Source organism: Sphingomonas albertensis, assembly GCF_014358075.1.
GTDB lineage: Bacteria > Pseudomonadota > Alphaproteobacteria > Sphingomonadales > Sphingomonadaceae > Sphingomonas > Sphingomonas albertensis.
Genome location: NZ_JACONT010000032.1, coordinates 1 through 47,869, shown reverse-complemented (window position 1 = coordinate 47,869; position 47,869 = coordinate 1). Strand labels below are relative to the sequence as shown.

The window sequence follows — 47,869 nt, the reverse complement described above, 5'->3', positions numbered from 1 at the left end:
TCTCGACCGTTCCTCACTCGCTACCGCCGACGCTTGCCGATCATCGGCCGCAGCCTCACGCCGACACAGATCACCGTCGGCCACAGCAGCGTGTTGACGATATCGAGCGAGGTATCCTCCCACCGCCACGACCCGAAGGTCATGCGGTCCATGATCTCGTTGAACGCCTCGCCTGCGACCACCACCCACCACGGGATGAACGTGCCGAACGAGCGGCGCGTGATGAGCCGCGCGATCATCAGCAACAGCATCCCGGCATGGATGTGCAGGATCGTGTCGGGCAGCCCCGTGCCGTCGCCGATCCAGTCGATCATCTTGTGGTAGAGGGTCGGGATCACGCTGTTCCTCCGGACGAACAGGATGTCGCCGCGGCGCGCGCTATACGGGGCTCACTGCGGCGCGGCAATCGATGGGCCGGTCGGCTGGGGAGCGGCACCCAGCATCAGCGGCTTCAACTCGCCTATGGTCGCGTCCAGCCAGGCGATGAACCGGTCGATCCGCGCGATCCGGCGGACGTCGCGGTGGACGACGAGCCAGAACGAGCGCGCGATGTCCACCGCTTCGGGCAGCACGCGGACCAGCCCCGGCATCCGGTCGCCGATGAAACACGGCAGGATTCCGCACCCCGCCCCCGCGGCGATCAGCTCGGCCTGCGCGACGATGCTCGAACTGCGGATCGAGGCGTCGAGACGGCCGTCGATCTCCGCCAGATAGCGGAGTTCGGGGGCATAGATCATGTCGGGGACGTAGCCGATCAGCCGGTGACGCATCAGATCCGTGGTCGTCGCGATCGGCCCGGTCCTCGCGAAGTGATCGGGATGCGCGTAGAGGCCAAGGTGATAGTCGGTGAGCTTCCGGGCAACCAGCGGCCCGCTTTTGGGTCGTGCGAGCATCACCGCAATATCCGCCTCGCGCCGCGACGGATTGAGGAACCCGGTCGATGCGATCAGGTCGACGGCGATCCGCGGATGCTGGTTGGTGAACGACGCGAGCCGGGGCGCGAGGATACGGCTGCCGAAGCCTTCCGAGACGCTCAACCGGATCGGTCCCGCGAGCACGCCCGCGTCGTTGCCGACCACTTCCTGGATGCCGAGCGCGGACGCCTCCATAGTCTCGGCATGTGCGAGCAGCGCTGCGCCGCGCTCGGTCAGCGCGTAGCCGGCCACCGTTTGTTCGAACAACGTGGTCTGGAGTCGCCGCTCGAGCCGTTGCAGGCGCCGTGACACCGTGGTCGCGTCCTGCGCCAGCATTTTTGCTGCGGGTCCAAGTCGGTGCGTGCGCGCCAGCGCCAGGAAATATCGAACGTCGTCCCAGTCCATGAACGCTTCGTCCCATGCTGCATATCTGCAGAGCGAATCTGCAAACAGCCCCACTTGGCTGCGAAACGCTTATGGCGGACGATGCGCGCAACTAGAAGAGGATGCCCATGCGGACGATCGAGAATTTCGTGAGCGGTGCGGCCAGCACAGCGGAGCGCTTCGGCGACGTGTTCGACCCGAATTCGGGCGACGTGCAGGCGCGGGTACGCTTGTCGGGTGCCGCTGATCTGGACCGTGCGGTCGCGGCCGCCCAGAAGGCGCAGCCCGCTTGGGCGGCGACCAATCCGCAGCGCCGCGCCCGCGTGATGTTCGAGTTCAAGCGGCTCGTCGAAGTGAACATGGACGAGCTCGCGCGGCTGCTCTCGTCCGAGCACGGCAAGGTGATCGCGGATTCCAAGGGCGACATCCAGCGCGGGCTCGAGGTGATCGAGTTCTGCTGCGGCATCCCGCACATCCTCAAGGGCGAATACACGCAGGGCGCCGGGCCGGGGATCGACGTCTATTCGATGCGCCAGCCGCTCGGCATCGGCGCGGGGATCACGCCGTTCAATTTCCCGGCGATGATCCCTTTGTGGATGTCGGGCGTCGCTATCGCCACGGGTAACGCGTTCATCCTCAAGCCGTCCGAGCGCGATCCTTCGGTGCCGGTGCGGCTGGGCGAGCTGTTCGTAGAGGCGGGGCTGCCCGAGGGCATCTTCCAGGTCGTCCACGGCGACAAGGAGATGGTCGACGCGATCCTCGATCATCCGGCGATCAGCGCGGTGAGCTTCGTTGGCTCGTCCGACATCGCGCATTACGTGTATCGTCGCGGCGTCGAGGCGGGCAAGCGCGTCCAGGCGATGGGCGGCGCGAAGAACCACGGTATCGTCATGCCGGATGCGGACCTCGACCAGGTCGTCGCAGACCTGTCAGGCGCGGCGTTCGGGAGCGCGGGCGAGCGCTGCATGGCGCTGCCGGTGGTGGTGCCGGTCGGCGAGAAGACCGCCATCGCGCTGCGCGAGAAGCTGATCCCGGCGATCGCTGCGCTGCGCGTGGGTGTGTCGACCGACAACGACGCGCATTACGGGCCTGTAGTGAATGCGGCGCATCGCACGCGGATCGAGAACTGGATCCAGACCGGCGTCGACGAGGGCGCGGAACTGGTCGTCGACGGGCGCGGGTTTGCATTGCAGGGGCATGAGAAGGGCTTCTTCATCGGGCCTTCGCTGTTCGATCACGTCACCACGAGCATGTCGGCGTACAAAGAGGAGATCTTCGGACCCGTCCTCCAGATCGTCCGCGCCGCCAATTTCGAGGAGGCGGTGCGCCTGCCGAGCGAGCATCAATACGGCAACGGTGTCGCGATCTTCACGCGCAACGGGCACGCGGCGCGCGAGTTTGCGGCGCGGGTGAACGTCGGCATGGTCGGCATCAACGTGCCGATCCCGGTGCCGGTCGCGTATCACACGTTCGGCGGCTGGAAGCGCAGCGCGTTCGGTGACACCAACCAGCACGGCATGGAGGGCGTGAAGTTCTGGACCAAGGTCAAGACGATCACGCAACGCTGGCCGGATGGGTCTGCGTTGCCGGCGATGGCCGAGGATGGCGGTCCGGCGCGCAACAACGACGCGTTCGTCATTCCGACGATGGGGTGAACGGTTTGCCGTCCCCGGATCCCGTCATCCTGGACTTGATCCAGGATCCAGCGTTACGGAGCGCGACGCTTTTGGCTCTGGATCCTGACTTTCGTCAGGATGACGGGAGGGGATCGAAACCCCAGTCTTCGGCCAGATCGCGCCACGTAGGATTGTCGGTCTCAATAAGCTCGATCTTCCACGAGCGCTTCCAGACCTTGAGCTGCTTCTCGCGCGTGATCGCTGCCTCCATCGTGTCGGCCATTGCGAACCACACCAGCCGGTTGACCGCGTATCGCTTTGTGAACCCAGCGAACGCGCCGTCGCGATGCTGAACGATCCGCGCCATCAGGTCGGAAGTGACGCCGATGTACAGCGTTCCGTTGCGCCAGCTCGCCATGATATAGACCGCGGGTTGCCTAGCCATATCATTCCCCCACCCCGTCATCCTGACGAAAGTCAGGATCCAGGGCCACGAGCGTGAGCATTCGCCGCTCTGGATACTGGGTCAAGCCCAGTATGACGGAAGCAGTATGACGATTCAGGAAAGTCCGATGACCAACCAGTTCGACCTCACCGACGACCAGCGCGAGATCCAGGAGTTGGCGCGCAGGTTCACCGCCGATCGGATCACGCCGCATGCGGCTGAGTGGGACGAGAAGCACATCTTCCCGCGCGATACGATCAAGGCGGCGGCCGAGCTTGGGTTCGCGGCGATCTATGTCAGCGAGGAGAGCGGTGGGATCGCGCTCGGGCGGCTCGAGGCGGCGCTGATCATGGAGGCGATGTCCTACGGGTGTCCTTCGACGTCTGCGTTCATCAGCATCCACAATATGGCGGCGTGGATGATCGACCGGTTTGGCTCGCAGGGCGTCAAGGACAAGTATCTCCCCGATCTGGTGACGATGGACCGGCTGGCGAGCTATTGCCTGACCGAGCCGGGCTCGGGCTCCGACGCGGCTGCGCTCAAGACGCGCGCCGTGCGCGACGGCGACGACTGGATAGTGACGGGCTCGAAGCAGTTCATCTCGGGTGCGGGCGAGAACGAGGTGTACGTGACGATGGTCCGCACCGGTGAGGATGGGCCCAAGGGCATCTCGTGCCTGGTGATCGAGAAGGACATGCCGGGCGTGTCGTTCGGCGCGAACGAGAAGAAACTCGGCTGGCATTCGCAGCCGACGCGACAGGTAATCTTCGACGGCGTCCGTGTGCCGGCGGCGAACATGGTCGGCGGGGAGGGTGAGGGCTTCCGGATCGCGATGATGGGGCTCGATGGCGGGCGGCTGAACATCGGCGCTTGCTCGCTCGGCGGCGCGCAGCGGTGTCTCGACGAGGCGATCGCGTACACCCGCGACCGCAAGCAGTTCGGGAAGGCGATCGCCGATTTCCAGAACACGCAGTTCATGTTGGCGGACATGGCGACCGAACTCGAAGCGGCGCGCGCGCTGCTCTACATGGCGGCGGCCAAGGTGACGGCGAACGCGCCCGACAAGACCAAGTTCGCGGCGATGGCGAAGCGGCTTGCGACGGATACGGGGTCTTCGGTGGTGGATCGCGCGTTGCAGCTGCACGGCGGGTACGGGTATCTGCAGGACTACCCGATCGAACGCTTCTGGCGCGACCTGCGCGTGCATTCGATTCTCGAGGGCACCAACCAGGTGATGCGGATGATCGTCGGTCGCGAACTGACGCGGCAATGAGTCCGCGCAGCTTTGCTCAATCTTTCTGCTCCGCGTCTCCGCGTCTCCGCGTGAAAAAATTCTTGATTCACGCGGAGACGCGGAGGCGCGGAGATGGTGTTCGGGAGGTGAACGCGTGACCGATGATCTGATCGTCGAAAGTGAAGGGCCTGTCGGCCGGATTAGACTAAACCGTCCAAAAGCCCTTCACGCGCTCAATCTCGGCATGTGCGAAGGTGTGCTAGAAGCGCTTGAGACATGGCGGGGCGATCCTTCCGTCGAGGCGATCGTGGTGGATCATGCCGAGGGGCGTGGGTTCTGTGCTGGCGGCGATATCCGCATGCTCGCCGCCTCGGGGGCGACCGACGGCGTCGAGGCGCGCGCGTTCTTTCATGCCGAGTATCGGATGAACCATCGGCTATTTACCTATGCCAAGCCGATCGTCGCGTTCATGGACGGGATCACGATGGGCGGCGGCGTTGGGCTGGCGCTGCCGTGCCGGTTTCGCGTCGCCACGGAGAATACGAAATTCGCGATGCCGGAGACTGGGATCGGGTTGTTCCCTGATGTTGGCGGCGGCTGGTATCTGTCGCGGTTGCCCGGGAGGATCGGGCAGTATCTGGCGCTGACCGGGCATCGGCTGGATGGCGCGGAGTGTCTCACGCTGGGGCTCGCCACGCATTTTCTTGCTAGCGATGCGCTCGAGACCGCCCAGGCGCGGATTGCGGAGACGCCGCAGGATATTGCCGGCGTGCTGGATGCGCTGGCGACGTCGGCGCCCGACGCGAAGATCCTTGCGCGCAAGGATGACATCGACCGGCTGTTCGCGTCCGACGTGCTTGAGGACATCTACGCTGCGCTCGACGCCGATGGTGGCGAGTGGGCGATGCAGACGCTCGCGACGCTGAGGACCAAGTCGCCGCAGACGATGAAGGTGTCGTTGCGGCTGCTCCACGAAGGTGCGGCGATGGCGAGTTTTGCCGACGAGATGAAGCAGGAATATGCCGTCGGCGCGCATGTCGTGCAGCGGCATGACTTCATCGAGGGCGTGCGCGCGGTGATCGTCGACAAGGACAATGCGCCGCGCTGGGATCCGGCCACGCCCGAGGCTGTGACCGATCACGTGATCGACCAGATTTTCGCACCGTTGCCCGAGCATGAGGCATGGACGCCGGGTTGAACAGAAAACACGTCGCCCCAGCGAAAGCTGGGGTCTCCCGATGATGATGAGACCCCAGCTTTTGCTGGGGTGACGGAATTGGAGAAGTTAGAATGGCGACCTACGAAACGATCCTCGTCGAGCAGCGCGACGGCGTCACGCTCGTGACGCTGAACCGGCCTCAGGCTCTGAATGCGCTCAACTCGCAGGTGCTGGCGGATCTGATCGCCGCGTTTGCAGCGTTCGATGCGGATCCGTCGCAGGGGTGCGCGGTGCTGACTGGTAGCGCCAAGGCTTTCGCGGCGGGGGCGGACATCAAGGAGATGCAGTCGCAGGGGTTCGCCGACATGTACGCGAGCAACTTCTTCGCCGGCTGGGAGAATTTCACGCGGACGCGCAAACCCGTGATCGCGGCGGTCGCGGGCTATGCGCTCGGCGGCGGGTGCGAGCTGGCGATGATGTGCGACTTCATCCTCGCCGCCGATACCGCAAAGTTCGGGCAGCCGGAGATCAAGCTCGCCGTGTCGCCGGGCATGGGCGGATCGCAGCGCCTCACGCGCGCCGTCGGCAAGGCCAAGGCGATGGAGATGTGCCTGACCGGGCGGATGATGGACGCCGCCGAAGCGGAGCGGGCAGGCCTTGTCTCGCGGATCGTGCCGGCGGACGAACTGGTCGACGAGGCGGTGAAGACGGCGACCACGATCGCCGCGATGGCACCGCTGGCGGTGCTGGCGAACAAGGAAATGGTCAACGCCGCGTTCGAGACGGGGCTCGCGATGGGTGTGCAGTTCGAGCGGCGGCTGTTCCACGGGCTGTTCGGGACGGCGGACCAGAGCGAAGGCATGGCGGCGTTTGTCGAGAAGCGCGCCGGGACCTGGACGGGGAAGTAAGCCAATTTCCCCTCCCGCTTGCGGGAGGGGTCAGGGGAGGGGCGTGCCCGGATTGCCGACGATGTGATTGCGGCACTGCCCTCCCCCAACCCCTCCCGTGAACGGGAGGGGAGCAGAATCAGGAGAGAGAACATGGCACGGATCGCATTTATCGGGCTCGGCAACATGGGCGGCGGGATGGCGGCGAACCTCGCCAAGAAGGGCCACGACGTTCGTGCGTTCGACTTGAGCGCGGACGCGCTGGACAAGGCGAAGACCGCCGGCTGCCTCCCCGTCGCATCCGCTGCCGAGGCTGCGGACGGCGCCGAGGCGATCGTGACGATGCTGCCGGCGGGCAAGCATGTCGCCGAGGTCTATGATGCGCTGTTCGGCGTTACCCCGGCGTCCGCGATCCTGATCGACTGTTCGACGATCGACGTCGCCACCGCCAAGCAGGTCGCCGAAGCCGCGCAGGCCAAGGGACTTGTCGCGGTCGATGCGCCGGTGTCGGGCGGGATCGGCGCGGCCAATGCTGGCACGCTCACCTTCATGGTCGGTGGTTCGGCCGAGGCGTTCGACCGGGCTCAGCCCATCCTCGCGGACATGGGCAAGGCCGTCATCCACGCGGGCGCGAACGGCGCGGGGCAGGCGGCAAAGATCTGCAACAACATGATCCTCGGCGCGACGATGATCGCGACCTGCGAGGCGTTCGTGCTGGCAGAGAAACTTGGGCTCGATGCGCAGGCATTCTACGACATCGCGAGCGTGTCGTCGGGCCAGAGCTGGTCGATGACCACCTACGCGCCGCTGCCGGGGATCGGTCCCGATACGCCTGCCGATCACGACTATCAGGGCGGGTTCGCGGCGGCGCTGATGTTGAAGGACCTGCGGCTCGCGATGGCGGCGGCGCAGGATGTCGGCGCGGATACGCCGATGGGCGCGAAGGCTGCCGAGCGCTACGAGGCGTTCGCCGAGGCCGGGCAGGGGAGCCTCGACTTCTCGGCGATCATCCGCACGCTTTGAGACAAGCCGGGGCGAGGCTGACCCTCAGAGGAAGCGGATCAGCATCAGCAACAGGCCGAGGATCGACACCATCCAGCACAGGCTGCGGATATATTTGACCCCGAACAGGTACAGCGGGATGTAGGCGATCCGCGCGCCGAACCAGAGCCACGCACCGATCGCACCGATGCCGCCGGTGCGATCGGTAACGGCCAGCCCTAGCGCGAGCGCGACGAAGACCGGATAGGTTTCCTGGAAATTCTTCAGCGCGCGCTCGGCGCGGCCTGCCATCTCGCCGAGCGGCTTCTGCTCGCCGTCGCGCGGGCCGGCATTCCAGTCGAGCCCGCGGTCGCGCGTCGCGGTCTGGCCCTGGATCATCACATAGGCGAACAGTAGGACCGTCGACCAGCCGAGCAGCAGCAATTCGGTAGGCAGCGTCATGATCGATCTCCGCAGGAGGCCAGCGGATCTCGCCAGCGGATCTCGAACGCCGCTATGCCAGCGAGGTTGCGCTGGGTTGGACAGGATTGGCAAGCTGGCGTGCATCGCGGGCGCGGTGGAACGCGCGATCGGCATCGTCGATCGCACAGAGCAGGCTGCCGAAGCACGGCACCTCGTCGATCGGATAGACCCGCGACAGATCGTGGCCGAGCGCGAAAACGTCGCGCTGCGTGAGCAACCCGATCGCGACGATGCGGTCTTGATCAGGCATATGTCAGGCTCCAGTAGTGTAACACACGTTAACACGTCTGAGCTGCTATGTATCAGTAATATCGGATAAAGAGGCCAAGCGAGCCTTAGCCGAGGCCAAGTCGTTCGCGCGCCTGCCACCGGGCGATCATCAGCACCGAAACCACCGCCAGTCCGGCCGCCAGCCCTGTCCAGATGCCGACCCCGCCCCAGTCGCGCCCGAATGCGAGCCATGCGCCGACACCGATGCCGATCCCCCAATAGCCGATAGCGGCGAAGATCATCGGCACCTTGGTATCGCCCAGCCCGCGCAACATCCCCGCGCCGATCACCTGTGCGCCATCGACCACCTGGAACACCGCGGCGACCGCGAGCAGCGAGATCGCCAGTGCGACGACGGGCGCATTGGCGGGTGCATCGACGTCGAGGATGATGCCGATCAGCAGTTGCGGGGCGAGGACGAGCAGTGCCGCCGTCAGCACCATGAAGCTTTCGCCGATCGCGAACGCCGCCCAGCCGGCGCGTCCTATGCCGGCGCGGTCGCCGCGTCCGGAGGCGAGCCCGACGCGGACGGTGGCGGCTTGCGCGATGCCGAGCGGGACCATGAAGGTGACGCTTGCGATCTGGATCGCGATCGCGTGCGCGGCGAGCGGGACGGTGCCGAGCAACCCCATCAGGAACACCGCGGCGATGAACACGGTGGATTCGAACCCGAGCGTGATCGCGATCGGCAGGCCGAGCGTCCAGACCGCGCGGTATCGCGGCCAGTCGGCGCGCCAGAACCGGCCGAGCAGGCGATAGCGGCGGAACGGCCTTGCGTAGATGACGACGGCGGCCATCGCGACGAAGCTGAGGCCGTTGGCGATGCTGCTCGCCATCCCCGAGCCGAGAATACCGAGCGCGGGGAGGCCCGCATGGCCGAAGATCAACAGCCAGTTGAGCGCGGCGTTGACCACCAGCAGCCCGACCATCACCACCAGCGACCAGCCCGGCCGTTCGAGCGCGGCGACGAACGCGCGCAGCACGAGGAAGGCGAGGCTCGGCAGCATCCCCCACATCACTGCGCGGACGAACCGCGCGGCGTCGTGCGCGAGCAGCGGGTCCTGGTCGAGCAGGTGGACGAGAATCGCCTCGGCATTCCAGAGAATGATCCAGGATGGGAGGCAGAGCGTGGCGGCGACCCAGATCGTCTGCCGCACGGTCCGCCGAATATCGCGCACCGCATACGGCCGCGCGCCCCGCTCGCGCGCGATCATTGGCACCGCGGCGGTGGTGAGCCCCATGCCGAACACGAGGAAGACGAGGTACAGGTTCAGTCCCAGCGTCGCCGCCGCCAATGTGTCGGGCCCGAGCCGCCCGAGCATCGCGACGTCCGTCGCGCCGACCAGCGCCTGGGCGAGGTTCGTCGCGACCAGCGGCCAGGCGAGCTTCAGCGTGGCGGTGAATTCGGTGCGCCAGGGGCGGGGCGGGGTGGACGTCATGCGCTGGCTTTACCCGGGTTCACGGGCAAGTCGATTATTCCTGCTTACTCTCCCCTGTCAGGGGAGGTGTCGCCGCAGGCGACGGAGGGGTGACCCGCGATCGAAAGGGCGATACCCTTCCGTCTGGCAATAGCCAGCCACCTCCCCTGCCAGGAGAGGATTGACGTGGCGTGAGCCGCCGAGGCAACGCACCGGGACGTCGCGCGACGGTTTCGCAACCATCCCGTGTTTTTCCAGCCACTCCGTCATCCTGACGAAAGTCAGGACCCAGAGCCACACAAGACACCGCTGTTACTCTGGGTCCTGACTTTCGTCAGGATGACGATGGGGTGTTTGGCGCGCACTCAACTCCCCACCCTCCGGCATCCTACCGCATCAATCCGGCAGCGCGGAGGGCGTGTTCGATCGTCGCCTGGATCCCCGTAGGCGCCTCGGCGCGAGGCTTCGACGCAGGCTTCGCCGCGGGTTTCGGCGAAACCGGGATCGCGATCTTCGCGACGCGTTCGACCGGCGCCGGCTTGGCCGCAGTCTCCGCCTTCGCCGCCGCAACCAGCCCCCAGGACTTGGCAATAACTGCCGTACTAGAAATCCCGACGTCGAGCATGAACGGCCCAGCGGCGCCCAGTCGCTCGCCGCGCAACGGGTCGATCGGCGTCCCATGGCCCATGCCCGGCACGGTCCAGTCCTCGACGACGTCACGTCCCTCGGCATCCGACCAGATCCGGTGGACCGCGGTGCCAACCCGCTCCGTGCGTACCGCGGTCGCGTCGACGCCGTGGATGCCGCGCCATTGCCGCGCGATCGTGTCCGCATTCGCGACGCTGACCGTCGCGTCCGCGCCGCCGTGCCAGATCGCCAGCGTCGGCCAGCGCCCGTCATGGCCGCGCGAGCCGCTGCGAACCGCGTCGGCCAGCGCGACGTCGCTGGTGTCGCCATGCCCACGCATCCGGTCGAGCGCCTGCGACACGCCGGTCGCGGTGCCGTAGGCGAGCCCGCCGATTACAGCGCCGCCCGCGAACAGGTCCGGCCGGGTCGCCAGCATCGCCACCGTCATTGCGCCGCCCGCCGACAAGCCGGTGACGTACACGCGGCTGCGGTCGAGGCCGTGGCGCGCGATCATCGTCTCGCTCATCTGCGCGATCGATTCCGCCTCGCCGCCAGCCTGCGCGGTGTCCTCCGATGCGAACCAGTTGAAGCAGAGGTTGGGATTGTTCGCGCGGGTCTGCTCGGGAAACAGCAGCGCGAAACCGGCACGGTCCGCGAGCTTCGACCAGCCCGACCCGTGATCATAGCCTGCCGCGGTCTGCGTGCAGCCATGCAGGACGACGACCAAAGCCGCGCCCGGTGGCAGGTCCTTGGGCACGTAGCTGTGCCCAAGCAGCGCGCCCGGGTTAGTCCCGAACTCGATCAGCGGCGTCAGGCGGCTCGGCGCGATGTCGCGCGGCGTCGGTGCCCCGGCACGCGCCATGCGGGCGATGGTATCGGCGATGTTTCTCACGTGAATCGAGCCTTTCGTCGCAAGCGTACTCAGCCGCGATCCTATCTCAACGTCGCACGTACATCATTTGTTGCTGCAGTGCAGCAAGAACGTCAGCTTCAATGTCGGATCACATCGCATGCTTCGCTGATCGCGGCGTAGATTCGGTCGAGATCGGCATCGTCTATGCAGTAAGGCGGCATGACGTAGACGGTGTTGCCGAGCGGGCGGAGCAGCAGGTCGCGGTCACGGAAGAAGGCGAGCAGGCGTGGGCCGATCTGCGAGAGATAGCCGTCCTCGCCGCGCAGTTCGACCGCGGTGATGGTGCCGATCTGGCGCGCGTTGGCGATGCGGGGGTGGCGAGCGAGGGATTCCAGCAGCGAGGCTTGGCGTGCGGCGAGGTCGGCGATCCGCTCGCGCACAGGTTCGTCGCGCCAGATCGCGAGGTTCGCGTTGGCGGCGGCGCAGGCGATCGGGTTGGCGGTGTAGCTCGACGAGTGGAAGAACATCCGGGCGCGGTCGGTGCCGTAATGCGCCTGGTAGATCGCCTCGGTCGCCATCGTCACCGCGAGCGGTATCGCGCCGCCGGTCAGCCCCTTCGACAGGCACAGGATGTCGGGCACCACGCCGGCCTGTTCGCAGGCGAGCAAGCTGCCGGTGCGGCCCCAGCCGGTCATCACCTCGTCGGCGATGAACAGCACGTCGTGCGCCGCGCAGATCCGGCGCATTTCGGCGAGAATGTGCGCCGGATAGATGTGCATGCCGCCCGCGCCCAGCAGCAGCGGCTCGACGATGAACGCGGCCGGGCGCTCGGCGCAGGCTTTCTCGAGCGCGTCGAGCGACGCCTGTTCGCATCCGGCGGCAGGGAAGGGGATCGTCCCCACGTCGAACAGCAGCGGCGCGTAGGCGCGGTTGTAGACGCCGCGCGCGCCGACCGACATCGCGCCGATCGTGTCGCCGTGATAGCCGTGCTCCATCACGAGGATGCGGTGACGGTCCTCGCCGCGATCGAGCCAATAGCCGAGCGCCATCTTCAGCGCGCACTCGACGCTGGTCGAGCCTGAGTCCGAGAAGAACACCCGCGTAAGGTCCGGCGGCATGATCGCAGTCAGGCCGCGCGCAAGGTCTTCGGCAGGCTGGTGCGTCCAGCCGGCGAAGATGATCTGGTCGAGCTTGCCCGCCTGTTCTGCGATCGCCGCCATGATCCTGGGGTTGGCGTGGCCATGCGTGGTCACCCACCAGGACGAGATCGCATCGACAATCCGTCGGCCATCCGATGTGTAGAGTGCGGCGCCGTCGGCATGCGTGACGAGGGGAATCGGCTCGCGCAGGCCGTGCTGCGTGAAGGGATGCCAGACGGGGGAGTCGGTCACCGGAACGCCTCCAAGTCGAAATTCGCGGCGAACGCCTCGGCCAGTGTCGCGGCGTTCAGCGGATCGAGACGGGGCAGGCGGCCGAGCCGGCGGACGTCGCCTAGCGCCGCTATCGTCGCCTCGCTATCCTCGACCGCGTCGCCGACGAAGGCGATGCCGAGGATCGGTACGCCGCGGCTGCGCAACGCCTCGATCGACAACAGGCTGTGGTTGATCGTGCCGAGCCCGGTGCGCGCGACGAGCACGACCGGCTTGCCCCACCGTGCGAACAGGTCGGCGAAGATCAGGTCGCGAGTGACCGGCACCATCACGCCGCCCGCGCCCTCGACCACCAGCGGGCCCTCGACTTGGGGCAGCGCGAGCCGGTCCGGATCGATCGTCACGCGGTCGATCTCGGCGGCGAGATGCGGCGAGCACGGCGTGGTCAGCCGGTAAGCTTCGGGCAGGACGTGGTCTGCGGGAACACCCAGGGTCACCACCGAAGCCGCATCGCTGCCGTCCGCGAGCCCCGCCTGGACCGGCTTCCAGTAGCGCGCGCCGAGCGCCGCGGTCAGGCCCGCGGCGAACACGGTCTTGCCGATATCGGTGTCCGTTCCGGTGACCACGATCGTCATTGCAGCGCCTCTCTCAATACCGTTCCCAAAGCCTCGATATCCGCCGCAGTGGCGTTCAGCGTCAACGATATCCGCAACCGCGACGTACCGTCGGGCACGGTCGGCGGCCGTATGCCGCGGACGTCGAACCCGGCCGCCTGAATAGCGGCGGCGACGTGCATCGTCCGCGCGGCATCGCCGAGTATCAGCGGCAGGATCTGCGACCCGGTCGCCGCGACGCCGTACGGCGCCAGCACCCGCTCCGCCGTTGCGACGAGATCCCAGAGCCGCTCCCGCCGCGCCGGTTCTTCCGCCATGATCCGCAACGCCTCGCCGACCGCCAGCGCCATCAGTGGCGACGGTGCGGTCGAGAAAATGAACCCGCGCCCGCGATTGACGATGAACGCGCGCATGACCGCCGGCCCGCAGAGCAATGCGCCCTCGCAGCCGAGCGCCTTGCCGCAGGTGCGCAAGGTGATGACGTTGTCGCGTCCGTCGAGCCCTTCGGCGAGGCCCCGGCCATCGGTGCCGAACACGCCGGTGGCGTGCGCCTCGTCGATCAGGAGAACGGCGTCATGGCGGTCCGCTACCCGCGCGAGATCGGCGAGCGGCGCGCGGTCGCCATCCATGCTGTAGAGGCTTTCGACCGCTATCCACACGCGGCCCTTGCCGCCAGCCTTGCGCCAGGTGGCGATTGCGTCTTCGAACGCGCTTGGGTCGTTGTGTTCAGCACTTACGCAGGTCGCCCGGGTCAGCCGCATGCCTTCGTGCGCGCTCGCATGGATCAGGGCGTCGTGGACGATTAGGTCACCGCGCTGCGGCAGCGTTGCGAACAGGATCGTGTTGGCGATGTAACCGCTGGCGAAGAACAGCGCCGCCTCGGTGCCGAAAAACCGCGCCGCATCCGCCTCCAGCGCCTCATGCTCGGGCGCATTCCCTCGTAACAACCGCGAGCCGCCCGAGCCGACTGGCACGCCGCGCGCCAAGGCCTCGATCATCGCAGCCCGCAGACGGTCCGATCCGGCGAGCCCGAGATAGTCGTTCGAGGCGAAGTCGACCCCGGTACGCGGTCGGAGCGATCGGTACCGGTCGGCGGCGGCCAGCGTGGCGAGGTCTCGTTCCTGGTCGGCAAACATCATCGCGCCGCCCTAATCGTTACGCGGCACGATGACGATAGCGGGTCGATGAGGCGTGAGACTTACCCCGCCAGATTCGAACCCCGCTGGTTTCGAATCCCGCAAGTTTCGAACCTCAATCCCCGCCGCACTCCGTCACCCCAGCGAAAGCTGGGGTATCCCGGTTGGCGAGCGGGCAATCCGAACCAGGAGACCCCAGCTTTCTCTGGGGTGACGGGCGGGGTTGGTGGGGATATCTGGTTGCGGTTGCGGTTGCGGTTGCGGTTGCGGTTGCGGTTGCGGTTGCGGTTGCGGTTGCGGTTGCGGTTGCGGTCCTGGCAGAGTCCCGGAAGCACGAGAGCTTAAGAGCAGCAGAGCTTCAGAGCCAGCGGCGCCCCTCCGACGGCCGGGGCCAGCTCTGGTAACCCTTTGATTACGCCTGCAACGCGTCGATAAATCCGCGCGCCCGCGCGCCGACATCGGCCGCGGTCATCCCCGGCGCATACAACGCGGAGCCCAGACCGAAACCCGCCGCACCCGCCTTGCGCCACTCGGCCATGATCTCCGGCACCACCCCACCGACGGGTAGCACGCGCGTGTCCTTGGGCAGGACGGCGCGCATCGCCTTCAGCACCGCCGGGCTCGCCGCCTCGGCGGGGAACAGCTTCAGCGCCGCGGCACCCGCTTCCAGCGCTGCGAATGCTTCGGTCGGGGTCGCGATGCCGGGGAGGGCGACATAACCGCGCTCGGCCGCCGCCGCGATCACCCGTACGTTCGCGTTGGGGGCAATGATCAGCGTGCCACCCGCCGCGCCGACCGCCGCCACATCCTCGACGCGCAGCACCGTGCCCGCACCGACGACCGCGCGACCTTTCAGCGTGCGCGCCAGCCGGGCGATGCTATCGAGCGGGTCGGGCGAGTTCATCGGCACTTCGAGGATCGTGAAGCCCGCCTCGACCAGCGCCTCGCCGATCGCCTCGACCTCATCGGGCTTCACACCGCGCAGGATCGCGATCAACGGGCATTTCGCGAAGGCGTCGTCGAACGCTTGGCGGTGCGTGGTGGGGGAAGTCATGCTGCAAGATCCTGGATGCGGGTGATGCCGGCCACGAATGCGGCCTGGCTGTCGATATGGTGCGAGGTGCCGCCCAGCGCATCGATCGCGCCGGCATAGAGCGCACCCAGCGCGGGGTCGGCAAGGATATGCACCGCGGCACCCGGCTCGATCCTCGCGGTGGTGTCCGCACCGATCAGCAACCCGCTCGCGAACGAGGCTGCGTGCGCGTCATCGGCAATCCCGAGCACGCCGCGCGCCCGGATCGCGAACAGGCTGGCGGCGAGATCGCGCCGCGCCCCCTCGGCGACGCCTTCGAGAAACGCGGAGCCCAGTTCGACCGGGTGGCCGAGCTGTCGCGACAGCACGCCGTGCGCGCGGAGCAGCGCGAAGAGTTCGCCCGTCATCGCAGTCGTGAAGCGGGTGATCGCGCCGCCCTCGACGGTCGCCCATTTGCAATGCGTACCGGGTTGGCAGAGCATCGCGTCGGCGGGCACCAGCCCGGCGGCGACTGCACCGAGCAGCTGCACCTCTTCGCCGCGCATCACGTCGGCATGCAGCCCGTAGCGGTACGACAGCCCCGGCACGATCGCGGTGCGGTCGTCGATCCGGTCGAGCCCCGCGGCGATCTCGCCAAGACCCGCGGGCGCCGCGACATACGGCACGCTGCGCCAGCCGATGTTCGATCCGACCATCCCGGCGAGCAGCATCGGCAGGTCGCCGAGCCGCGCGCGGATGCCGGCGACCTCCGCCTCATAGTCTTCCGCAGCGACATTGGCCGCGCCGCGATCGTCCCGCTCGGACGCGACGACGCTGCCGTCCTCGATCCGGAACGCGCGCCTGTTGGTCGTGCCCCAATCGACTGCAATAAAATCGCCCATCTCATCACCCTCGGGCTCGTTGCCTGTGCCGCAATAGGATCGCTCGCGCGCGGTGGCGACGATCGAACTGCCCGGTTTATATGACAATTACGGAATGTTTGTCATGCACGATCGCGCAACACGTATTTTAGACCTTTTGACGGGTGACAGTATCGCACGCTTGCGTCAGAACCTTGCCGATGGCGATCGATATGACAGAAAGCGAGAGTGGTCCGCCGGTAACCGCGTTGGGGCGTAACCTTACGCACGGGATGCTCGATACGCTTGGCCGCGCGATCGTCACGGGGCGCTACGAACATCGTCCGTTCCCGACCGAGGCGGAGATCGCCAAGACGCACGGCGTGAGCCGATCGGTGACGCGCGAAGCGGTCAAGATGCTGACCGCAAAGGGCTTGGTCAGCGCCCGCCCGCGACAGGGCACCATCGTGCAGCCGGCAAGTGCCTGGAACCTGTTCGATACCGACGTCCTGCGCTGGACGCTGGAGCGTAAATTCTCGGTCGATCTGCTCCGGCATTTCAATCAGTTGCGAGTGGCGATCGAACCGGAGGCCGCTGCCTTGGCGGCACGGTTCGGCGACGCTGCCGATTTCCTGACGATCCGGGCCGGGCTGGAGCAGATGGAGGCGGGGGAGGCCGGACTGACCGATCCGCTCGAGGCGGATATCGCGTTCCATATGGCAATCCTGCGGGCGTCGAAGAATCCCTTCTACGCGCAATTCCAGTCGGTGGTGTCTACGGCGCTGCGCACCTCGATCCGGTTCACCAACCGCATCAAGGGCCGGTCTGCCAACATCGGCGATCATGCGGCCGTGGCCGATGCGATCGTCGCGCGCGATCCCGATGCCGCACGGATCGCGATGACGCGCATCATCGGCGATGTGCTGACGCTTATCGGCGAGGAGTAGCGCGGCACGTGCGCGCCTTTCGGTACGCCGTGTCCTTCATCGCTGCAAACGAACGAACGTCCTGATCCAGGATAGCATCGCCGGAACACGAATCTTGGGGCTCTCGTTGAGCGTCTAAAGAAGGATGCGTATCGATGCTTCAGGTCAGTCAGCAGGTCGTCAGCGAGCGTGTCAGCCCTCTTGCCGCGGGACCAGTAGCGGTCGCGGTTGTCGAGGGATTGGAGAAGGGCGACGTGATATGCGTTGCCGCCGACGATCAGCGCGCGACGGAGATTGCCGGAATCGCGGCGGCGTTCGCGCCGGATGCGCTGGTGGTGCACCTGCCATCGAGCGACGCGTTGCCAGGGGACGATGCGCCTGCATCGCCCGCCAATGTCGGCCGCCGGGTCGCGGCCCTGCGCCAGCTGCGGGCGGCGACGGAAGGCAACGCGCATCCGATCCTGCTTGTAACGACGGCGGAGGCGACTGCGGTACGGTATCCAGCGCCGGCAATGTTCGATGCGGCACCACCGCGGCTTGCGGTCGGCGATACGATCGACGTCGATGCCTTTGCTGATATCGCGGCGGAGATAGGGTATATAGTCGACGACCGCGTCGACGAGCCGGGCGAGATCGCGCTGCGCGGCGGCGTGATCGACGTCTTCCCGGCGGATCGCGAGCATCCCGTGCGGATCGAGTTCGCCGATGGCGTCATCACCGGGCTTCGCGACTACGATCCGGTGTCGCAGCTTAGCGAGGGCGATATCGATCGCGTCGAGATCGGCCGTGCGACCGAGCCGTCGGTCGACGATGGCGTCTCCGTTCTCGCGCATCTGCCACGTGCCGCGATCGCGCTGGACGAAGGCGCAGAGCGCCGCCGGACGCGGTTCCTCGGAATCGCGGCAGACGGCCTGCCGCGCCGCAAAGCTGGCGCCGATCTGGTCGACGACAAGGCGTGGCAGGCGGCAATGGCCGAGCGCGGCGTGCTGGAGATCGCAGGCGACGATGCGCAACCGCCGCGTTTCGTGGAGCGGCGCGATCCGGCGCGTGCGTTCGCGCGGTTTGCAGAGGAGGTGCTTGCCGATGGGCGACTATTGATCGTCGGCTCACCGCGCGACCTGCGGTTCCTGCAACCCAGGCTCGAACGGGCGGCAAAGATCGCCTTTGCGCAGGTCGAACGCTGGTCCGAAGCGCATGCGGCAAAGCCCGGCAGCGCGATGATGCTGGCCGCCCCGATCGACCGTGGGTTCGTCATCGATGGCATGACGATAGTCGCCGGCGCAGACCTGTTGGGTGGGCGTGCCCGCACAGACGAGATTTCGGGCAGCGGGGCGGGGGCGATCGCCGCGCTGGCGAGCGAACTGCGGTGCGGCGACGTGATCGTCCATGAGGAGTTCGGCATCGGCGTCGTGCGCGGCCTGGAGATGCTGCCGGGAACGGATGGCGACGCGATCGTCCTGGAATATGCCAAGGGCGGACGTCGTCTGGTGCCCGTCGCGGAGGCCGACCGGATTTGGCGCTACGGAGCCGAGGTGGACGCCGTGACGCTCGACGCGCTGGACGGATCGTCGTGGCAGAAGCGACGTGGCGCGATCGATTCGGCGATTGCCGAGAGCGCGCGCGATCTCGCCGCGATCGCCGCCGAGCGCGGGGCGCGGACCACCGATCCGATCGTGCCGGACCGGGCTGCGTATGAGCGATTCGCCGCCGGGTTCGCCTTTACCGAGACACCGGACCAGGCCCGCGCGATCACGACGACGCTTGCCGATCTGGCGAGCGGCAAGCCGATGGACCGGCTGGTGATCGGCGATGTCGGCTATGGCAAGACCGAGGTCGCGCTGCGTGCCGCCGCCGCGGTTGCGCTGGCAGGACGCCAGGTCGCGATCGCCGCGCCGACGACGGTCCTCGTCCGCCAGCATATCGAGACCTTCGCGCGCCGGTTCGAGGGAAGCGGCATCGTCGTCGCGGGGCTGTCGCGTCTGTCGAGCACGGCTGAGAAGGCGCGGGTCAAGGCGGGGCTTGCCGACGGATCGATCCAGGTCGTGATCGGTACCGGGGCGATCGCCGGCAAGGGCGTCGCCTACAAGGACCTCGCGCTTGTTGTGATCGACGAGGAGCAGCGCTTCGGTGCGGCCGACAAGGCGAAGCTGCATGCGCTGGGTGCGGGCCACGTCCTGACGCTCAGCGCGACGCCGATCCCGCGGACGCTGCAATCGGCTATGATCGGGTTGCAGGGGCTTTCGGTGATCGCGACGCCGCCTGCGCGCCGCCAGCCAATCCGAACTGCAGTGGCGAATTTTGACGACGCCACCGTCCGTGCTGCGCTGCGTCGCGAACGCGCGCGCGGCGGACAGAGCTTCGTCGTCGTCCCGCGGATCGATGACATGGCGCCGCTGGCCGCGCGGCTTGCCAAGCTCGTTCCCGAACTCGGGCTCGTCCAGGCGCATGGCAAGATGCCGGCGGTGGAGATCGACGAGGCGATGGTCTCGTTCGCGGCGGGCGACGGCGACATCCTGCTCGCAACCAACATCATCGAGGCGGGGCTCGACGTGCCGCGCGCCAACACGATGATCGTCCACCACGCCGATCGGTTCGGCCTGTCGCAGCTTCATCAGTTGCGTGGACGGGTGGGGCGCAGCGGGCGGCGCGGGCAGGTGATGCTGCTGACCGATGGCGACGCGACGATCGCCGAGGCTACGTTGAAGCGCCTGCGGACCTTGCAGGCGTTCGACCGGCTCGGCGCGGGCTTTGCGATCAGCGCGCGCGACCTCGACCTTCGCGGAGCAGGCGATCTCGTCGGCGAGGCGCAGGCCGGCCACATGAAGCTGATCGGCATCGATCTGTACCAGCATCTGTTCGGCAGGGCGCTGCGCAAGGCGCGGCTCGAGCGAGACGGGGATACGCTGGTCGACGACTGGATCCCGGAACTGCATCTGGAACTCGGCGGATGCCTGCCCGAAGAGTGGATCCCAGAGACCGAAGTGCGACTGGCGCTGTACGCCCGGCTCGCGCGACTGGACGGTGTCGCCGCGCTCGATCAGTTCGAGGCTGAACTCGACGATCGTTTCGGTGCGATGCCCGATCAGGCGCGACGTCTTCTCCAGGTCGCGCGAATCCGTACCCTGGCGCGGGCGGCGGATATCCGGCGGATCGACGCCGGGCCTGCCGCGATTGCGCTCACGCCTTATGACCGACGGACCGCGAAACCCGTGGGCGACCTGGTCGAGAAGAACGGTCGCTGGATCGCCGGCGAGAGCATCGCAGATCCGATCGAACGGGCCAACCGAATCGAGGAGTTGCTCGACGCGCTCGTTGCGTAGCGCCTATTCCGCGGCTTGTGCCAGCGGAAGCGATAGCGCCTCGTCTGTGAGCGCGGCCAGGATGGCGCGCACCAGATCGACGACCCGGGCAAAGCCGGCGCCCGGTGCATGGAGTTTGCGATCGAGATAGAGTGTGCGGTCGAGTTCGAGCTGGACCGCATGGATGTTCGCACCCGGACGGGCGTGCCGTTCGAGGATGTGCCCGCCGGCATAGGGGGTGTTGATCGCGGTCGAGAAGCCCCGCGCGGTGCATTCGGTCTCGACCCGCGTCACGAACCGCGCCGCTGCGGCGTGCCCGAATCGATCGCCCAGCACGATCCGCGTACCACCGGGGCCGAGCGGCGGCATCGAGTGCAGATCGAGCAGCACCGCCACGCCGAACTGCGTCTTTGCCGCCTGAAGCGCACTGGAGATCGCCGCATGATAGGGGCGATGATCTTGCGCGATGCGGGCGGTGACGTCGGCATCGGTGAACCGCCGCGCCCAGAGATCGCCCGCGCCCGACACGCGCCGTGGCACCAGCCCCAGCCCGCTGCGCAGCTTGGCGGACTGCTGTGCCGGTGCCACCGACGCGGCGCCCTCGTCGAGCAGCGGATCGCGTTCGTCTTCGCCCCGGTTGAGGTCGATCCACGCGCGCGCTCGCGTCTGGACGATCGTCGTCTGGTTCGTCCGTGCGGCGCGCGCGACCGCGTCGACTAGGCGGTCTTCGAGCGGCAGCAGTGCTGCGAGCGGCACGCGAAGCGCGGTCTTCAGCGCCGGTGGATACTCCCGACCGGCATGCGGCACCGACAGCACCACCGGGCTGATCGGCGGCATCGCGCCGAGGCGTTCGAAGGGAGAGGGGGGCATCGCCCTACGCTAGGGCCGCGCAGCCATCGGGGCAATCGACCTCCCGCGCAACCCGGTCTCCCCGTCGCGCTTCATGGTCAATGAACTGGAAATATTAACCGCTTTGCGCGTAGGGCGAGGGCTTAATGTATGAGTGAAAACGGGGCGTTAGATCGATGTTGCGAATTCTGCTGGCCGAAGACGATCAGGTGATGCGCGAGTATTTGACGCGTGCGCTTGAGCGCTCCGGCTACGACGTGACGGCGGTCGATCGCGGAACGGCGGCGATTCCATTGCTCGAAACCGAAAAATTTGACCTGCTGCTGACCGATATCGTGATGCCCGAGATGGACGGGATCGAGTTGGCGCAAAAGGCTGGTGAGATGTGCGCGGACCTGCGCGTGATGTTCATCACGGGCTTTGCGGCGGTGACGCTGAAGGCGGGCCGGGCGATGCCGCACGCCCGCGTCTTGTCCAAGCCGTTCCACCTGCGCGACCTGGTCGCGGAGGTCGATCGCCTGTTCGAGATGGATAATATGTCCGGCGTGCATTGAGCGCTTGCACGCCGCGATAACCGCGGCTAGTGGAGCCCTCCGGCGGGCGTGTAGCTCAGTGGTAGAGCACTGTGTTGACATCGCAGGGGTCGCAAGTTCAATCCTTGCCACGCCCACCATTGAAAACCCCGCTAGCCCTTTTGGCTAGCGGGGTTTTTAACGTTATGGGGTCGGTCGCATCGCCCTGTTACCGCGCGGGGGTCGCGGTGACTTTTGGTTCTGACGAACAGCGTTCGGCATGAGGATCCTTTGGGACCGGGCGCGCGGCGGGGCTCGGAGATAGGCTTGATGCCGCGGTCGTACCCCAATCATTCGGACCCTGCGGACTTCGGCGCCCCCAACTTCTCCGCCATAGTCGGGACGGCATCACTGATGCGTGCCGTCCCGTTTCATGCCCCAGTACCGTCAGCCGTACCGTCAGCCCGCCGCGTCGACCTGGTCGAGATAGTCGGCATAGCCCTGCGCCTCCATCTCGTCGCGCGGCACGAACCGAAGCGAGGCGGAGTTGATGCAGTAGCGCAAGCCCCCCTGGTCCCGCGGGCCGTCCTCGAACACATGGCCGAGATGGCTGTCGGCGCCGGCCGAGCGGATTTCGGTACGGACCATGCCGTGGCTGCGATCGTGCAGTTCGGTCACGTGGACCGGCGAGATCGGCCGGGTGAAGCTGGGCCAGCCGCAATGCGAATCGAACTTGTCGGCGGACGCGAACAACGGCTCGCCGGAGACGATATCGACGTACAGGCCGGGTTCGCGGGTGTTCAGATATTCGCCCGTTCCCGGCCGTTCGGTGCCGCTCTGCTGCGTCACGTGGAACTGCTCGGGGGTGAGCTTGGCGATCGCCTCGTCGGTCTTCTTATACTCGGTCATGGTATGTCCCATCAGCGTGAACGCAGGCCTCCACCGATATCGAACGCTCGCATCGATGGGGTTTCCGCCAATATAGGGCGTCTTGGCGCTGGCCCAATGCGCGCGGTCGCTGGCCCGTCGGCGATATATTCCCGAGCATCCTCCGTCCGGCTTTTCAGGCGAGGGGAAAAGCTGTCATGCGGGGCCGATGATTCGCACTCCGCTGTCCGCGCTCGCCTGTATCCTGTTCTCCTCAGGAAGCGTCCTCGCCCAATCGACCGCGGTCCCGACCGAGCCTGCGCCCGACATCGTCGTCACCGGGCGCGGGCTGGCGGATGCGCCCGGCGATCGCGCCTATGATATCGTCACGATCGATCGCGACCGGATCCAGGCGAATGCGAGCAATCGGCTAGAGAGCGTGCTTGCCGACGTCGCCGGACTGCAGCAGTTCCGCCGGTCGGACTCGCGCAGTGCCAACCCGACCAGCCAGGGCATTTCGCTGCGCGGGATCGGCGGCAATGCCTCCAGTCGCGCGCTGCTGATCTTCGACGGGGTGCCGCAGGCGGATCCGTTCGGCGGCTGGGTCGCGTTTCCGGCCTATGCGACGGGGCGGCTCGGCCGCATCCGCGTAACGCGCGGTGGTGGCAGCGGATATCAGGGGCCGGGCGCTCTGGCCGGGACGGTCGAGCTGGAAAGCGCGACGCCCGATCAACTGACGCCGTTCCAGGGCGGCGTCGCCTATGGCAGCCGCGATTCGGTCGACGCCCAGGGCTCTGCGGCGCTGGTGCGCGGGGCGGGGTTCGCGACCCTGTCGGGCGCGTATGCGCGCGGCGATGGCTTTACGCCGACCGTCGAGGAAAGCCGCGGGATCGTGGATCGCGCCGCCCCCTATGAGCAGACTTCGGGTGCGCTGCGGACCGTCGTCGGGATCGGCGCGAAGACCGAATTGCAGATGAATGCGAGCGCGTTCACCGACACGCGCGACCGCGGAAGCGACTGCACCGCCAACACAAGCGAGGGGGCTGATGCGAGCATCCGGCTGATCGGGCGCGGCGCGTGGGGCTATTCGGCGCTGGCGTATCTGCAGACGCGCGCGTTCGCGAGCAGCTTCAACAGCATCAATGCCGCGCGCACGACCGCGATCCAGTCGCTGAACCAGTATAATACGCCGGCCACCGGGCTCGGCGGGCGGATCGAGATCGCGCCGCCGCTAGGCGAGAGCATCACGCTCAGGTTGGGAGCCGATATCCGCGACGTGAGCGGCAAGACGCAGGAACTCTATACGTTCGTCAACGCAGCGCCCACGCGACGGCGCGAGGCTGGCGGGAGTACGACGACGACCGGCGTGTTCGCCGATGGGAGCCTCGTCGCAGGCGACTTCACGCTCAGTCTTGGAGGACGGGTCGACTGGTGGTCGATCGATGGCGGCTATCTGTCCGAGCGCCCGCTGGCGACCGGCGCGGCGCTGACCGATCTGCGCTATGCGGACCGCGACGGCAGCGAGGCGACCGGGCGGGCAGGCGTGGCATACCAGCCGATCGAGGCGATCACGCTGCGCGCGGCCGGGTATCGCGGGTGGCGCCTGCCGACGCTCAACGAACTGTATCGGCCGTTCCGCGTCGGCAACGACGCGACCGCGGCGAATGCGGTACTGTCGCCGGAGCGGCTGACTGGGGTCGAGGGTGGCGTCACGCTGACGCCGGCGCCCGGGGTGAGCATCGCCGCGACCTATTTCTACAACCGGCTGAAGAACGCGATTGCCAATGTCACGACGACCAACCCGCCGCAGGTGCTGCCGGGGGTCGCCACCTACCGAGTCCGCCAGAATCTCGATGCGATCCGCGCGCATGGCTTCGAACTGGATGCGTCGTATCGACCGGGTCCGCTGGGCGTGCAAGCATCGTGGTCGCACACGAACTCGAAGGTCGAGGGTTCGGGGATCACCGCCGCTTTGGACGGCTTGCGGCCGGCGCAGACCCCGCGCGACCAGGTGTCGGGAACAGTCGACTGGCGGCAGGACGCAGCGGCGCTGTCGCTGACCGTGCGGCATATCGGGCGGCAGTTCGACGACGACCAGAATACGCGGGTGCTTGAGGCCGCGACGACGCTCGACGCGTACGCGGCGCTGCCGATCATGCGCTCGCTGGTTGCCGAACTGCGCGGCGAGAACCTGTTCGACGAACGCGTCGAGGCGGGGATCAGCGGTGCCAACATCGTCGAACGCGCGACCCCGCGGACGATCTGGATCGGGCTGCGCTACGGCGGGCGGTGATATCTGATCCTACCCCGCAAGGGGGGGTGCCGAAGGCGACGGAGGGGGAGGATACGGAAGGATAGTTCGTCGCTTACCTCCCCCTCCGTCTGGCAAGTGCCAGCCACTTCCCCCTGGCGGGGGAGGATTAGCGATGGGCACCCCCGCGTTGACCCGTGCACTACGCGCGACTAATGCCAACCCCGTGGAAGGGTTCCCGGCGACGGGATCAAAAGGGAAGTCGGTGCGCGGGCCGGGTCGTCACGATCCAAATCCGCAAGACCGACGCTGTACCCGCAACTGTGACCGGATAGCGGCCACCCCGATTATGCCACTGGGTTCCGACCTGGGAAGGCGGGGTGGAGGCGGTGACCCGGAAGCCAGGAGACCTGCCTCTCACGGTCGATCCACTGCGCGGGCGGGTGTCCGGCGCGGACGAGTGCTCCGGTCCAACCGGGTTTCCTCGAGTGAGAGACGTCTGCCGCTCCCGAATGGTCGTGGGCGGTTCTGCCAGGACGTGCCCCATGACGAAATTCTTCCTTCTCCTGAGCGCCGCGGCGATCGCATCGCCGGCCTATGCCCAGGACATGCCCGATACCGACGCCCCCGAACTCGTCGTCACCGCGAGCCGCGTCGCACAGCCAGCGAGCGAGATCGGTCAGGCGGTGACCGTGATCGACCGCGCCGAGATCGAGCGCCGCCAGACCGTCGTCGTATCCGATCTGCTCGCCACCACGCCCGGCGTCACCGTCACGCGCAACGGCACGCTCGGCGCGCTGACCGGCGTGCGGATCCGCGGTGCCGAGTCCGACCAGACCCTGGTCGTGATCGACGGGGTGCGCGTCAACGATCCGGCCTCGACCGGCGGCGGCTTCGATTTCGGCAACCTGCTGTCGAGTTCGGTCGAGCGGATCGAAGTGTTGCGCGGGCCGAACTCGGTGCCATGGGGCAGCCAGGCGATCGGCGGCGTCGTCAACATCATCACCGCTGCACCGGCCGAAGGCGTGCAGCCGCGCGCCAACGCCGAATATGGCTATGCCGACAGCATGTTCGCGAGCGCAGGCGTGTCTGGCAAGTCTGGCCCGGTGTCGGGATCGCTGACCGGCGGCTATCTGAAGACCGACGGCATTTCGTCCGCGGCCAGCGGCACCGAGCGCGACGGCTATCGCCAATATGGCGCGACCGGACGGGTGGGCGTCGAGTTCGCGCCGGGGATCGGTCTCGATCTGCGCGGCTATTTCGCGGACAGCAAGGTCGAGATCGACGATGGTTTCGATCCGGAAACCTTCGTGGTCGCGGACAGCCTTGCCTATGGGACCACGCAGGAACTCTACGGCTATGCCGGCTTGCACGCGAACTTCGCCGACGGCCGGTTCAACAACCGCGTCGCGTTCACGATCGCCGACATCAACCGCGACAATTTCTCGCAGCCCGGCGGCGACGTGTCGTTCATCGGCCGCGGTCGCAGCGAACGCTATGAATATCAGGGCGATTTCCGTCCGCTCGACGAGATCCGCGTCGTCGCGGGCGTCGAGCGCGAGAACAGCCGCTTCAACGACGGCTTCACCTTCGCGGATACCGGCATCACCAGCGTCTATGGCCAGCTGATCGCCAAGCCGCTCGACATCCTCACGATCACCGGCGGCGTGCGCAACGACGACCATGAAGATTTCGGCAGCCACACGACGTTCGGCGCGAACGCGACACTGGCGTTGCGCACCGGCACCACCGTGCGCGCCAGCTATGGCGAAGGTTTCAAGGCCCCGACCCTTTATCAGCTCTTCTCTGCCTACGGGAACCGCGACCTCGACCCCGAGACCGCACGGAACTTCGATATCGGCATCGAGCAGGCGTTTCTCGGCGACCGGGTTCGCGCGGGTGTGACGTATTTCAATCGCCGCACGCGCAACCAAATCGACTTCCGCAATTGCAGCCCGACGGAGCAGGCGACGGCCGGTTCGATCTGCGTCGACCGCCCGTTCGGCGTGTACGACAATGTCGCGCGTGCCGAAGCGGACGGCGTCGAGTTTACGCTCGCGCTGCGCCCTGTCGATGCGCTGACGCTGACCGCGAACTACAGCTATATCCACACCGAGAACCGCGCGATCGGCGCCAATTTCGGCAATGACCTCGCGCGTCGCCCGAAGCAGACTGCCAGCGTCAACGCCGATTACCGGTTCGCGCTTGGGCTCTCGGTCGGCGGCACGGTGTCGCTGGTCGGCGACAGCTTCGACGACGCCGGCAACACCGTGCGGCTCGACGGCTATGCGCTGGCGGGCATCCGCGCCGAAATGCCGATCAACGACCGGATCGCGCTGTACGGCCGCGTCGATAACCTGACCGACGCGCGGTACGAGACGGTCGCGGGTTACGGCAATTACGGTCGCGCGGCGTATGGCGGCGTGCGGTTGCGGCTGAAGTGAGGCGCGGGGCGATCCTCTTCGCGCTCCTGCTCGGGGGCTGCGCGCAATCCCCCGGCGCGGGCGGCGGCGGGGGGATAGTCTCGACCAATCCGTGCGTGGATTCGGTGCTGGTCCGGATCCTGCCCGCATCGCGGATCGCGGGGATCAGCCATTATTCGCAGGACCCGTCGGCGACCTCGATCCCGCTCGCCGTCGCGCGGCAGTTTCGCGGCATCGCCGGGACCGCCGAGGAGGTGATCGCGCTCCGCCCCGATCTCGTCATCGCCAGCACCTACACCCCGCCGGCGACCCAGGCGGTCTACGCCCGCGCCGGGCTGAAGACGCTGCTGCTGGGCATTCCGGACTCGATCGCGGAGAGCAAGGCGCAGGTAAAGCAGATTGCCGACGCGGTCGGTGCGCCCGCGGGTGGCGCGCGGATCAATGCCGATATTGACCGCGCGTTGACCCGCTGGAGCCGGAAAGATGAACCGTCGCCAAGCGCGTTGCTCTATATCAGCGGCGATCTCGCGACCGGGGGGAGCACGTTGCTGAACGAGATGATGACCCGCGTCGGCTTCCGCAACGCCGCCGCGAGCTATGGCCTGACACATACCGGCACGCTCTCGGCCGAGACGATCGTGACGCAGCCGCCGGCCATCGTGATCGCCCCCGAACGCGCCAGCCGCGGCACCGTGCTGCGCCGCCGCCTGCTGCCGACCACGCCGCAAGCCGTCTTCCCGCGCGTCCTGATCAACTGCGGCGGCCCGACCATTCCGCCCGCCCTCGAACGCCTCGCCGCGATAAGGGCGGGGCTGTAATGCGAGGTTCGAGTATCGGGAAACCTATCCCTGGCCACCTCCCCGGCGAAGGCCGGGGCCCAGTTGGCAAGGCCGGCGTAATGGAGTTCCGCCCACAATTACGATCGTCCCCTAACTGGGCCCCGGCCTTCGCCGGGGAAGTGGCTATGTGTAGAGCGCGCGCAGATGAGGAGATGGCGGGATGACCCGCACGCCCAAACTCATCACCCTCGGCCTGCTGGTCGTCCTCCTGTTCGGCCTGTCGCTCGGCTGCGGAAAAGTCTGGGCACCGCTCGACGCCTGGTTCTCGAGCGACCCGCGCTGGTGGATCATCCTCGAACTCCGCCTGCCTCGCGCGGTGCTCGGGCTCGCACTCGGCGCGACGCTCGGGCTGTCGGGCGCGGTCCTGCAAGGCTATCTCCGCAACCCCCTCGCCGACCCCGCGATCGTCGGGGTGTCGTCGGTCGCAGCACTCGGCGCGGTCGCTGCGATCATCTTCGGGGCCGGTTCGGGACCCGCGATCTTCGCCGCCGCGATGCTCGGGGCAGGGGGCGCGGTCGCGTTGCTCGCCGCGCTGACATGGCGGTCGCCGAGCGCGATCACCTTCATCCTCGCCGGCACCGTGCTCGCCAGCCTCGCCGGTGCGCTGACCGCATTCCTGATCTCGATCGCGCCCAACCCCTATGCGGTCGCCGAGGTGATCGACTGGATCATGGGTGCGCTCACTGATCGCGGCTGGGACGACATAAAGCTCGCCCTGCCGCCGATGCTGCTCGGTGCGGTCCTGCTGATGCTCACCGGCCGCCCGCTCGATGCGCTCTCGCTAGGCGAGACGGCGGCGCGGTCGCTCGGCATACGGATGAGCCGTACCCGGTGGCTGGTAGTGCTCGGCACCGGCCTCGTGGTCGGCGCAGGCGTCGCGGTAACCGGCGTGATCGGCTTCGTCGGCCTCGTCGTCCCGCATTTGCTGCGCCCGATCTTCGGCCACCGCCCGAGCGCCCTGCTGCTGCCCTCGGCGCTCGGCGGTGCGGCCCTCGTGCTCGCTGCCGACAGCCTGGTCCGCCTCGCCCCCGGCGCAGGCGAAGTCCGGCTTGGCGTCGCGATGGCGCTGATCGGCGCGCCGTTCTTCCTGGGATTGCTGGTCAAGGAACGAGGTCGAGCATGGATCTGATCGTCGACGCGCTGCGGGTGAAGCTGGGCAAGCGCACCGTCCTTCACGACGTTTCCGCGCATCTCCGCCCCGGCCGCGTCACCGCAATCCTCGGCCCCAACGGCGCCGGCAAGAGCACGCTCGTCAAGGCCGCCGCGGCGCTCGCCGATCGTAGCGCGGGCAGTGTCCGGCTCGACACGCAGGACGTCGCGACGATGGACCCGCGCGCGCGCGCCCGCGCGATCGGCTATCTCCCGCAGGACGCGACCGTCCACTGGAACATCATCGCCCGCGACGTCGTTGCGCTCGGCCGCCTGCCACACCTCGGCGCGCATGCCGCTTCTTCGCCCGAAGATCGCGCGGCCGTCGACCGCGCCATGCACGACACCGAAACCACGCACCTCGCCGATCGCCCGGTCGGCGAACTCTCCGGCGGCGAGCGCGCCCGCGTCCTGCTCGCGCGCGTGTTCGCAGGGGAGCCCCGCTGGCTACTCGCCGACGAACCGCTCGCCAGCCTCGACCCCTCGCACCAGATCGACCTGCTCGCCCGTCTGCGCGCCTACGCGGCCGGCGGGGCAGGGGTCGCGATCGTCCTCCACGACCTCGTCCAGGCGCAGCGCGCGGCGCACGACGCGCTGCTGATCGCCGAGGGTCGTATCGTTGCGTTCGGTCCGGTCGCCGAAGTGATGACCGCGGACACGCTCGCCGGCGTGTTCGGTGTCCGCGTCGCGCCGCTCGACGATGGCGGCCGCCGCCTGCTGGTCCCGGTCGGGCGTGTAGAGATCGGCTAGACCGAGCGACACGCCCGGTGGATCGGGGCCAAGCCGGGGCCTGCCGGGTGAAAGATCATCGACGCGCCGGGCCCGGTTCACTATCCCGCGCCGGGTGATCGACATTCCCGCCCCCCTTCGCCTGCGCCTCGACGGCGACGCCCTCGTCCAGAACTGGCGCACGCTCGACCGCCTGAGCGGCACCGCGGCATGCGGCGCGGCGGTCAAGGCGAACGGCTATGGCCTCGGCGCGATCGAGGTCGCCCGCCGCCTCGCCGACGCCGGCTGCCGCGACTTTTTCGTCTCGAACTGGCAGGAAGCCGCCGAACTCGCCCCATTGGGCCTGACGGTGTCCGTCCTCCACGGCGTTCGCGAGGAAGACATGCCCGCGGCCACCGCAGGCTTCGCCCGCCCGGTCCTCAATACGTCGATTCAGGTCGCGCGCTGGAAAGCCGCAGGCGGCGGCCCGTGCGACGTGATGGTCGACACCGGCATGAACCGCCTCGGCGTGTCGGCGGACGACATCGCCGACGGCCTGCTCGACGGCTTCGCGATCGAGACACTGATGAGCCACTTGGCGTGCGCGGACGAGGATGTGCCGATGAACGCGGTGCAACGCGACCGCTTCGCCGCACTGGCGGGCACGACATCAGCACGACGCCTGAGCCTCGCCAACTCCGCCGGCATCGCGCTCAACGGGTATGCGTTTGACCTGACCCGCCCGGGCCTGGCGCTTTACGGCGGCATCCCGCGCGCGGATCTGGCTGCAGTGATCCGGCCGACGGTGACGCTCGAAGCACAGATCCTTCAGCGTCGCCAGGTCAGCGCCGGTCAAACGGTCGGCTACAACGCAACCTGGACCGCGCCCGCCGACACCGAGGTGGCGATCGTCAACCTGGGCTATGCCGACGGCTATTTCCGTGGATTCTCGAACTGCGGAACCGCATCGAAGGGCGGCATCGCGATGCCCGTGATCGGCCGCGTATCGATGGACCTCGTGGCGATCGACGTGACCAAGATGCCGGCGGCTTCCGAAGGAGCATGGGTCACGCTCGACTTCGCCTTGCCCGAAGCGGCTGCGTTATCGGGGATGTCGCAATACGAACTGCTGACAAGTCTCGGCCGCCGCTATTCGCGCATGTGGAACTGACGCGAAGACTACGGCGCACCACGGTTCCGCTAATATCGTTATCGTATCAAGTAAAAAAAAGGCCGCCCCGTGAGGAGCGGCCTTTTTCAGTTGGTAGATCGCTGGATCAGAACTTGGCTTCGAAGCCTGCGTACATGAAGCGGCCGACATTCTCGTAGATGCCCTGCGCACCGGTAGTGCCAGTGATGTCGTAGGGTGGCTGGCGATCGAACACGTTGTCCATGCCGGCATAGAAGCGGAACTTGTCCGTGACGTCCGCGCCGACGCGGAGGTTGTGGTAGGTCACGTCCGGATAGAAGGTGAACGGGAACGCATCGGGATCGCGGGCCGGGCGACCCTGGACCGAGTTCTGCGTCTCATACTCGACAGCGACCGTCTGCTTGCCGACGTAACGGAAGTTGTAGTTCAGGTCGAACACGCCGAAGTCGACATTTGCCGTGAACGAACCCGACCATTCCGGATCCCCGACTTCGAACTTCTGCTGGTCGATGAAGCTTGGGGTGTTGATGTCCGTATAGTTGTCGCGGTTGATCAGGTAACTGACGATACCACGCAACGTTACCTTCGCGCCGCCAACATTATGGCTGTAGCTCAGATCGGCATCGACACCGGATGTCTTCTGCTTAGCAAAGTTGAATGGACCCGACAGGAACGACTGTCCGGTCGCGGGGAATGAGATCTGCGCGCCACCATTGGTGACACCGGTCTGCCCGGCGAAGGTGCCGTTGGGGTTACGCGTCAATGCCGCGCAATACTGGTTGTTGATACCGCTTGGGCTGTCGTAGCACTGGTTGATGATCGTCTGTGGCGCCAGCGCGAAGATCACGTTGGTGATCTTGATGTTGTAGTAGTCGACCGACAGCGTAAGGCCCGGGATCATGCTGGGCTGCAGGATGAGACCGCCAGTAAAGCTGTCTGCGGTTTCCTCGCGCAGATTGGGATTGCTGCCGTTCAGACCGCTGATGCCGGAGGTCGGAACGTTGGTGAACGGCTCCGTGATGCCATTGAACGTCTGGGTCGTCGGAACGCCTGCGGCTGCGCAGTTAGCCGCACGGTTCGGCCCGTTGCGGATATTGTTCTGGCTGCAGGGATCGACCAGGCCGTTGAGGAAGGTCTGGCTCGGTGCCGAGAACAGATCCCCCTGCGTCGGTGCCCGAACCGAGCGGGCATAGCTGCCGCGAACGCGGATGTCGCGGACTGGCGACCAGGTCAGGCCGGCGTTGTACGAATACACCGTGCCGGTTGCACCGATGTTGTAGTCCGAAACGCGGCCGGCACCATCGATCGTCAGTTCCTGGAAGAACGGCACGTCCTTGAGCAGCGGAATGCGAATTTCGCCGTACGCTTCCTTCACGACCTGCGCTGGCGGGTCGAAGATCGGAATGGCGTTCAGGAAAGTCGCACCGCTCCGCGTCACGTCGTCGAATGCCGAATAGGACGTCTCGCGACGATATTCGCCACCGATCGAGAACGCGATCGGGCCGCCCGGCAGTTCGAACAGCTGCGAAAGATCGCCCGATACGAACGCGGTCGCGTCATACTGGTCGGCCTTCTGGCGGCGGGTCGAGTTCACGACGAAATAGTTCAGCGCCGAGGCGCTCGGTGCACCCTGACCGAACAGGTTGACGGGAACGCAGCTTGCGTCGTCATTGGCCGTGCTCGCGTCGGCGTTGATGCCGCAGACGATGTTGCCACCAGCGTTGCGGACCGCATCCTGCGAGTTCCTGAACTTCTGGATGTTTACGTTGCCCTGGGTCGCGTAGAACGTATCGAGGTGACCGTAGTTGAACGCGACCTCATAGCGCCAGTCGCTGTTGAACGTGCCCTCGACGCCCGCAACGATACGATAGGTTTCGCGGCGATGGTTTTCGCCACGCGCACCGAAGTCGACGTTGATGCGCTGCGCCTGGAACGTCGTCGCGCCGGGTGCCAGCGTCTGGGCGAGCACCGAGCGGGCTTGGGCATTCAGGAACGGATTGTTGACGTTGTAGATCGCGGGCAGCGTGCCCTGCAGGAAGGTCGGCTGGCCTTCCTGGATCGCGTCGACGCGGACATATTTTGCCTCGACGAACGGACGGAACGCGTCCGAGACGTCGTAATGCGCCAGTAGGTTTGCCGAATAGCGCTTTATGCCCGGCTGCAACTGACCGGTCAGGCGTTGCGAGGACCCGAGGCCACCGATCGCATTGCCCGAACCGAACGGACGGAAGTCCTTTACGACGTTGTTCGGCACGAGGTTGCCCGAATTGTCGAACACGAACACGCGACCCAGCGGGGCGCCCGTGTTGCTGTTCTCGCCGGTGCAGTTGAAGGCACGGCGGGCAGCGACGGCAGCGTTGCCGGCCACAGCGGCCGGGCATGCCGACGTGATAGCGCCGCCTTCCGAAATGGCGATGTTGCGGACGTTGGTCAGGAAGGTCGTATCGGGAACGCCGTTGCCGATACCCGGCTCGTTCAATACGTTCTCGGTCAGGTTGAACTGGCGACGGCCGGTCGTGCTATAGCGGCTGCGATCGGTGAAATAGAGCGCGTCCGATTCACTGTATTCGACCGATGCGGCAATGTTGCCGCGACCTTCCCCGAAGTTCTTGCCGCCCGTCAGGCTGCCGAAATACGAAGGGCGATCGCCGCGCGACGTGACACCGCTCTGGCCACGAAGACGCAGGCCTTCAAAGTCACGCTTCAGGACGAAGTTCACGGCGCCTGCGACGGCATCGGAACCATAGACTGCCGAGTTGCCGCCGGTCACGACGTCGACGCGCTCGGTCAGGTCGACCGGAATCGTGTTGACGTCGACACGGCTCTCACCAGGAGTCGAGGTCACGTGACGGCGGCCGTTGACCAGCACGAGCGTCCGGTTGGTACCCAGGCCGCGCAGATCGAGAGCGTTGATACCGGCCGTGCCGATGAAGCGCGTCGAGTTCGATCCGCTGAACGTCGCCCGCAGCGACGGCAGCTTGTTCAGCGTATCGCCAAGCGAGACTTCGCCGGTCTGCGTCAGCTCCTGGATGCTGAGGGAGGTGATCGGCGAGGGCGAATCGAGGTTCGGACGGGCAATGCGCGACCCGGTCACGACGATCGCATCGTTTTCAGACGCAGCGGCGGCTTCTGCTGCGACTTGCGTGCCCGTCTCCATGACCGTGCCGTCAGTGGCCGAAGGCGCAGTCTGCGCAAAGGCCACCGCCGGCAGCATTACCGCGCCGGTTGCCAGGATCGTCGCGGATAGAAAGTCCCGTGTTCTAGACAATTACAGTCCCCCGTTATCGGCAATTTTGCCGTTATGGGGTATATACAGCCGTTAATGGCGGCGACTGGCAAGCCTGCGTTCAGGTCCGTGCACCTCTGGGTATCGGATTGTTACTCAACGTGACAAAATCGTCACAATTCGACAAGCTTGCTGCTATAGTTATTATAATCCCGTGACTTAACATGGGTTACCGTTCCAGACACATCGCGATCCCCATGCCGCCGCCGATGCACAGCGTCGCCAGACCCTTCTTCGCGTCGCGCTTCTGCATCTCGTAGATCAGCGTCGTCAGGACGCGCGCGCCGCTCGCGCCGATTGGGTGGCCGATCGCGATCGCGCCGCCGTTGACGTTGACCTTGCTCGCGTCCCAGCCGAGTTCCTTGCCGACCGACAGCGCCTGCGCGGCGAAGGCTTCGTTGGCTTCGATCAGGTCGAGATCGGCGAGCGTCCAGCCGGCCTTCTCCAGCGCGCGCTTGGTCGCTGGGACAGGGCCGATGCCCATCACCGACGGGTCGACGCCGGCCGACGCCCAGCTCTTGATCGTCGCGAGGATCGGCGAGCCGCGGCGTTCGGCTTCGTCGCGGCGCATCATCACCAGCGCGGCGGCGCCGTCGTTAAGGCCGCTCGCGTTCGCCGCGGTGACCGTGCCGTCCTTCTTGAATGCCGGCTTCACGCCCGAGACGCTTTCGATCGTTGCGCCGGCGCGGATGTATTCATCGTCGGCGACGACGGTGTCGCCCTTGCGGCCCTTGATCGTGACCGGTGCGATCTCGTCCTTGAAGCGGCCGGAGGCGCGCGCGGCCTCGGCTTTGTTCTGCGAGGCGACCGAGAAGGCGTCCTGTTCGCCGCGCGTGACCTGGTATTGCTCGGCGAGGTTCTCGGCGGTGATGCCCATGTGATAGCCGTTGAAGACGTCGGTCAGGCCGTCGCTAACCATCGTGTCGACGAGGCTGAGATTGCCCATTTTCTGGCCGCCGCGGATCGATTGCGCGTGCGCGGACAGCGACATCGACTCCTGCCCGCCGGCGACGACGATGGTCGCGTCGCCGGTCTGGATCGCCTGGGCTGCGAGTGCGACCGCCCGGAGTCCCGAGCCGCAGACCTGGTTGACGCCCCAGGCGGGGATTTCCTTCGGCACGCCGGCTGCCATCGACGCCTGGCGCGCGGGGTTCTGACCCTGGGCGGCGGTGAGGACCTGGCCGAGGATGACTTCGGAGACGTCTTCGCCGGCGACGCCCGCCTGTTCGAGCGCGGCTTCGATTGCGATGCGGCCGAGTTCGTGCGCGGGCGTGGTGGCAAACGCGCCGAGGAAGCTGCCAACGGGGGTGCGCTTGGCGGCGGTGATGACGACGTCGTTCGGGTTGAGATCGGTCATGTCAGGGTCCTCTATGGTTGGACCCCATGTAGGTCAGGCAAGCCCGGCGATCCAGTTGACTAGCGGTTCCCACAAGCGCGGACGCGCGCTGCGCCCGACGATCATGCCGACATGGCCGGCGCCGAGGTCGCGGCGGTCGGCGAGGCCGATCGCGGTGGCGGCGGGGACGATGCGGTCGCTGAGCGAGACGAACTCGACCTTGGGGCAAGCGAGCGCGAGCGGGGCGACCACGGTACCGGCGATGACCCACCGCCCTTTGCCGGGGAGGTCGTTGGCGATGCAGTCCTCGAACAGCGACGCGGCGGCGGCGTAGGGGAGGGGGGCGCCGGCGTTGGCCCAGTCCTCGAGCCTGACGAACGCGCGCGATTGGTCGCTGTCGGGGGGGACGTCGGCGAACGTTTCGTATTTGGCGATGGTCCGTGCCGGGTCGAGTTGCCAGAATCCGGCTTGCAGGACTTCCATCGGCAGCACGCCGAGCATCGCCGCGGCGGGCTGGACTGCTGCCCAGGTGGCGGCAAGCGCGGACCGACCCTCGCCATAGCCCGCGAAGTGCCACGGCGCGGCGATCGTCGCGACCCCCGCAACGGGGGTGATCGCAGCTGCACCGAGCGCGAGCGTGCCGCCGAGGCAATAGCCGACCAGCACCGGCGGTTCGTCCAGCGCCCGTAGCAACGGCACTAGCAGCCGCTCGACATGCGCCGCCAGATCGAGGTCGCGGTCGGCGCTGCCGGGCGATCCCCAGTCGACCAGCCACGCATGGAATCCCTGCGCCGCGATCCACCGCAACAGCGAAGACTCGGGCGAATGATCGAGGATATCGGGCGGATTTATGAGCGATGGGACGAACACCACGGGTCGTCCACCGCAGCCATAGTCGCGCAACGACACCCGCCCCGCACGGTGAACCGCAGGCATCGGATCGGGGCGCTTCTCTCGCGGCGCACCCTGATACGCGCGCAATCCGGCTAGTGCGCGGGCCATCCGTTCGGGCGATGCCGCGGTTTCGCTGCGCAGCACGCTGAGGAACAAGGGTAAGGGCCTCGGACCTTGTTGCGGTGCGTCATCAAAGACTGTAGCCTCCGTTTCAAACATAAGACGGGGGATCCATGAAGAAGCAACCGGCTGCCGACGGAATCGTCATCATCAAGAAATACGCCAATCGGCGGCTCTATAACACCGAGACTTCATCCTACATCACGCTCGACCATCTCGCGACGATGACCCGCGAGGGCCGCGACTTCAAGGTGGTCGACGCGAAGACGGATGAGGACATCACGCACAACGTCCTCACCCAGATCATCATGGAGGAGGAGAGCCGCGGCGAGACGATGATGCCGGTGAACTTCCTGCGCCAGCTGATCTCGATGTACGGCGACTCGATGCAGACAATGGTGCCGGGCTATCTCGAGGCGTCGATGGACAGCTTTCGTCGCAACCACGATCAGTTCAAGTCCGCGGTCGAGGGTGCGTTCGCGAACTCGCCGTTCGCCGATCTCGCCAAGCGCAATCTCGCGATGTTCGACGTCGCCGCGCAGGCGATAAACCCGGCCACGCCCGCACCCGCCGCCAGCAAGGACGACGAGATCGCGGCCCTGCGCACCGAACTCGCCAAATTGCAGGAAAAGGTCGAGAAGCTCGGCTGACGGATCGGGCTGAACGATGGGGCCGGTGTTGTGGAGTGCGAGCGGCGGCTTGGCCGCGCTGGCGGTCGTCGCCGGGCTCGGCGAGCGACGCCGGCGACGGCGGCGCGATCCGGATTCGGTCGGCTGGGTAGACTGGCCGACCGTGCAGGTACTCGCGCTGATCGCATTGGCCGTCACGGTCGGGCTGGCGTTCAAGACCTGAGCCCCCAGCGCCGTCAGCGGCGAGCGTCGGTCCGCAGGCGATAGACGCTCTGGGGCAACTGGCCGATCTTCACCGAGCCGACCAGCCTATAGCGCGCGGCGATCGCGCGAACGACCAGCGCCTGGGCCGCGAGGTTCGTGCTGGGTTTGGGCGCGCGCACGACGATCACGCCCGGACGGGCCGCGAGCAACCGCGTGACTTCGGCGACCGGATCGATCCCCGTCCCATGCGACTCGGTCGTCTGGCCCAGATGGCTGCGGAAGATATAGGGCGTCGGCAGGCAGGATCGGGTGAGGAAGTAGAGGATCGGTTCGCTGCCATAGGCGAACATGCAGCCGCGCGGTTGCTGGCCGATCAGCTGGACGAGTTGGGCGATCTGCCGTGCGTTGCCGCGCCGTCCGACGCGGACGCTCGTCAGGATGGTCGCGGCGAGCGCGCCGAACACGAGTATGGCGGCAAGGCGAAATATGGTCGTGCGGACGGTCGGCCCGGCAAGTCCCGTGCCGGCGGCGACCGACAGCGGCAGCGCGAGTGGCAGCATGTAGAGCAGCTCGAACGTGTGCATGATCAGGATCGCGATCACCGCGGCGGCGACCCATCCGAGCGCGAAGCCGCCGGCGCGTCGGCCGCGCCACGCCAGCCAGCCGAGCGGCAAGCTCAGGCCGATGCCGCCGATCAGCTTCAGGATATTGGACCAGAGCGTGTCGTCGTCCTGCTGGCCGAAGATCGAAAGGAAATTGGCGAAGACGAAGGCATCGCCGTGGCCGGCGGCGGCATAGACGGCCCAGGCGAGCGCGGTCGGCAGCAGCGCGGCGCCGATCCACAGGCCGGCGTCGGCGGCCAGCCGGCCGATCGATCGGCCATCGCGGTGTGCGGTCAACAGCAGCGTCAGACCGAAGAAGATTCCCTCGAACATGGCGGTGTACTTGATCTGCATCGCGATGCCGATCAGCAGCATCGCCCCTGCGCCGCGCAGGCTGATATGCCGCTGGTCGCGCGTCGTATCGAGCACCAGCAGCGCCGCCGCCGCCATCAGGGCGTTGCCCCATATCGCCGATTGTCCGCCCGCACCGTCGAACACGATGATCCAGACGAGATAGATCACCCCCGCGCCCAGGCTTGCGATCGGGCTGGCGCTGTTGGGGGAGAGGCGGTCGACGATCCGACCGACGAGCCATGCGGTGCCCGCGGCGACCAGCGTCGCGGCGAGTTGGTACATCAGCACGCCGTCGCCGCCGACGCTGCGGATAGCGGCGAAGATCAGAAACAGCCCGACCGGCTTGCGATCGAAGATATCGACGAACGGCCATGCGCCCTGCAGCAGGCGATCGCCGACCAGCAGGTAGAATTGCTCGTCGCTATGGATCACCGGGTTGCCGAAGAACGGGCCGCGGATCGCGAAGGCGACGAGCAGCAGGACGAGCGCACCCGACCAGCGATGGCGCGTCATCAGTAGAAGGTCTTGAGCGTCAGGGGCCGCGTCGTTCCGTCGCACAGGCCTAGCGTGACGACGCGGCCGGGGGCGCCGGCCGACCATGACGTAAGCGGGCTCGTGGGATAGTCGGCCGGGATCGGTACGCCGTCGATCGCGCAGATCATGTCGCCATCCTTCCAGCCCGAGGCTTCCGCGGGGCCGCCGCGCATGACGTGCAGGACTTTCAGCCGATCCGGTTCGGCACCGACGAGCAGCCCGCTGGTCGAGCGGAGCGGCGGCGTGTCGGCCTTCGGGCCGCGGCTGAGTACCATGCGGCGCGCGCCGGGATCGAGCAGCACGCGGTAATTCTGTAAGAAGCCGGATCCGATCCTGCCGGCGGTGCCGATCGCCTGCGAGAAGCCGCCTGCGGGTTCGATCCGGACTTCGGTGGAACGCGCGGTCATCGTGCCAACGCGGAGATCGGGGACGATCGCGAGGCCGCTTACCGCTGGTCCCGCGAGCCCGAACGCGATTGCGGTAGTGACGCGCACGTCTTTCAGACCGGCCGCCTGCCAGCCGGCGGCAGTGACGGTGACCGAGGACCCGTCGCCGGTATCGACGACGACGGGCGCGAGCCGCCGGTTGCCCAGCGTGAGCGCGCTTTCGTAGACGCTGCGTTCGGTGGAGACACGCAAGGGTGCGGTCTCGCCCTTGAACGGGAGGCGGCCCGAGCGGATCAGGCGGAAGCGCTTGGCGGCATAGTCGATGTCGAGCGCATGGCCGGCGAGCATGTCGGCGCCGACCAGCAGGTCGACCGCGGACGCGCTGCCGGTGGCGATCGCGGGCAGGTCGGCGACCGTCACGCCGCCGCCGGTCCGCGCGAGACCGCCAAGCGCGACGCTGCGGGTCGGCATCCAGCCTAAGGCGACCGATCCGCCGATCGCGGTCGCGCTGCCGCCGGCGACCAGCTTGGCGGTGTCGACCGCGGGGGAGGCCTTGGCGAGCAACGTATAGCTGACGCCGGTATCGAGAATCGCGGTGACGTCGCGGCCGTCGATCTGCATCGTGAAGCGGATCTGGTTGCCGGGCGTCAGGTCGAACGGGATCCAGCGGGCCTCGGCGTCGGTCGCGAGATGATAGACGCCGCGGTCGCGCGCGGCAGGAGAGACGCCGTTGGAATTGGCGGCGGAATCCGCTGGCGCCGGTGCAGGCGCAGGCTCGCGCGCGGAAACGAACAGGACCGCGATCAGCGGGACGAGGACGAAAAGGGCACGGCGCATGTGCGGTGGTCCCTAGCGGGTCGCGGGGGCGGTACAAGCCGGCGCGTCGCCGAACCGGGCCCGAGACCCGACGAAGGTCGCCTGCGATCTTCCCCGATACGGGAGTTTGACGCGGGAAGGGGGCCAGCAAACAAAGGTCGTCGCTCACCGCCTCTTCGGCGGGCAGCGCGAGCGCCCGCACCGGCGGGCCAGCACGAGGGGCCCGCCCAGGAGGAATAGCACGATCCGATGCCCCCCGATCCGATGCCCCCCCGATCCGATGCCCGTCGTGTCGATCCCCAGGGACCCGCACCCATGCCTGCAGGGTCGCGGGGGGTCGCGGTCGTGGCTCCTGGACACCCGCTTCCTCGAGGGAACGGTTGGCGGGCAAGCATAACGGGATCAGCGCGCTAACCACCAACCGCTCACTGCCCCTGTCGCGCCCGCGACAATCACGCAAACGCTTGCAAGGCCCACCACCCCGGTGGAGGCCGACGCCCAATTGGGAGACGTCGCCAACTGCGGACGGCGCTCCGTTACTGCGACCTTTCCAACTGGGCCCCGGCCTCCGCCGGGGTGGCGGTATTCGGTATGGTGGAGCTCAATGAGCAAACGCCCCCTACAGGCACGCCTCCAGATACGCCTGATCGAACCCGAACTGCTTCGCCTTCTCCAGCGTATACGGTCTGAGCCCCATCGACCGGTATTCCCCTAGGATCTTCCCGTCCGCCGACTCGTCCATATACTCGAACTTGAACAGCTCCTGCGTGACGATCACCGGGCCCTCCATGCCGATCACCTCGGTGATGTTGGTCACCCGGCGCGAGCCGTCGCGCAGGCGTTTCACCTGGATGATCAACTCGACCGAGTCCGCGATCTGCCGCGAGATCGCTTCCTTCGGCACCTTGATGTCGGACATCATCACCATGTTCTCCATACGCGCGAGCGCCTCGCGCGGGGAGTTGGCGTGGAGCGTGCACATCGATCCGTCGTGACCGGTATTCATGGCCGCGAGCATGTCGAAACACTCGGAGCCACGAATTTCGCCCAGGATGATCCGGTCCGGCCGCATGCGCAGCGCGTTCTTGACGAGATCGCGGATCGAGATCTCGCCCTGGCCCTCCAGGTTGGCCGGCCGCGTTTCGAGCGGGAGCCAGTGCGGCTGTTGCAGGCGAAGCTCGGCGGCGTCCTCGATCGTCAGCACGCGCTCGCCGGGGTCGATCATCTTCGACAACGCGTTGAGCATCGTCGTCTTGCCCGAGCCCGTACCGCCGGAAATGACGACGTTGAACCGCGACGCCCCCGCGATCTTGAGCGCGGTCGCCATCTTCGGCGACATCGAGCCAAACCCCGCCATCATGTCGAGCGTGATCGGTTTGGCCGAAAACTTACGGATCGAGATCGCGGTGCCGCGCAAGCTCAGCGGGGGCACGATCACGTTGACGCGAGACCCATCCTTCAAGCGCGCATCGGCGAGCGGCGAGGTCTGGTCGACGCGACGCCCGACCGAGTTCACGATCCGCTGCGCGATCTGGAACAGATGCTCCTCGTCGCGGAACTGGATCGGCGCGAGTTCGAGCTTGCCCTTGCGCTCGACATAGGTCTGCTCCGGCCCGTTCACCATGATGTCGGTGATGTTCGGATCCGCCAGCAGCTCCTCCAACGGCCCGAGCCCGAGCAGTTCGTCGACCAGCACCTTCTCCAGCGCGAACTGTTCGCGGCGGTTGAGCGTCAGCTTCAGCTCGGCGAGCACTTCGCCGATGATCGGGCGAAATTCCTCGGCGAGTTCGTCCTTGCCGAGCGTCGCCGCCGCCTCCGGATCGACGCGTTCGAGCAGGCGCGGGAGGACCTGTTCCTTGATCTTGTGGATCGACTGTTCGAAGCCCTCGACGCGGCTGTTGCCGGCCTCACCACTGGCATTCTGTCTGTCCGACAGGCGCTGCATCGCGTCCATCTGCGCGCCGGGCATCGTGCCGGGGCCGAAACCGTCGGTCTCGCCCGGCATCGGCAACGAGTCGATCGGCGGAAACTGAGAACCGCCCTCGGGTTCGGGACGCGGCGCGGGGTTGCCCCCTTGCATGGGGCCGCCTTGCATAGGCCGTGCGACGCCGAATGCGGGCCGGGCCGCTTGCCCCCCGCTGATGCCATTACGACGCCCGAATGCGCTCATGCCCAAATCCCTGGATGATTGCCCAATGGGTTAGGCACCAAGACTTGATAATTCGCTAACCAAACCGGATTGGCAGGAGTCTTCCGATAAGAGCCTAGGGTTGATCGCCGCCGCGAACTCCCCGAAGGCTGGTGCATGACCCGCCTGCTGCTCCTCCTCGCGCTGACTTTCGGGTTGGCCAGTTCCGCGTCGGCCGACGACATCGCCGCCGCCGGTCGCGGCGTGGTGCGCGTCGTGACGATCGCGGTGGTCGACGATCAGGTGGTCGGGTTCGGGCACGGCAGCGGCTTTGCGATCGCACCCAACCGGATCGTCACCAACGCGCACGTCGTCGATCTCGCCGAACGCTATCCCGACAACGTGGTCGTCGGCATCGTGCCGACCGAGGGCGACAAATCCTATCAGGGCAAGGTGATCGCATATGATTCGCAGCGCGACCTGGCGCTGATCGAGTTCACCGGCGCACGCCTGCCGCCGAGCCCGCTCTATACCGGCCCGATGAGCGAGGGCGATGCTGTGGTGTCGCTCGGCTTCCCCGGCAACGTCGACCTGGCGACGGCACGGTCGGCGGCGGACTATATCCGGCCGATGACGCCGGTGCGGTCGGAGGGCGTGCTTTCGGGCCGCCGCGTGCTGAGCGGTGTGGAGGTTTTGCTGCATACGGCGAGTATTGCGCGTGGTAATTCGGGTGGTCCTCTGCTCGATCGCTGCGGGCGGGTGATCGGGGTGAATTCTGCCATCACGCGTGGGGAGGAGGGCGACTCGACGTTCGGGTTCGCGATCGCGGATACGGAGCTGGCCGGGTTCCTGCGCGAGGCGAAACAGCCCTATGCGTCGATCGGGACGGGATGTAGCTCGATCGAGGATCGCTTGCGGCAGGACGCCGACGCGGATGCGCGGGCGACCGCGGATGCTGCGTCAGCCAAGCGCGACGCCGCCACACAGGATGCGATGACCCGCGAGGTGGCGCTGGAGAAAGCACGGACCGAGGCGTCGCGCAGTCGCGAGAACGTGATGGCGATCGCCGGGCTGCTGCTGGTGGCGGGGGCGCTCGTGATCGGCAGCGCCGGGCTGCTCGAATCGCGGGGCCAGCGGCGGCAGGCGATCTGGGCGGTGTCGGTCGGCGGCGTCAGCGTGCTGGTCGCCATCATCGTGTTCGTGCTGCGACCCTCGGGCGAGGTCGACGTCCCCCTGTCGGCGCTCCCGAAGACCCGCATCTCGACGCCCGACGCCGCGCTCGGCAAGCTGATCTGCACGCTGATCCCCGAACGCAGCCGGATCACGATCTCGTCCAGCGAGGACGTGCCGATCGACTGGGGTGCGAAGGGCTGCGTGAACGGCAAGACGCAATATGTCGGCGCGCAAAACAGCAATGGGGGCGGCCGCTTCGACCGCGTGCTCGTGCCCGACGACGAGCAGACCGTCTCCGTCCTGTCGTTCGATCCGGCAACGCGGATCTATTCGAACACGCGCTATCTGCTGTCGGCGGCGGGGATGACCGCCGCGCGGACCGCGCGGGGTGTCGTGCCGAACGTCTGCAACATGGACGACGCCGCGCTGGGTCGGCTCGCGGGTCAACAGGCGGCGATCCGCGCGGTGTTGCCACCGCTGCCGAACGAAAAGCTCGTCTATTCCTGCAAATCGGCAAAATGATCGGCATCGGACGGAACGGATAGATTACCGCCCCGGAATCTGCTCGGTTGCGCCAAAGAACGAAGCGTCGGCATGACGCTCGGCAAAGGGGCGTGACGATGCGTGTTTCGGGATGGGTTCGCGGTATCGCGGTGCTCGCAGCGACGAGTGCGGCCTGCGTCTCGGCCGCGTCGGAGGCCAAGTGGTTGCGGGCCACCTCCGACCATTTCGTCGTCTATTCGAGCGTCGGCGAGGCGGCATTGCGCAAGACCGCGACGCAACTCGAACAGTTCGATGGCGTGATGCGTATCCTGCACCGTGCCAACACCCCGCCCGCCGAACCGGGCACGAACCGGGTGACCGTCTATGTCGTCAACACGGCGAGCGATGTCCGCAAGTTGATGGGCAAGGGCAGTGCCAACGTCGCCGGGTTCTATGTGCCGCGCGTGAGCGGATCGATCGCCTTCACGCCCCGCTCCGGCGGCGGGGATGGCGATTTGCAGCCGCAGATCGTGCTGTTTCACGAATACGCGCATCATTTCCTGCTCGGCACGTTCGCCGCCGCCTATCCCGCCTGGTTCTCCGAAGGCTATGCCGAGTTCGTCTCGACCGCACGGTTCGAAAAGGACGGCGTCATGGTCGGCGTGGCGGCGCAGCACCGGGCATACAGCCTGTTCAATACGCGTGGACTGTCGGCCGAGCGCCTGTTCGATACCGGATCGCGCCGGTTGTCAGACGAGGAGCGTGGCTCGCTCTACGCACGCGGCTGGCTGCTGACGCACTATATCATGTTCGATCCGGCACGCGGCGCGACGTTCCGGCGCTATCTCGATGCGTTGAACACAGGCGTGCCCAGCGTCACGGCGGCACGGGCCGCGTTCGGCGATCTGCGCGCGCTCGATCGGTCGCTCGATGCCTATCTCGCGCAATCGAGGATCCCCGGCATCAAGATCGCCTATTCGCGCCTCCCCGATCCGAAGATCACCGTCGAACCCGTGAGTGCGGGCGCCGAAGCGTTGATGGCCCTTCGCATGGAGTCCGAGCGCGGCGTGAACAACAAGACGGCGCAACCGATCTACACGCGGGCCAAGGCGATCGCGGCGACCTATCCGACCGATCCCGTGGCGCAGGGCTGGTTCGCCGAGATGGCGTATGACGCGGTTCAGGACGACGATGCCGAAGCGGCCGTGGACCGCGCACTCGCCGCCGACCCTAAGATGGCGCAGGCGCTGCTCTACAAGGCGAGGATTCACCTTCGCCGGGCAAGTGCCGCGTCCACCAAGGATGCCGACGCGTGGAAGAAAGCGCGGATCTGGGTCGTCAAGGCCAACCGCCTCGCGCCCGACGATGCCGAGGCGTTGTCGCTATATTATGACAGCTTCGGCGCGGAACGTACGCCGCCGACCAAGATTGCGATCGATGGCGTGAAGCGCGCGCTCGAACTCGTGCCGCAGGATCCCGAGTTGCGGTTCAAGGTCGCCGCGCAGGAGATACGCGACGGCGATGCGGAGGACGCCAAGCGGACCTTGCGTCCGCTCGCCTTCGACCCGCATATGCCGGCGGACAATCCTGCCGCGCGGCTGATCACGATCCTGGAATCCGGCAAGATCGGCCCCGAGGCGTTGCGGTTGCTCGGACCGGGACAGGACGGGGTTGCCGAGACGCCTCCGGCCGGGTGACGCCTAACCCCTTTCGCGTTCGATCAACGCCCGTTTGCGGTCCAGCCCATAGGCATAGCCGCCGAGCGCGCCGCCGATCCGCTGTGCACGGTGGCAGGGGATGACGATCGAGACCGGGTTCTGCCCGCACGCGGTGCCGGCGGCGCGGACCGCAGCGGGGCGGCCGGCGAGCGCGGCGAGTTCGCTATAGGTGCGGGTTTCGCCGATCGGGATGGTGCGCAACGCCTGCCAGATGGCTTCCTGGAACGCGGTGCCGCGGACATCCAGCGGGAGATCGTGGTCGCGATCGGGGGATTCGACGGCGGCGACGACCTGCGCGGCTAGGTTGGCTAGCGCTGCGTCGCCCGGTTCGATCGTGGCGTTGGGAAAGCGACGGCGGAGGTCTTCGGCATCCTCGTCGAACGACACGCGGCACAGGCCCTGGTCGGTGGCGGCGACGAACAGTGCGCCGAGGCTCGTGTCTGCAGTCGCCCAGCGGATCGTGACGCCTTCGCCGCCGCGTGCCCAGGCGCTGGGGGCCATGCCAAGCCGTTTGGCGTCCGCCTCGTAGAATCGGCTCGGGGCGGAATAGCCGGCGTCGTAGATCGCTTCGGTCACGGTCGAATCCTCCGATAGGGCGTTTGCCGCACGGCCGGTGCGGAGCGCGCGGGCATAGGCGGCGGGCGTGACGCCGGTAGCGCGCTTGAACAGGCGGTGGAAATGGTGCGGCGCGTAGCCGACGTTGGCTGCGACCGCGTCGAGCGAGAGGCGGTCTTCGGCGGCTTCGAGCAATGCGATGGCGGCGGCGACAGCGATACGGTCGCGACCGACTTCGTCCGGCGTGCAGCGCAGGCAGGCGCGGAAGCCGGCGGCGCGGGCGCTGGCTGGGTCGGGGTGGAAGGTGACGTTCTCGCGCTTGGGGTGGCGCGCGGGGCAGCTTGGCTTGCAGTAGATGCCGGTGGTCTTGACGCCGACGACGAACCGGCCGTCCCACGCGCGGTCGCGGGCTTCGAACGCGGTCCAGGCGGTGTCGGTGTCGGGGGCGGTGCTCATTGGATCGGTATAGCCGGTCGCGACGCGCGCGCATCCCGCGGCTTGCGATCAAAGCGGACCCGAATGGGCGGCCCGGCCGTTCTTTGCCCATACCCCCTAACGAAAGATGTCTCATGGCCTCCGACACGCCCGTCTGGTTCATTTCCGGCTGCTCGACCGGTTTCGGTCGCGAACTCGCCAAGCTCGTGCTCGCGCGCGGTTGGCGTGCGGTGGTTACCGCGCGCGATGCGGGGCGGGTGGCCGATCTCGCGGAGGGCGTTGAGGATCGTGCGCTCGCCGTGTCACTCGACGTCACCGATCAGGCTCAGATCGAAGATGCGGTCGCGCATGCGCAGGCGAAGTTCGGGCGGATCGACGTGCTCGTGAACAATGCGGGCTATGGCTATCAGGCGTCGATCGAAGAGGGCGAGGACTCCGAAATCCGCGCGCAGTTCGATGCGAACGTGTTCGGGCTGTTCGCGCTTACGCGGGCGGTGTTGCCGATCATGCGCGGTCAGAAGAGCGGGCATGTGATCAACATCACGTCGGTCGCCGGGTTGGTCGGGTTCCCGGGCTCGGGATATTACGCCGCGTCGAAGCATGCGGTGGAGGGCTTCTCCGACGCGCTGCTCGCCGAGGTGAAGCCGCTCGGGATTGCCGTGACGTGTGTCGAGCCGGGGCCGTTCCGGACGGATTGGGCGGGGCGGTCGCTGAAGCAGACGCCCGTGAAGATCGCGGACTATGCGGAGACGGCCGGCAAGCGGCTCGACAGCACGCGGGATATCAGCGGGACGCAGGCCGGCGATCCGGTGCGGGCCGGCGCGGCGATGATCGCGCTGACCGAGGGGGCGAACCCGCCGCGGCATCTGGTGCTGGGGGCCTGGGGGTATGATGCGGTCGTCGAGAAGATGGCCGGGCGGTTGAAGGAGATCGAGGCGCATAAGGCGGACAGCCTTGGGGCGGATTTTCCGGCGGAGTGA

The 47,869-nt window shown here is 67.0% G+C and carries 40 protein-coding genes, 1 tRNA gene and 1 riboswitch; of the genes, 20 read left to right on the top strand and 21 right to left on the bottom strand.

What is annotated here, in order from left to right; genetic code table 11:
• Window positions 1-20: 20 nt before the first annotated feature.
• On the bottom strand, window positions 21-338 hold the full coding sequence (locus H8S47_RS14060; protein ID WP_187504458.1) for a hypothetical protein: 318 nt from the start codon (window positions 336-338) through the stop codon (window positions 21-23).
• A 51-nt stretch (window positions 339-389) separates the two neighbouring features.
• On the bottom strand, window positions 390-1,319 hold the full coding sequence (locus H8S47_RS14055; protein WP_187504457.1) for a LysR family transcriptional regulator: 930 nt from the start codon (window positions 1,317-1,319) through the stop codon (window positions 390-392).
• A gap of 107 nt (window positions 1,320-1,426) precedes the next feature.
• Between H8S47_RS14055 and H8S47_RS14050 the strand changes: the two genes are divergently transcribed.
• Complete coding sequence (locus H8S47_RS14050) at window positions 1,427-2,953, top strand: CoA-acylating methylmalonate-semialdehyde dehydrogenase (RefSeq protein ID WP_187504456.1); 1,527 nt, start codon at window positions 1,427-1,429, stop codon at window positions 2,951-2,953.
• A 94-nt stretch (window positions 2,954-3,047) separates the two neighbouring features.
• On the opposite strand, the gene H8S47_RS14045 is transcribed toward H8S47_RS14050, so the two are convergent.
• Entirely contained in the window at window positions 3,048-3,359 is a 312-nt protein-coding gene (locus H8S47_RS14045; protein WP_187504455.1) for a GIY-YIG nuclease family protein, read from the bottom strand.
• A 127-nt stretch (window positions 3,360-3,486) separates the two neighbouring features.
• Between H8S47_RS14045 and H8S47_RS14040 the strand changes: the two genes are divergently transcribed.
• The 4 genes from H8S47_RS14040 (at window position 3,487) to mmsB (ending at window position 7,662) form a co-directional block, all read left to right on the top strand.
• Window positions 3,487-4,632 carry an acyl-CoA dehydrogenase family protein gene (locus tag H8S47_RS14040; RefSeq protein WP_187504454.1) on the top strand — a complete coding sequence of 382 codons (1,146 nt, stop codon included), beginning with the start codon at window positions 3,487-3,489 and terminating at the stop codon, window positions 4,630-4,632.
• 115 nt (window positions 4,633-4,747) lie between these two features.
• Complete coding sequence (locus H8S47_RS14035) at window positions 4,748-5,791, top strand: enoyl-CoA hydratase/isomerase family protein (RefSeq protein ID WP_187504453.1); 1,044 nt, start codon at window positions 4,748-4,750, stop codon at window positions 5,789-5,791.
• Window positions 5,792-5,883: 92 nt separating this feature from the next.
• Window positions 5,884-6,660, top strand: a complete 777-nt coding sequence (locus H8S47_RS14030) for an enoyl-CoA hydratase (RefSeq protein WP_187504452.1) — start codon at window positions 5,884-5,886, stop codon at window positions 6,658-6,660.
• 132 nt (window positions 6,661-6,792) lie between these two features.
• A complete protein-coding gene (gene mmsB, locus H8S47_RS14025) occupies window positions 6,793-7,662 on the top strand; it encodes a 3-hydroxyisobutyrate dehydrogenase (protein WP_187504451.1) in 870 nt (289 codons plus the stop codon).
• Between the two features lie 24 nt (window positions 7,663-7,686).
• Here the strand turns inward: mmsB and H8S47_RS14020 are convergent, their stop codons facing one another.
• The 9 genes from H8S47_RS14020 to H8S47_RS13980 form a co-directional block, all read right to left on the bottom strand.
• A complete protein-coding gene (locus H8S47_RS14020; RefSeq protein WP_187504450.1) occupies window positions 7,687-8,082 on the bottom strand; it encodes an MAPEG family protein in 396 nt (131 codons plus the stop codon).
• Between the two features lie 52 nt (window positions 8,083-8,134).
• Window positions 8,135-8,353, bottom strand: a complete 219-nt coding sequence (locus H8S47_RS14015) for a hypothetical protein (protein ID WP_187504449.1) — start codon at window positions 8,351-8,353, stop codon at window positions 8,135-8,137.
• Between the two features lie 85 nt (window positions 8,354-8,438).
• Complete coding sequence (locus tag H8S47_RS14010; protein ID WP_187504448.1) at window positions 8,439-9,812, bottom strand: MATE family efflux transporter; 1,374 nt, start codon at window positions 9,810-9,812, stop codon at window positions 8,439-8,441.
• Between the two features lie 367 nt (window positions 9,813-10,179).
• Window positions 10,180-11,310 (bottom strand): extracellular catalytic domain type 1 short-chain-length polyhydroxyalkanoate depolymerase, encoded by a 1,131-nt coding sequence (locus H8S47_RS14005; RefSeq protein ID WP_187504447.1) that lies wholly within the window; start codon window positions 11,308-11,310, stop codon window positions 10,180-10,182.
• Between the two features lie 98 nt (window positions 11,311-11,408).
• Window positions 11,409-12,662: an adenosylmethionine--8-amino-7-oxononanoate transaminase gene (locus H8S47_RS14000; RefSeq protein ID WP_187504446.1), complete on the bottom strand. Its 1,254-nt coding sequence runs from the start codon at window positions 12,660-12,662 to the stop codon at window positions 11,409-11,411.
• On the bottom strand, window positions 12,659-13,276 hold the full coding sequence (bioD, locus tag H8S47_RS13995) for a dethiobiotin synthase (RefSeq protein ID WP_187504445.1): 618 nt from the start codon (window positions 13,274-13,276) through the stop codon (window positions 12,659-12,661). Before bioD ends, H8S47_RS14000 begins: the two co-directional genes overlap by 4 nt.
• Window positions 13,273-14,394 carry an 8-amino-7-oxononanoate synthase gene (locus H8S47_RS13990; protein ID WP_187504444.1) on the bottom strand — a complete coding sequence of 374 codons (1,122 nt, stop codon included), beginning with the start codon at window positions 14,392-14,394 and terminating at the stop codon, window positions 13,273-13,275. Before H8S47_RS13990 ends, bioD begins: the two co-directional genes overlap by 4 nt.
• Before the next feature lie 409 nt (window positions 14,395-14,803).
• A complete protein-coding gene (locus H8S47_RS13985; RefSeq protein WP_187504443.1) occupies window positions 14,804-15,445 on the bottom strand; it encodes a 2-dehydro-3-deoxy-6-phosphogalactonate aldolase in 642 nt (213 codons plus the stop codon).
• A complete protein-coding gene (locus H8S47_RS13980; protein ID WP_187504460.1) occupies window positions 15,442-16,305 on the bottom strand; it encodes a 2-dehydro-3-deoxygalactonokinase in 864 nt (287 codons plus the stop codon). Before H8S47_RS13980 ends, H8S47_RS13985 begins: the two co-directional genes overlap by 4 nt.
• A gap of 191 nt (window positions 16,306-16,496) precedes the next feature.
• Between H8S47_RS13980 and H8S47_RS13975 the strand changes: the two genes are divergently transcribed.
• Both H8S47_RS13975 and H8S47_RS13970 read left to right on the top strand, forming a co-directional pair.
• Complete coding sequence (locus H8S47_RS13975; RefSeq protein ID WP_187504442.1) at window positions 16,497-17,210, top strand: FadR/GntR family transcriptional regulator; 714 nt, start codon at window positions 16,497-16,499, stop codon at window positions 17,208-17,210.
• A 134-nt stretch (window positions 17,211-17,344) separates the two neighbouring features.
• Window positions 17,345-20,509 carry a TRCF domain-containing protein gene (locus tag H8S47_RS13970; RefSeq protein WP_187504441.1) on the top strand — a complete coding sequence of 1,055 codons (3,165 nt, stop codon included), beginning with the start codon at window positions 17,345-17,347 and terminating at the stop codon, window positions 20,507-20,509.
• A gap of 3 nt (window positions 20,510-20,512) precedes the next feature.
• Here H8S47_RS13970 and H8S47_RS13965 read toward each other — a convergent pair whose 3' ends face one another.
• The gene (locus tag H8S47_RS13965; protein WP_187504440.1) at window positions 20,513-21,358 is read right to left on the bottom strand and encodes an N-formylglutamate amidohydrolase; all 846 of its coding nucleotides are present in this window, start codon (window positions 21,356-21,358) and stop codon (window positions 20,513-20,515) included.
• 155 nt (window positions 21,359-21,513) lie between these two features.
• Here H8S47_RS13965 and cpdR point away from each other — a divergent pair, with 155 nt between their 5' ends.
• Together cpdR and H8S47_RS13955 are read left to right on the top strand one after the other, a co-directional pair.
• On the top strand, window positions 21,514-21,891 hold the full coding sequence (gene cpdR / locus H8S47_RS13960; protein ID WP_187504439.1) for a cell cycle two-component system response regulator CpdR: 378 nt from the start codon (window positions 21,514-21,516) through the stop codon (window positions 21,889-21,891).
• A gap of 44 nt (window positions 21,892-21,935) precedes the next feature.
• Window positions 21,936-22,010: transfer RNA gene (locus H8S47_RS13955), tRNA-Val, on the top strand.
• Between the two features lie 298 nt (window positions 22,011-22,308).
• Here H8S47_RS13955 and msrB read toward each other — a convergent pair.
• A complete protein-coding gene (gene msrB / locus H8S47_RS13950) occupies window positions 22,309-22,758 on the bottom strand; it encodes a peptide-methionine (R)-S-oxide reductase MsrB (protein WP_187504438.1) in 450 nt (149 codons plus the stop codon).
• Between the two features lie 187 nt (window positions 22,759-22,945).
• Here msrB and H8S47_RS13945 point away from each other — a divergent pair, with 187 nt between their 5' ends.
• From H8S47_RS13945 to alr, 6 genes are all read left to right on the top strand, one after another.
• Window positions 22,946-25,009: a TonB-dependent receptor gene (locus tag H8S47_RS13945; protein ID WP_187504437.1), complete on the top strand. Its 2,064-nt coding sequence runs from the start codon at window positions 22,946-22,948 to the stop codon at window positions 25,007-25,009.
• Between the two features lie 172 nt (window positions 25,010-25,181).
• A riboswitch (cobalamin riboswitch) is annotated at window positions 25,182-25,399 on the top strand.
• A gap of 113 nt (window positions 25,400-25,512) precedes the next feature.
• The gene (locus H8S47_RS13940; protein ID WP_187504436.1) at window positions 25,513-27,411 is read left to right on the top strand and encodes a TonB-dependent receptor plug domain-containing protein; all 1,899 of its coding nucleotides are present in this window, start codon (window positions 25,513-25,515) and stop codon (window positions 27,409-27,411) included.
• Window positions 27,408-28,208: an ABC transporter substrate-binding protein gene (locus H8S47_RS13935; RefSeq protein WP_187504435.1), complete on the top strand. Its 801-nt coding sequence runs from the start codon at window positions 27,408-27,410 to the stop codon at window positions 28,206-28,208. The genes H8S47_RS13940 and H8S47_RS13935 overlap by 4 nt, the downstream gene beginning before the upstream one ends.
• 181 nt (window positions 28,209-28,389) lie before the next feature.
• Window positions 28,390-29,358 (top strand): FecCD family ABC transporter permease, encoded by a 969-nt coding sequence (locus tag H8S47_RS13930; RefSeq protein ID WP_187504434.1) that lies wholly within the window; start codon window positions 28,390-28,392, stop codon window positions 29,356-29,358.
• On the top strand, window positions 29,349-30,128 hold the full coding sequence (locus H8S47_RS13925; protein ID WP_187504433.1) for an ABC transporter ATP-binding protein: 780 nt from the start codon (window positions 29,349-29,351) through the stop codon (window positions 30,126-30,128). The genes H8S47_RS13930 and H8S47_RS13925 overlap by 10 nt, the downstream gene beginning before the upstream one ends.
• Before the next feature lie 103 nt (window positions 30,129-30,231).
• A complete protein-coding gene (gene alr / locus H8S47_RS13920; RefSeq protein ID WP_187504459.1) occupies window positions 30,232-31,257 on the top strand; it encodes an alanine racemase in 1,026 nt (341 codons plus the stop codon).
• A gap of 106 nt (window positions 31,258-31,363) precedes the next feature.
• On the opposite strand, the gene H8S47_RS13915 is transcribed toward alr, so the two are convergent.
• The 3 genes from H8S47_RS13915 to H8S47_RS13905 form a co-directional block, all read right to left on the bottom strand.
• Window positions 31,364-34,504 (bottom strand): TonB-dependent receptor domain-containing protein, encoded by a 3,141-nt coding sequence (locus H8S47_RS13915; RefSeq protein ID WP_187504432.1) that lies wholly within the window; start codon window positions 34,502-34,504, stop codon window positions 31,364-31,366.
• A 187-nt stretch (window positions 34,505-34,691) separates the two neighbouring features.
• On the bottom strand, window positions 34,692-35,879 hold the full coding sequence (locus H8S47_RS13910; protein WP_187504431.1) for an acetyl-CoA C-acetyltransferase: 1,188 nt from the start codon (window positions 35,877-35,879) through the stop codon (window positions 34,692-34,694).
• Window positions 35,880-35,912: 33 nt separating this feature from the next.
• Window positions 35,913-36,908 (bottom strand): alpha/beta fold hydrolase, encoded by a 996-nt coding sequence (locus H8S47_RS13905; protein ID WP_235982898.1) that lies wholly within the window; start codon window positions 36,906-36,908, stop codon window positions 35,913-35,915.
• A 77-nt stretch (window positions 36,909-36,985) separates the two neighbouring features.
• On the opposite strand from H8S47_RS13905, the gene phaR reads away from it, so the two are divergent.
• Together phaR and H8S47_RS13895 are read left to right on the top strand one after the other, a co-directional pair.
• Window positions 36,986-37,522: a polyhydroxyalkanoate synthesis repressor PhaR gene (gene phaR, locus H8S47_RS13900; RefSeq protein ID WP_187504429.1), complete on the top strand. Its 537-nt coding sequence runs from the start codon at window positions 36,986-36,988 to the stop codon at window positions 37,520-37,522.
• 16 nt (window positions 37,523-37,538) lie between these two features.
• Window positions 37,539-37,724 (top strand): hypothetical protein, encoded by a 186-nt coding sequence (locus tag H8S47_RS13895; RefSeq protein WP_187504428.1) that lies wholly within the window; start codon window positions 37,539-37,541, stop codon window positions 37,722-37,724.
• 13 nt (window positions 37,725-37,737) lie between these two features.
• On the opposite strand, the gene H8S47_RS13890 is transcribed toward H8S47_RS13895, so the two are convergent.
• The 3 genes from H8S47_RS13890 to H8S47_RS13880 form a co-directional block, all read right to left on the bottom strand.
• Entirely contained in the window at window positions 37,738-39,174 is a 1,437-nt protein-coding gene (locus H8S47_RS13890) for a hypothetical protein (protein ID WP_187504427.1), read from the bottom strand.
• Window positions 39,174-40,418, bottom strand: coding sequence for a hypothetical protein (locus H8S47_RS13885; protein WP_187504426.1), 1,245 nt, complete (start codon window positions 40,416-40,418; stop codon window positions 39,174-39,176). The genes H8S47_RS13890 and H8S47_RS13885 overlap by 1 nt, the downstream gene beginning before the upstream one ends.
• A gap of 598 nt (window positions 40,419-41,016) precedes the next feature.
• Window positions 41,017-42,567: a CpaF family protein gene (locus tag H8S47_RS13880; protein ID WP_187504425.1), complete on the bottom strand. Its 1,551-nt coding sequence runs from the start codon at window positions 42,565-42,567 to the stop codon at window positions 41,017-41,019.
• Window positions 42,568-42,702: 135 nt separating this feature from the next.
• On the opposite strand from H8S47_RS13880, the gene H8S47_RS13875 reads away from it, so the two are divergent.
• The gene (locus H8S47_RS13875; RefSeq protein WP_187504424.1) at window positions 42,703-44,220 is read left to right on the top strand and encodes a S1C family serine protease; all 1,518 of its coding nucleotides are present in this window, start codon (window positions 42,703-42,705) and stop codon (window positions 44,218-44,220) included.
• Window positions 44,221-44,318: 98 nt separating this feature from the next.
• The gene (locus tag H8S47_RS13870; protein ID WP_187504423.1) at window positions 44,319-45,878 is read left to right on the top strand and encodes a tetratricopeptide repeat protein; all 1,560 of its coding nucleotides are present in this window, start codon (window positions 44,319-44,321) and stop codon (window positions 45,876-45,878) included.
• 3 nt (window positions 45,879-45,881) lie between these two features.
• On the opposite strand, the gene ada is transcribed toward H8S47_RS13870, so the two are convergent.
• The gene (gene ada, locus H8S47_RS13865; RefSeq protein ID WP_187504422.1) at window positions 45,882-46,910 is read right to left on the bottom strand and encodes a bifunctional DNA-binding transcriptional regulator/O6-methylguanine-DNA methyltransferase Ada; all 1,029 of its coding nucleotides are present in this window, start codon (window positions 46,908-46,910) and stop codon (window positions 45,882-45,884) included.
• Between the two features lie 113 nt (window positions 46,911-47,023).
• Between ada and H8S47_RS13860 the strand changes: the two genes are divergently transcribed.
• Entirely contained in the window at window positions 47,024-47,869 is an 846-nt protein-coding gene (locus tag H8S47_RS13860) for an oxidoreductase (protein ID WP_187504421.1), read from the top strand.

What these genes read in the sequence shown, in the direction of transcription:
- H8S47_RS13940 (WP_187504436.1), top strand. Translation starts at nt 25,513, where the DNA reads ATGACGAAATTCTTCCTTCTCCTGAGCGCCGCGGCGATCGCATCGCCG.
- H8S47_RS14030 (WP_187504452.1), top strand. Translation starts at nt 5,884, where the DNA reads ATGGCGACCTACGAAACGATCCTCGTCGAGCAGCGCGACGGCGTCACG.
- bioD (WP_187504445.1), bottom strand. Translation starts at nt 13,276, where the DNA reads ATGACGATCGTGGTCACCGGAACGGACACCGATATCGGCAAGACCGTG.
- H8S47_RS13870 (WP_187504423.1), top strand. Translation starts at nt 44,319, where the DNA reads ATGCGTGTTTCGGGATGGGTTCGCGGTATCGCGGTGCTCGCAGCGACG.
- msrB (WP_187504438.1), bottom strand. Translation starts at nt 22,758, where the DNA reads ATGACCGAGTATAAGAAGACCGACGAGGCGATCGCCAAGCTCACCCCC.
- H8S47_RS13885 (WP_187504426.1), bottom strand. Translation starts at nt 40,418, where the DNA reads ATGCGCCGTGCCCTTTTCGTCCTCGTCCCGCTGATCGCGGTCCTGTTC.
- H8S47_RS13895 (WP_187504428.1), top strand. Translation starts at nt 37,539, where the DNA reads ATGGGGCCGGTGTTGTGGAGTGCGAGCGGCGGCTTGGCCGCGCTGGCG.
- H8S47_RS14015 (WP_187504449.1), bottom strand. Translation starts at nt 8,353, where the DNA reads ATGCCTGATCAAGACCGCATCGTCGCGATCGGGTTGCTCACGCAGCGC.
- H8S47_RS13975 (WP_187504442.1), top strand. Translation starts at nt 16,497, where the DNA reads ATGACAGAAAGCGAGAGTGGTCCGCCGGTAACCGCGTTGGGGCGTAAC.
- H8S47_RS13930 (WP_187504434.1), top strand. Translation starts at nt 28,390, where the DNA reads ATGACCCGCACGCCCAAACTCATCACCCTCGGCCTGCTGGTCGTCCTC.
- H8S47_RS13910 (WP_187504431.1), bottom strand. Translation starts at nt 35,879, where the DNA reads ATGACCGATCTCAACCCGAACGACGTCGTCATCACCGCCGCCAAGCGC.
- ada (WP_187504422.1), bottom strand. Translation starts at nt 46,910, where the DNA reads ATGAGCACCGCCCCCGACACCGACACCGCCTGGACCGCGTTCGAAGCC.
- H8S47_RS13875 (WP_187504424.1), top strand. Translation starts at nt 42,703, where the DNA reads ATGACCCGCCTGCTGCTCCTCCTCGCGCTGACTTTCGGGTTGGCCAGT.
- H8S47_RS14020 (WP_187504450.1), bottom strand. Translation starts at nt 8,082, where the DNA reads ATGACGCTGCCTACCGAATTGCTGCTGCTCGGCTGGTCGACGGTCCTA.
- H8S47_RS13980 (WP_187504460.1), bottom strand. Translation starts at nt 16,305, where the DNA reads ATGGGCGATTTTATTGCAGTCGATTGGGGCACGACCAACAGGCGCGCG.
- H8S47_RS13890 (WP_187504427.1), bottom strand. Translation starts at nt 39,174, where the DNA reads ATGACGCGCCATCGCTGGTCGGGTGCGCTCGTCCTGCTGCTCGTCGCC.
- mmsB (WP_187504451.1), top strand. Translation starts at nt 6,793, where the DNA reads ATGGCACGGATCGCATTTATCGGGCTCGGCAACATGGGCGGCGGGATG.
- H8S47_RS13990 (WP_187504444.1), bottom strand. Translation starts at nt 14,394, where the DNA reads ATGATGTTTGCCGACCAGGAACGAGACCTCGCCACGCTGGCCGCCGCC.
- H8S47_RS13945 (WP_187504437.1), top strand. Translation starts at nt 22,946, where the DNA reads ATGATTCGCACTCCGCTGTCCGCGCTCGCCTGTATCCTGTTCTCCTCA.
- H8S47_RS14045 (WP_187504455.1), bottom strand. Translation starts at nt 3,359, where the DNA reads ATGGCTAGGCAACCCGCGGTCTATATCATGGCGAGCTGGCGCAACGGA.
- phaR (WP_187504429.1), top strand. Translation starts at nt 36,986, where the DNA reads ATGAAGAAGCAACCGGCTGCCGACGGAATCGTCATCATCAAGAAATAC.
- H8S47_RS13965 (WP_187504440.1), bottom strand. Translation starts at nt 21,358, where the DNA reads ATGCCCCCCTCTCCCTTCGAACGCCTCGGCGCGATGCCGCCGATCAGC.
- cpdR (WP_187504439.1), top strand. Translation starts at nt 21,514, where the DNA reads ATGTTGCGAATTCTGCTGGCCGAAGACGATCAGGTGATGCGCGAGTAT.
- H8S47_RS13925 (WP_187504433.1), top strand. Translation starts at nt 29,349, where the DNA reads ATGGATCTGATCGTCGACGCGCTGCGGGTGAAGCTGGGCAAGCGCACC.
- H8S47_RS13880 (WP_187504425.1), bottom strand. Translation starts at nt 42,567, where the DNA reads ATGAGCGCATTCGGGCGTCGTAATGGCATCAGCGGGGGGCAAGCGGCC.
- H8S47_RS14010 (WP_187504448.1), bottom strand. Translation starts at nt 9,812, where the DNA reads ATGACGTCCACCCCGCCCCGCCCCTGGCGCACCGAATTCACCGCCACG.
- H8S47_RS14040 (WP_187504454.1), top strand. Translation starts at nt 3,487, where the DNA reads ATGACCAACCAGTTCGACCTCACCGACGACCAGCGCGAGATCCAGGAG.
- H8S47_RS13970 (WP_187504441.1), top strand. Translation starts at nt 17,345, where the DNA reads ATGCTTCAGGTCAGTCAGCAGGTCGTCAGCGAGCGTGTCAGCCCTCTT.
- H8S47_RS13985 (WP_187504443.1), bottom strand. Translation starts at nt 15,445, where the DNA reads ATGACTTCCCCCACCACGCACCGCCAAGCGTTCGACGACGCCTTCGCG.
- H8S47_RS13860 (WP_187504421.1), top strand. Translation starts at nt 47,024, where the DNA reads ATGGCCTCCGACACGCCCGTCTGGTTCATTTCCGGCTGCTCGACCGGT.
- H8S47_RS14050 (WP_187504456.1), top strand. Translation starts at nt 1,427, where the DNA reads ATGCGGACGATCGAGAATTTCGTGAGCGGTGCGGCCAGCACAGCGGAG.
- H8S47_RS14055 (WP_187504457.1), bottom strand. Translation starts at nt 1,319, where the DNA reads ATGGACTGGGACGACGTTCGATATTTCCTGGCGCTGGCGCGCACGCAC.